Genomic DNA, 57,671 nt, shown 5'->3' on the forward strand with positions numbered 1-57,671 from the left:
TACAGATCTGGGTTCAAGAGCTGAGGTGGGGCAATAATGGGCCATCCTTCTTCCATCGAATCCAGTTGGTCTGCAGACACGCTGACAATATGCCCAGAATGTACACCCCAACGTTCTGCCGCATAGACCGAAACAAATCGTCTCCGCTTGTCTCCGCTGATCTGATATCGAATCTCGGGTGCATCCACTGCGGCAACAATACTTCCTTCTGCCCAGCCATTGTGAGAACCATGAACCGCTGTCATGTGCACCTGTTGTGATTCCCTCGGCCATCCTTGCACGTCCCCCGCTGATATCAGTGCTTCTCCGGCAGGAATGGCGAGCAGGTCCGGCTTGGCAACCTGAACAGGTGATATTCCACGCGGTACAGGGACGTTCAGCTTACGCCGCCGACCGCCGGTTAAAGTATAGACATCACCTTTGGCATCGGACAGGAACGAACCTTCCGGGTAGAAGTCATAACTGTGTCTGAACTGTAATGCTGGATCTTGGCTACCCTGCGTTAAGATTCGCTGACGCGGATCCATTGGGTTTGTGTCACCATCCTCTTGTTGACCGGATGGGGTACCAGAGGTTTGTTGTCTAGCCAAGCGGGAGGTTTCGGCAACCAGCGCATGGGGATCTCCCCACTTTTGGCTATAAAACTGCTCGTTATCCTTATTCACTACAGCAAAGTCTTGCTCACCCAAGGCTTTCATACTGACACTTCCGAAGTGGTGGATAAAAGCATCCCCGGCTACCGCAAGCTGGTATCCTGACAGCTTCACCCGAATGATCCAGTCATCATCTTCGAAATTGCCCACCGCGTACCCTTCGTCCAGATAACCTACTCGTTCCAGCAGCTCCCGTGAGAACAACCAGCAGAATCCGACCAGGCGATCGGTTATTCGATGTTTGTCTGCATCCGGACGATTATGTGTCGCGGCAAAAGGCCACATCTCTTCTACCTCACGGTACGGAACCTGAATCTGCTGATCCCCACCAATATAGTTGGTCACCGGACCCACCACACCGATCTTCGGATCACTGGCAAGACAAGTCATCATGTTATCCAGCCAGCCTGGAGTAACGAGCGTATCGTTGTTCAGCACGATGATATGTCGTCCTCTCGCCATCATCAGCCCATGATTGACACCTCCGGCAAACCCCCGGTTCTGATCCAGGGCAGCCACCCTCACCATGCCGCCTTTGCGGAGCATGGCCTCGGCAGTTCCATCCTTGGAGCCATTATCCACGACAATGATTTCGAAGGGGGCAGGGGTATGCTTTTCGATACTGGACACACATTGCAGCACATACTCCCGCTGATTGTACGTGGGGATAATGATGCTGACTCCTTCAAAAACAAGACCAAATGAACTCTGTCCCTGGCGGACACCTTCGTCGTATCCTCTACGATACCCCTGTTTGTAGATCCTGACGCCTTTGGCTGTGCGCCTGCTTTTGCCTTTACGTCTGGATTTCTGCATTGAGCGACGACCTGCTGCATGCAGGACTGCCATATCAGATCGCGAAACATCGTGCTGTGTGGCACGGCGTGCCGCTTTTTTTTCATTGCTTATGCTGCCATTCCGGTTGTTTTCACTGCGGCTGTTGTCACTGCGAGTGCTGATATTTGGAATGATGTTCAGATGACTGTGACCCTTTCGACGGACGACGTTTCGAGCCTTAACCTTGTTGCTGCGGCTATGACGTTCTTCCCCGCGCTGTTGATCGGGTGTGCTCATGTTGCTCCCTCCATTTCCACTTGTCCGTGAGGCCAACACGCACATAACCAGCCCCCGGACGGTCCACTAGAGTTGAAGCTCTCCTGTTACCAGTTTGTCAGCCAAATGTCCAAAATCCAGAGCGACCTTGCCGAGTTCACCTGCAATTCGCCGACACAGAATGACCGCCGGAATTCCCGCCGCCACCAACGCGATATCAAAAGCATGTTCTGAGGTTTGCTGCATCACCCTCGGAATATCCATAACTCCTGCCACAGAACCAATGATGCCTGTGACATGAATCCCCCGGTTATGCAGCAGTGCCGCAAGCTCTGGTGCCTGGCTACCTATGAGCAGAACCCGCCGTCCTTGCAGCAAGGGCAACACCAGGCCGGACTGATGCAGACTGTAATTGATCGTGGAACTGGTCAATTTCAGCCGGGACCAGTCGATCCCGAAGTAGCGCAATACCGGGAATAACAGCCCCTGGAATGTCGGCGCCCGCGAGATCGGCACGCCAACCCAGTCGGCGGCCTGTATGGCTTCCGCAAGCATCGCGCGGATGTCGGGGGTTGAGCATGGCACCCCTGCATAGGGCAGAAACGGTGCCAGCTCCTGCACTTCCTGGCCTGGCAGCACCGTATCGGCTGCCAGCGTGAGCAGTTCGCCATCTCCGAGGCGAACGACAGACAAGGGGCGCTGCGCATCCAGCGCCGCCGTGATGTGTCCAGCCATCTCATGCGGGCTGGACAGCCGGGTCAGGCTGGGCGCGTATTGGCGGAATCCCGCCGCGATCAGATCTGCCGCCGCCACGGCAGGCAGAATGTGATCCGGCGGGATGTGCTGCGCCACCAGCGCCTCCCCGCCGGCGAATACGCCGTCGCGGTAGCCCTCGGCGTAACCGCCGGGCACCGCCTCCGCCCGCACTGCGTGCTCCGCGGGCGGAGGCGGCAAACCCTTCGCGCTGCCCGCCTTCGCGCCGGCAGCGCCTCCCCGCCCTGCGGGGGCGACACCCTTCGGGTGTGTCGCCTGGCGCGGGGCGGGGCCAGCACCGCTGGCAGGCATCGCCTGTGGCGTGCTGGCTTGCGGTGCTGGCATGGGCGCACGGCGCATCGCCGTGCGCTGCTTGGCGCGGGCAGCGGCACGCCGGCCCCGCGCTGATGCAGGCCTGCGCCAAGCAGTGGCCTTGCGCAGACCGGCTTTGCCTTTGCCGGTGCGGCTGGCTCTTGCCGCTTTGCTCGCGCTCGCAGAGCCAGCTTTGCCTGCTCTGCCAACAACACTGCCTGTGCTGCTCGCTTTGCCTGCACGGACCTTATGCGCTGCGCCTGCAGATGTACCCGCTTTGGTCAGGGTACTACGTTTCCCTGACTTCACACCTCTGACTCCAGCAGACCCTGTATCTGCTGCTGCCGGAGTGCCACTGCCCATAAATACGGTCGGGTGGATGCCCCGGGGCTTACCCGACACGGTGGCCCTAGCGGCCCCGGTGCGTGTCACTACTCTCACGCCATTCCCTCCTTTGGCATGCACGAGAATTGTCGCTGCGCAAAGCGCCGGAGCATCCTTCCAGCTCCGGCGCAGAGTGTTCTGCTCCCATGGGGCACCGCACAGCGGCAGCATCAGTCGCATATATTCTAGGGCAATTGTCCTTTCATGCGGACAGCTGCTTCCTGGAGGGACTCAAATGTACCTGCATCACTCCAGTATTTCTGCAAAATGTCGTATTCCAGTCCGCCAGCAGATGCGTAGTGATTATTCACATCCGTAATTTCAAGTTCTCCGCGCGCAGACGGCGCAATGTTGCGAATCAGGTTAAATACATGATCGTCATACATGTATATGCCCGTCACACAATAAGAGGTTTTCGGCTGGCTTGGCTTCTCCTCAATGTACGAGATTCGCTCTGGATGCTTTGGATCAAAAACAGGCACCCCGTAACGTCGTGCATCATCCACCTCTTTGAGCAGAACTCGCGCTGTACCAGCAGGTTGCTGCATGTAACGGTCCACATAAGGCTTCAGATCATCGCTGAAGAGATTATCACCGAGAAGCACTACAAATTTTTCGCCAGGAAGAATAAAGGAAGTTGCCAGATCCAACGCTTCCGCAATCCCGCCTGCCTTTTCCTGAATGCGATAAGTCAACTTGACCCCATGATCCGCTCCGCCACCAAGATACTCTGTATATAACCCGGCGGAATGTTTGTTGATCACAATCAATAGTTCATCAATGCCTGCCTGGCGGAGCCTGTCGATGCCATACATAATCATCGGATGTTTACCGACTGGAAGCAGATGTTTGTTAATGAGCCGGGTCAGCGGATACAGTCTAGTTCCTGTTCCGCCGGCAAGAATTACACCTTTCATTCCACGTTCCCTCCTTCATCGGATATGTCCATATATTCAAGCGGATCGACATGCCATTTGTTAATAAAAATCGAACGATTACGCTCAAGCAGCTGTTTCCACGCTACCGGATCTGTCTTCTGGAAGCTGGCACTTCCCTGATGATGCACGAGAACATCTCCACATACCAGCAGGCGATATCCCTGCAATCTTGCTCTATAACAATAATCGTCATCCTCATAGTGTCCCGGAGAATATGCCTCGTCAAGCAGTCCAACCGATTCCACGACATCTCGTTTCATCAGCATGCACAGACCGACGATCCGGCGTACTTCCTTCCACCTTGAAGAATCCGCAACATTATTGGAATTGGCCAACTCCTGAAAATGCTCCATGTCCCGAAACTGCAGTTTAATCTGCTGGATGCCGCTTGCATAATTCGTAACAGGACCCGTGATCCCAATACTTGCGTCACTGTACAGAGCCGTTCGCAGGTTCTCCAGCCACCGGGGCGTGACCGTAACATCATTGTTCAACAGCAACAGCTCATCCCCGCAAGCTGCACGAAGTCCAGCGTTACACGCTGCCGGAAACCCCCGATTGTCCGGGAACCTTACAAATCGAATTCGCTCCAGCGCACAATATTCAGCCGTTCCATCCGTCGAACCGTTATCTACCACGATAATTTCATATGACGCAGGATCGCCCGAGTATTGACGTATGGCATCGATGCAGGGCCTGATCAGATCCAGACCATTGTAAGTTGGGATAATCATACTCGTCAGTGTCATTAGGCGTTCCTCCTGTAAGCCACTTCTACACGGGAGAGTGTATGTGCCTGGGCTGGATTCCAACCTGTACCCAGCAATGTAGCCAGTGCCTCCAGATGATCTCCGATGATCAATTTTGCGACATCATTCCCACTTCCCGTGTTACCAGGACGCAACCGATTGGAACGAATAACATCCACCTGACTTGGTGCCGAGACGTTCATTCCATGCTGAATAGCCAGACTTTGTGCCTTAGGTGGAACGGCCAGTGATGCTGACTTCACGGTCTGAATCATACGACGAGATAATGCATGAGGCACGGCTGTCATGGAATTGGAACCAAGATCTGACCTGCCTAATGTTCGGTTCAGATATGCTTTGATCCGGCTTACCTCATCCTGCCCTGCAAACGCAGGAAGCAAAGACGTCAGATTATTCAACGCCACATCCTGTCCCCGATCAACCGCGAACAGAAAGGGTGCAAGCTGTTCAGCCGAGACGACCATATCTCCATCCACAAAAAGTACCGTCTCCGCATCCGTCATCTTGGCTCCAAGTGCCCGGCCCACATCATGTCCTGCCCGATCCGGTTCATAGATTACTGTAAGTCCCGGCTGCCCTAGTACCTGCTTCAAACTGTCATCTGTCGTTCCATTCAGTACCACAATAATATCCGTCAGAGGCAACCGCTTTAGTTGCAATAACACCTGCCCCAGTGTATGTTCCTCATTACAGGCACAGACAACGGCAGCAGCCGAATGACGAAGGGGTAGCGGCACGATCTGGAATGAATGTCCCGAGGCCTGAGCATAACCCTGCATAAATGCCTTACCTGCCTTCAGAGCTAGCTCGAAGTTGCTTAGCTCCCCAACGTTCGCCGCGTGTGCATTCCATACGAGACGTGCATGTTCTTCTGATACTGTGTTGTTCGCCTTTGCCTCGCTTCCTGCAACTTGCCCCGCTTTCCACATCAAGTGCAGATCTACTTGGCCAGACTTTGCTCGGCTTCTTCTTTTTTTTTGAATATCTACATGTTTCTTGTTCCTATGACGCTTGTTCATTACTGTTCTTCCTGCTGTCATTTGTCTACTTGTTGTCCGCCTGCGGCGGACAACCCCTGAACGTCCCTTCATTTCCTCACCTCCAGCATGCTGCATCATCCGATGCGACATGCTTACCTCGCCAGGTTGCGAACACGTTTCAGATCGGTATAACCTCCGCGGGGACCGAGCGTATCCGTAATCCACTTAATCGCTGCCATATGATCATTCAGTACCACTTGACTGAGCGGATCAGGTCCGCTTCGCTTCTTGATTCGCACTGCATTCATTCTACCCACAGGTACGTGATGAACAGCGCGTACCCGAAGTCCGCCGATCACTGCCTTCGCTTGTGCGAGTGGCGGAACTTCCAGTGAGGATATGCCCATGACCTCAAGTCCTTTTCGGCTTATTGCATGTGGAATAGCTGTCATGGATGCCCCCCGGAGATCGGATCTTGCGAGTATGCTGTTTAACATGTGTTTGGCCTCCACTACCGGATGAACAGGATGATGAGTGACCGGCCCATGGTAGTCGTTAAGTGCCACATCCGTTCCCTTCAGCACAGCCTTCACGTAAGGTGCAAGATGCTCTGCGGGAATTGCGATATCGGCATCAGTAAATAGCAACACCTGACCACGCGCCTCCGCTGCTCCTACTTTTCGTCCTCCATCATGCCCTAGCGCTTCTGCATACGTGAGCACTCGTGCTCCAGCCCTTTTGGCTGCGCTAGCCGTACCGTCTGTTGAACCATTCACAATGACAAGCACTTCAGCATCACGGCATATCCGCCGCGCTTCACGAACAACTGCACCAATCCTTTTCTCCTCATTCATAGCAGGGATAATGACCGAGAGGATCGGTCGCTGAGAAACATCCCTGTGTGAAGGAGCATCACTCATGCCATTTTCCGCTCCATTCTCTACTCCATCCTTAGCCTGTGACATCAGCTGTTTGGATGGAATAACGAACGTATAGGCCTTTGTACCCTTTTTGTGTCCAGACTTCCATCTTCGTTTCTTCAGCACCGTTTTTCTTCGTGTCACATTGGATCGAGTTGCATAACGTGCTGTAGTACGGGTTTTGCGCAACAGTTTCACCTCCCGCATTCGATCATCGGCATGCCAAGGGAGTACACGTTATTCTATGTATTCGTGGAGCAGTGGAAACGGCGTTTGTCCTTGCACTAAGCAGGTTCTCCCTGTAAACACGAGAGTACAGGCCTTGCTTTTAGACAAAATACGCCAAAATATGTGAAAAACGCTACCTCTCCCCTACTTCAGACACAATTTTAGCAAAAATCTAAATTTGTATCTTTTCCAAAGTTTTACATTGTGATAATATACGTTCCAAGCAGTTTTATTTACAAAAATAACCTTGTTGTGAACATAAGTTCTCATTCATTTTTTAAATCATTTATTGACCTTAGGTTAATTAGATTATGACCTCATTCACAGAACCTGTTAAGCAGATACATTTTACTCTTGAGAGGAGTGATGCCGTTCAGAACACACTGCCTTTGTCATTTACGCAAACCCGGATTGAACACCCCAGTTTTCCGTGAACGTATCTTCTACCTGCGCAATTGGACAACCCCCGGCTTTCTGAAAGAGGAACACAATAGACGATTAAACCTTCGGGTTGAACTGAATAAACGGTTATCCTTTTCGTTTGGTGTTGTGCTTAACACTTCCCGAGCTAAGGCCAAGCCGATTTTGTTCCAATCGTTTCTTGTCTCATTCCACGCTTCAGGTTCAGCCCCACGCTCCGCGCTGCCCAAGTTGCAGACGGAATTCCAACCGAGACTGGCATGAACATTTTCCAACCAAAAAATAAGTATAAGAATGGGAGAGTTTACTATGAAATTTGCCAAAGTTATGCCAACAATTCTTGGAGGAGCTCTTTTGCTCGCTTCCGTATCCTCTGCTACTGCAGCTCCAGTGTCTGATCAATCCATTCCACTTCAGGCCCCTTATGCCTCTGAGGAGGGTATTCCATTGAACAGTGGAACAGATGACACCATCTTTAATTATCTTGGACAGCAGGAACAATTCCTGAATTCCGATGTGAAATCCCAGCTCAAAATTGTCAAAAGAAACACAGATACATCTGGCGTAAGACACTTCCGCCTGAAACAGTATATTAAAGGTATCCCGGTATATGGTGCAGAACAGACGGTGCACCTGGACAAAACCGGAGCCGTGAGTTCCGCACTTGGCGATCTTCCACCGATTGAAGAGCAGGCCATTCCGAATGATGGTGTAGCCGAGATCAGCGGAGAAGACGCGATCCGTATTGCAACCGAAGAAGCAACTTCCCGGATTGGAGAACTTGGTGCCGCGGAAATCACACCTCAAGCTGAATTGAACATCTATCATCATGAAGAAGATGGTCAGACGTATCTGGTTTACATTACGGAAGTAAACGTACTGGAACCTGCCCCTCTACGGACCAAATATTTCATTAACGCAGTGGATGGCAGTATCGTATCCCAGTTTGACCTCATTAACTTTGCCACTGGAACAGGTACAGGTGTGCTTGGAGATACCAAAACCCTGACAACCACCCAATCCGGAAGCACCTTCCAACTGAAAGACACCACTCGCGGCAATGGCATCCAAACGTACACGGCGAACAATGGCTCCTCACTGCCTGGTACCTTGCTCACGGATTCGGATAATGTATGGACCGATCGTGCAGGTGTAGATGCTCACGCTCATGCAGCTGCTACGTATGATTTCTACAAAAACAAATTCAACCGTAACGGTATTAATGGTAACGGATTGTTGATCAGATCAACCGTGCACTACGGCTCCAATTACAATAATGCCTTTTGGAACGGGGCACAGATTGTCTTTGGTGACGGAGATGGAACGACGTTCCGATCCCTGTCTGGTGATCTGGATGTTGTGGGCCATGAATTGACACACGGTGTTATTGAATATACAGCCAATCTGGAATATCGCAATGAACCAGGTGCACTCAATGAAGCCTTTGCCGATATTTTCGGTAATACGATCCAAAGCAAAAACTGGCTGCTCGGTGATGATATCTACACACCTAACATTCCAGGAGATGCGCTGCGCTCCCTCTCCAACCCTACATTGTATGGTCAACCTGACAAATACAGCGATCGCTACACAGGCACACAGGACAACGGCGGTGTCCATATCAACAGTGGTATCATCAATAAAGCTTACTACCTTGCTGCTCAAGGCGGAACACATAATGGTGTGACTGTTACCGGAATCGGCCGGGATAAAGCGATCCAGATTTTCTACAGCACACTGGTGAACTACCTGACACCAACGTCCAAATTTGCCGCTGCCAAAACAGCTACCATTCAAGCAGCCAAAGATCTGTACGGAGCAACTTCCGCTGAAGCTACTGCTATTACCAAAGCATATCAAGCTGTAGGCCTGTAAAATCTTATTTTATTGTGGTTGAACTTATAATGTACTCATCATAATGGTAACGAAACGTTCAGACACCCCTCACCGTCCGAACGGATTAAGCTTATATCAACCAAAAGCGGTGTCCCGGACAACTCTGGACACCGCTTTTGTCATTTGTGTATTACGGATACAACAATCGGCACTATCCTTGCGAAGGTCCCGCAGCAATCCATGACAACAACCCGTACGTATGCTTGCAATCTGCCGTACGTGACACCTCAAGCACCGCTTCGTCCTCACTCTGTGAGAGCAGGGAAATCTGGAATCCCCGATCATTGCTCATGCCCACAATCACATAATGTTCTGAAGCAAATGACTCTTCAAAAACAACCGTTACCTCTGTGCTTACTTCACTCTCTGGCAGTACAAAAGCTTCCATCCCGAATTGTTGTACAACCGGTTGTTTGCTTACGCTGCGAACGGGTTGGAAGGCCAGATGTTTGGCCTGAACTGCCCCCGATTGCAACTGGCTGCTGCCCACGGCATCATCACAGAGATGTTCCTGTTTAATCGATTGTTCACTCAACATAAACTCCGTAGTTCCAGCGATCTCCTGTGACTGTTCAAGCTGTGGTTGCTGAGCCTGATCTGCCTCATCTGCCTGCTCCGTCGTGAACAAAGCTGCCGGTAGTTCACCAAGCTGATCTGTTTCGGATATCAGCTCTTGTTGTTGCTCCAGATCAGTACTCGGTAATGCCTCGACGATTACCTGCTGTGATTGCTGTACACCTTCATTTTCTGGTTGAAGCAATCCTTCTTGTCTTTTGATAGCTGCCAGTTGCTCCAGCGTTTCTCCACTGAACTGACGGATCGCATTCCATATCTCTTCGCTCAGATGCGCTGGACCTACAATCCCCGCATTCAAATGATTAGAGGTAATACTCTGCTCACTCAGTTTGCTGCCGTTCACGCTGCCATCGGCCAATTTGGCACTGGTGACAGACCCATTTTGCAGATGAACCCCGCTTACTGCTTCCTCTTCCAGATGGATTGTGCGAATACTGCGTTCCTGAATATGATCAGCAAGAATGGTTCCATCCTGAATATGACGAGTTTGCACACTTTTGTCTGCTATGTGGATAGCCGATACCGCACCTTCAAGCAATTTATTTCCGTTTACACTGCCGTCAGCCATCTTGGCACTTGTAATGGAACCATTGTGCAGGTGAATCGCACTTACCGATTCCGCTTTGAGGTGGGAGATCCCAATGCTTCGCTCTTGAATATGGTCAGCATGTATGGCTCTCTCTTGGATATGACGGGATTGCACACTTCCATTGGCAATATGGATATCCGACACCGCATCTTCAAGCAGTTTGCTACTGCTCACACTGCCATCCGCCAGTTTGGCACCCGTTACGGCCCCATCTTGCAGATGAATCGCGCTTATTACTTCCTCCTCCAGATGGGACGTACCGATGCTATGCTCCAGAATATGATCAGCAAGGATCGCTCCTGCCTGGATATGGCGAGTTTGCACACTTTCCGATGCGATATGGCTCCCCAATATAGTATCTTCGAGCAATTTACTGCCGCTAATGCTACCGTCAGCCAATTTGGCACTTGTTACGGACCCATTTTGCAGATGAACCGCACTTACTGCTTCCTCTTCCAGATGGGCTGTGCCGATGCTTCGCTCCTGAATATGACCAGCCTGAATAGCTCCTGCCTGAATATGCCCGGATTGCACACTTTCCGATGCGATATGAATCCCGGATACGGTACCTTCGAGTAACTTGCTGCCCGTTATACTGCCATCCGCCAGTTTGGCACTCGTTACAGATCCATTTTGCAAATGAATGGCACTTACCGATTCCTCTTCCAAATGTGCTGTGCCGATACTCCGCTCTTGAATATGATCAGCAAGGATTGTTCCCTCTTGAATATGACGGGATTGCACACTATCGTCTGCAATGTGGATATCCGATACTGCTCCTTCAAGCAACTTGCTGCCGGTTACACTGCCGTCGGCCAACTTGGTACTTGTCACAGATCCATTTTGCAGATGAATGGCACTTACTGCTTCCTGTTCCAAGTGAAGCATGCCAATACTGTGCTCCTGAATATGGTCAGCAAGGATTACTCCTGCCTGGATATGGCGGGATTGCACACTTTCAGAGGCGATATGGATTCCCGACACCGCATCTTCGATCAACTTGCTGCCGGTTACACTGCCGTCGGCCAGTTTGGCACTGATGACAGACCCATTTTGCAGGTGAATCGCACTTACTGCTTCATCTTCCAGATGGATTGTGCCGATGCTCCGCTCCTGAATATGGTCAGCATGAATGGCGTCTGCCTGAATATGCTCGGATTGCACGCTTTCGGACGCAATATGAATCCCCGATACGGTTCCTTCAAGCAATTTGCTGCCGTTTATACTGCCATCCGCCAGTTTGGCACTTGTTACAGATCCATTTTTCAAATGAACCGCACTTACGGAGTCCTCATCCAGATGAATGGAGCCAATACTGCACTCTTGAATATGTTCAGCAAGGATCGCTCCTTCTTGGATATGACGGGTTTCCACACTTTCGTTGGCAATGTGGGCAGCCGATACTGCCCCTGCAGCTAATTTGCTGCCATCTACACTACCACTCGCCACTTTGGAGCGTGTGACAGATTCGTCCTGCAAAATAATCGTACTTACCGCTTCTTCTTCCAGATGCATCGTTCCGATGCTGCGTTCATGGATATGATGAGGAAGAATTTCACCATCTTGAATATGACGGGAATGTACAGCTCCTTGCTGCAGGTGAACAGCACTTGTCGACTCTGCCTGAAGATGCAAACCACTGATCAAACCTGGCTGAAGATGAGCCGCTGTAATCGATAAAGGTGCCAGATGGTCTGTTTCCACAGATCCAGGTGCCAAGTGGTGGGACGTGACCACCTGTTCAGCAATATGCTCCTCATGAATGATGTCCGGCTTCAGATGTTGTGAGTTCACTACTTGAGTTCCCAAATGTTCCGATTTCACGCTGCCTTCAGCCAGATGGACCGATTGTACAACGGATGGCTGCAAGTGCTCGCTACCTACAGCAGCCTGTTGTAGCTCTGTCCCGGATACCGAGTCTGCTGTCAAATGGTCTGCACTTACGGAACCATGCCGAAGTTTGTTGCCCGTAATACTGCCATCAGCGAATAATTCCGGCGAGCGTATTTCTTCCGACAAATGTTCCAGTGAAACGGCATGCTGCTTCAGGTGATACCCACGAATGGTTCCTGCTGGAATATGTTTGGCGTTAATGCTCTCTGCCATAATCTTGGAAGAAGTCACGCTGCCGTCTGCCAGTTTAGCTGACGTGACAGCAAAATCCGCCAGTTTATCTGTGGCAACACTCTCTGGTGAAAGCTTGGGGGAGGTAACTGCATGATCTGTTAGATGAGGCGGAAAAATGGACCCGCCAGCCAACTGGGCTGAAGTTACACTATCAATAGCCAATTTGTCAGTTGTGACCGCAGCCCGTGCAATCGCATCCGTTTCAACACTACCCGGCTGAAGATGAGGTACACCTACGGCATGTTCTGTCAGGTGTTCCGATTTCACTGCATAAGGTCTCAGGGCCTCGGAACCCACGCTGCCTGGAGCCAGATGTGTACCTGTGACTCCACCACTCGCAAGATGCGAGGATATAACACTTCCCGGGGCAAGCGCTCTGCTACTCACCGATGCCGTTCCAAGCTTTTCTGTTGTCACACTTCCATCCGCGAGTTTAACGTCTGTGACGGCAGCATCCTGTAATTCATAACTACCCACGGCCGCCTCTGCAAGATGCCGCTCACACACCACGTCGTCTGCAAGAGCGTCTCCGGACACACTTCCGGCAGATAGATGAGTTGCCTCGATGCTTCCACTTGCAATGTGAATGGAGTGAATTGCAGAATTGTCCACATGTACCGGTGTGATTCCCCGATTCGCGATATGTTCCGCACGAATGGACCCTTTGGCAAGATGTTTACCTTGTACGGCTTCATCCGCAATTTTGGAAGAAATAACGCTCTGATCAGAGATCTTGGATGACGTAATGGACTGCTCCAGCAATTTTGCTGTTCCCACAGACTGGTCTGCCAGTTTGCTGCTGGTTACTGCACCTTCCGTCAAATGCTCACTGCCCACTTCTCCATTGCCTATCTGCTCCTTGCCAACGGAATGAGCGCGAATCTGACTTGATCCGATTGAGCCATCCAAGAGATGTCTTCCACTTAGTGAACCCTCAGCTAAATGTCTTGTTTGTATGGATCCATCCTCTATCTGGTCACTTCCAATACTGCCATTTAAAAGTTGTGAACGACCGACAGACCCTTCTGCCAGATGTGTCTGTTTAACAGCACCTGCCTGAATATGGTGAGACTCGATGGATAGTTCTTCGATTTTGCTGCCTGTGACAGCAGCTTCCCGAATTTTGGATGTAGTCACTGCATCGTCAGCCAGTTTGGAGGTATTCACAGCTCCCCCCGTGAGATGTCTTGTATCCACCCCGCTAATCGCAATCTTGTCTCCAGTTACGGCATGATTCTTGATTAATTCTTCCGTTACCAGCATGCGGCTGAGGTGTCTTGTGCCGATGGAACCGTCGGCAATTTTGGTCGAATCGATGACCTGGTTGCCAAGCTTCTGAGAAGTAATACTGCCATCTCTGATTTTCTCACCGGCAATCGAAGCATTTCTTATTTTATGACCAGACACAGAGCCGTCTATCAGGTGTTCCTCAGATACAGACGCTTCCGCAAGTTTCGCCGAAACAATGGCCCCGTCTGCAATGTGAATGCTGGTCACCGCATAATCCTGCAATGCTTCACTGCCGACCGCATCCGGTTTCAGCTTGGAGGCATCCACAGAGAAAGGAGCCAACTTGCTCTCCGTAACAGCAAATTCACTCAAGTCGTCCGTGTAGATGTAGTGTCCGGTATGACCCGGCATCTGATTTTGGTTCAGGATCTGCAGCCGGTCCTTGCTTGCTAACTCCTGCTTGTTGATGTCCTGCTCTTCTTCCAGAGCAAGCGTAGCCAAGCTGCTAACCTGAATCTGCTTTTCCGAACTATCTTGTGTCTCAACTTCCTTGCTATCAGACTCTACGGGTTCCGGCTTGATTTTGGCTTCGATCTCTATCTCTTCCAGCTCGTTTGTTGAAGCAGGTAGCTCTGTTGATTCAAATAGAAATTCTTCCGACTCCTGAACAGCCCTCGAATCCCTTTTATTCGTATTCAAACGTTCTTCCCTATTCACAGTGAAACCTGAGTTCATCTTGTCTGCCCGGCGATCAGTCAGTTCCAATTCCTTGAATTTCGGGCTCACATGCCGCAGTTTCGGCGTCGGAACCTTCTTTTTGCCATTTTTACTCATGCAGCTTGCTCCTTCCTCTAACGTTCGTCTCCGGCATCATATGCTTCCATATGGGCATCTGCCACTTCATTTATGACTTTTGCGGATTCCAGAGCACGAATGTACAGACGTCAAGACAGGAAGGTTCGATGATCTTTGTGGAAATAGGCGTGTCAGGGCTGCAGATGAAAGGCGGCTGTCCACGCCCCCGTCCCAGTCATGTCATAGGATATTATATCTAGGTCGTGTCTGAAAACTCGCTGAAGTGCATCTTTCACCGTCTTTTCGCCCTCTGCTACGTCACTTTCCCTCGACGTGCCCCGGCACGCCTGCGGAAAACTTCCTTGCTTGGAACGGAAATTCGGCAAAACCTGCTTCCTTCGGAGTTTTAGACACGCCCTGAGCAAGCACTAGTGCTTGGCGATGCATCTTACACACCGGTCTGCGTTATCGCGATGTCTGAGCCATGCGGTGACAGGCCGGCATTCCATGAATGGACGATCCATGGTCGCGATAACATCGAAGGAGGAACGGTCATGCTCCAAGAAACGATCGGCATTATGTTCGATTCACGCATGTACCGGGGGATACCGGCCGGAAGGACCGGTCAGGAATCACTCGCGAATTATGAACAGGCAGCGGCCAGTTATGGATTAACCCCCTGCTTTTTGAGGCTGGAAGATATTGATTCGGATCAAAAGACTTGTCTTGCCTATGTAAAAAAAGAAGGCAGATATGTTCGCGAGCGCATGCCACTGCCCTCCGTCATTCATAACCGATCACTCCAACTTCGCCGGACGGAACAGCATCAGATTACCAAGCTGATGTTGCAGGGTATCCAGGTATTTAATGTTCGCAACCGGTACCGTAAAGATCACATTCATGACATGCTTCATCAGGACCTCGCCTTGCGAGAACACCTGCCCCACGCAGTTAAAGCTACGCCAGAGTCTCTGGCCTATATGATGGAACAATATGATGACCTCGTCATCAAACCATGCAGCGGTAGCATCGGTCATGGGATTATGCGAGTCTTTGAGCGAGATGGACAGTGGAAACTAACCTGTGAGACGAAGGCTGCACGCAAAGGGTGGGCTACCTTCCGATTGAGCAAAGGACAGCTTCCTTCCGCCACCCTAAGGCGGATCTTTCGCCATGCCTACCTCATTGAAGAGCGTATCCCACTGGTACGTTATGAGGGCAGGCCGGTAGATCTGCGGGTATCTGTACAACGTGGCAGCGATGGTCTTTGGGGAATAACAGGCATGTTTGCCAAAGCCGCTCCTGCCCATACGTTTGTCACCAACATCGCCCAGGGCGGTAAAGTCATGAAGCTCGCAGAGGCCCTTGGATTAGAAGAATCTGGCTTTGACCTGGCTCGACTGGAATACAGAATCGGACTCGTTGCACTTCAAATTGCCCAGAACCTGGCGACCAGTCTGCCACATCTGGCTGATCTGGGCCTTGATCTCGGGATAACGCGCAGCGGCCAAATCTATTTTATTGAATGCAATGGACGGGATCAGCGTTACGGTTTTCGCAAGGCGGGAATGTCGGAACACTGGAAGGCAACGTACAGCAAACCGATGGCTTATGGGCGTCTGCTGCTGGAACAGAATTCGAGGATTCCGAGACAACCGCAGACATACGATAGGAGACTATATTGATTTCGTGTGCATTCTGTGTCAATATTATGCAGAACGGCCGGTCTTGCCGGCCTTGAAGTTCGCATTAACCCTAAGGGGGATATTCATGGCAAAAACGCTGTTGCGATTAATGACCGAGCTTTCTTCGCGCAAATGGATCTCCCGGACTGTGGGAGCCTTCTCCAAAAGCCGGGGAAGTAAGGCATTTATCCCTTATTTTGTCCGGACCTACGACATCCCTGTTCAGGAGGCCGAGAAAGACTGGAAGGAATACCGTTCACTGAACGATTTCTTTACCCGCAAATTAAAGCCGGGCATGCGCCCGTTGGAACTTTCAGAGCATGCACTGATCAGCCCGGTAGATGCCAAGATTACGGCAGCCGGTCCAATATCTGCAGGAACACTCCTGAATGTTAAGGGACAAAATTATACACTTGCTGAATTATTAAACCATTCTCCCCATCTGGAGAAGTACAAGCACGGGTACGGGTTCGTCCTCTATCTCAGCCCTCGCGACTATCACCGCATTCATGCACCTGTCAGCGGTCGCAAAATAGAGAGCGAACACATCAAAGGCAAAGTTTATCCCGTGAATGACTTTGGCCTGACCCATATGAGATCCGTGCTTAGTCGAAACGAACGGCTCATTACGTATATCGCACACGATTACGGTGAAGTGGCGGTTGTCAAAGTAGGTGCGATGAACGTGAGTAGCATACAATATGCTGATACGGACACAAGTACCTGGGCACAAGGCGATGATCTGGCCTATTTTGAATTCGGTTCCACCGTTGTTCTGCTGACGCAAAGTGGCACATTCGAACCAAACCCGGGCTTACAGCCAGGCGATTCGGTCAAAATGGGTGCATTGCTTGGTCGTTTGAAACCGAAGAACTAATGAGTCCATACGCAAATAAAGAGGATGGCGCAGCACCTGTAACCAGGTATTGCGCCATCCTCTTTATGCCTTCATATTCATCCATGTATACATGCAATACGAAGCTTCGCTCCGTCGTTATTGGTCTACTGAGTTCTCCTCAAAACCACACATCTTGCAAGTCTTCTGCCGGTTTGAAACGACGCAGACGGTTCCGGAAAATATTGCATCCCTTCGTAGAGCATCCCCGGTTGCGGACCCGACGTTTTCCGTTCATCACAAGTTCCCCCTTTTGGTCATCTGGAATGCTAGATAATTACCCTTGCGTTCCAGACTTGAAACGGTGTCATGTTTTTCTCATCAGAATTTTAACGAATCTCGGACGGGCTCTTGCCTGTATACTGCTTGAACTGACGACTGAAGAAGAAAATATCCCGGTAGCCCAGAGCATCCGCCACTTCGGTCACATTCATGCCGGTATGCACCAGCAGATGTTCCGCCCGTTCAATACGCATGCGGATAATATAAGATTGGACTGATGATCCCACCAGTTCCTTGAACTTGATCGAGAAGTATCGGGGCGATAAGCCGGCCCGGGCAGCCAGATCTTCCACCCGATGCGTAATCCCCGGATGCTGACGCACATAATTGGCGACCTCCTGGATGACATCGGACAACTGGTTGCTTACCTTTTTCTCCACAGGTTCTTCCGTATCGGCGCGCAGCAAATGAATCATCAATTGCTTCAGAATCAATCGGCTCTCTTCATCACGTCCGTACACATCCGATAAGAACAGTCTTACATACCGTGCCAGCAAGTGCTCAAACTCCACCGTTTCCTGTACCTCGCGATAGGACTGGGGAACGTCAGCAACAGGCACGTCCACATCAAAATGAATATACGTAAGTACCAACGGTTTTTGCTTATTATGCGTTGCAGTAGGATGATCTCCTGGCCTGAACAAGAAACAACTACCCTTGCCAACTTCATACGACTGGTCATTCAGTACAAGCGTTCCTTCACCACTCCATACATAAAATAAATCATAGTTTTGCATCGGTTTTTCCCGTTTCTGCCACTTCCAGCCCGGTTCACAGACAATTTTGGCGACAGCGGGCAAAATAACAAATGATGACGGCGATGCCTGCAGCATGTCGCCACTCCCCCTTGATAGTTAATCTCTCTGCATATGGCATCATTCTGATCTGAATCTCACTTCTTCAATCCAGGCCATATGTATTTCAGTATCTTGCATGATTAAATACAACTTGCTCATATATGATCTCTGCTCCTACAGGAGCGAAATGTCTTATCCCATTATACAGCGGAATTCACCGAAACGAAAATGTGCACTTCTCCCAGGCTAGCCGCATTCGCCGGATTCCCTCTGTTATCTCTTCTTTCTCCAGATGTGCAAAAGCAAAGCAGGCCGCCGGATGACCTGAAGTCAACCGATATCGCTCTGCATCACGGAACAATATGCCATCCTCCTCAGCAAGCTTTTTAAATCGCTGATAACTGTCCACATCGCCATTCCAGGTGGCGTAAATATGCAGTCCAGCATCACCAAGCTGCATCTTGAATGCTTCCGGCAACTGTAGTTCCATCTCTCGGACAAAAAAATCATGCCGTTCCCCATATAACCGGGTTAACCGTCGTAAGTGCCTCAGGTAACCTCCTCTGGTCATAAATTTCGCCAGTGCGCGCTGCTCTAACAGCGCCGGAGGTACCGGTTCATACAGCGCCTTGGCGGCAAGAAGAGGTTCTACCAGACCAGGCGGCAGTACGGCATAGCCAAGTCGGAACGAAGCAACCATCGTTTGTGAGAATGAACCGACATAGATGACACGCTGTTCACGATCAAGCACTTTGAGGGGTTCAATCGGTCTTCCGCCCCATCGGAATTCACTGTCATAATCATCTTCTATAATGACTGCATTCCGCTTTGAGGCCCACGTAAGCAAGGCACGTCTTCTGTCCAACCCCAGTACGGCACCAGTTGGAAACTGCCGGGTAGGGGCGACGAATAACGTCTGTGCCTCCCAAGGCTGAGGAATAATACCTGCGGTATCCACCTCTGCCGGGATGATGTGCCCACCGCAGGATTTGACGGCATGGGCAATGCCCGGATAACCCGGATTCTCCAATACAACTGCTGTATTCTCCGTAATCAGCAGTTGAGATAACAGGGTGATGCCTTGCATTGAACCACTGAACAATACTATCTGAGATGCTTCAGCCTGGATACCACGTGTCCATCTGAGATGAGAGGCGATGGCCTCACGCAGTTCCGGATCACCGGCTGCACCACTCGATTCTCGCCAACCACTGCGATGAACAGCAGCGAGTGCACTCTTCCACTCCCCTAGCGGGAAATGTTCTGCAGGCATGCGCTGCATTTGAAAATTAATGACGGACGGCTTCGGTGAAAACATCTGAGTCCGCAGGACTTCATGTTGCGTATTCAACATCTGTACTCGTTCGCCCCAGGGAGACAGTTTGAGAACGGCTTCCTGTTTTTCATTTTCCTGAGTGGATAATGTTTCGGTTACAAATGTACCTCTTCCCCGATGAGCATGGACATAACCATCCGCAAGCAGCATGTCGTATACCTGAGCTACCGAACCACGTGACATCTCATATTGCCTTGCCAACTCACGGGTGGAAGGAAGCCGCGTGCCTCCCACCAATGTGCCTGCATGAATGGCATCGCGTAACGCATGGTACAGTGCCTCATACTTGTATCGATGCTGAAGTTCATAGGTATCCATCGGCAGCCACAATTCCATCATGCACCTCTCTTCATTTGTCTTCATCTGTGATCCCCGACGAATTGGCCTACTAAAGTGAATGTAAATTGGATCTATTTCATTGTCAATGTATGAACTATTGTTATCCATAAGATATGGCGTTCTATTATACATTCAATGATGGGGGAATACACATGAGACGGAAAGAATTCACAGTAGATGAAGAACAGGAGATTACCGCATTTCTGGATCAGTGCTCCTTCGGGTTTCTGGGAACGGTCAGCCCGGACGGACAACCACGGGTTACACCACTGAATTTCGTATATATGGACGGTTGCTTTTATTTTCATGGCAGTCTGGCTGGCGAGAAGATGAAACAGATCAAACAGGATTCGTCGGTCAGTTTCACGGTAGCTGAAGAGTTCTCCCTGATTCCATCTTATTTCAGTGATCCTGAGCTTGCTTGTCCGGCGACTTCTTTCTTCAAAAGTGTCATGGCCTTCGGTGAGGCTGAACCGGTTAAAGATCTGGACATCAAAGGTAAGGTACTGCAACGATTCATGGAGAAACTCCAGCCGCAAGGCGGATATGTACCCATTGACGCTACTGACTCGCGTTACACAGGCAACCTCAAAGCTGTAGCCGTAGTCCGAATTAATCCAGAACGGATCAGTGCCAAGTTTAAATTTGGACAAAACCTCTCGAGTGAACGATTCGATCATATCAATGGTCAGTTGGAACAGCGCAATGAAGGAAGAGATGCAGAAACTGCTGAAATGATGCGGAAATACTGTCCATTTCATCAGCAATAAGTTTCATTTCTTGAGGATTACTTCAAGGTTGATTTCAACGATAACCCACCTGGAAACCCTCTGCAACAACGCGGTAAAGTGATATAACTGTCATATTGCGTAATTTCCGTGACGGGGGCATGTCAAGGTGATATAATGTTAGGCAGTTGAATCACAAAGACTTGGAAGGATGAAAAGAATGAATCCACTGGCTGAACAGTTGAACGAAAGTATTCAGACAGGCAGCAGTCACGTCTACTCCATGCTGTCACAGCTTGGCAAAGAAATTTATTTTCCTAAAGAGGGGATCTTGAGTCAATCTGCTGAAGCAGCAAGCTTGGCCAAGACCCATAATGCCACGATTGGTATCGCCCTGGAGGGTGGTGTGCCGATGCATCTTCAGGTTATTCAGGAGAAGCTGTCTGCATTCCAGCCAAAGGATCTGTATCCTTACGCTCCACCTGCAGGCAAACCTGAATTGCGGACCGTCTGGAGAGACAAGATGCTGAAGGAAACGCCTTCCCTGGAAGGCAAAACGTTTGGCAATCCGATTGTAACCAATGCATTAACCCATGGACTAAGTATCGTAGCCGACCTGTTCGCCGATGAAGGGGACGCTGTCATATATCCGGATAAAAACTGGGAAAATTACGAGCTGACCTTCGGAATTCGTCGTCATGGCCGGTTGGTTCATTATCCCCTGTTCGATGATCAGTTAAACTTCAACAGTGAGGGTCTGCTTCAGGCTTTGCTTGATCAAAAGGACAAAGGTAAAGCGATCGTTCTGCTCAACTTCCCGAATAACCCTACAGGTTATACGCCTGGAGCGGAAGAAGCAGATGCAATTGTAAACACGATTCGTCAGGCAGCTGAAGCCGGCGTTAACGTGGTTGCTGTAACAGATGATGCTTACTTCGGACTGTTCTTCGAAGATTCCATTCATGAATCCCTGTTTGGCAAACTTGCCAACATTCATCCACGTGTGTTGACTGTAAAAGTGGATGGTGCAACCAAGGAGGAATTCGTATGGGGCTTCCGCGTTGGATTCATTACGTATGCCCATGAAGATGCAGCCGTTCTGCATGCATTGGAACAAAAAACACTCGGTATTATCCGGGCAACGATCTCCAGTGGCCCGCATCCTTCCCAGACTTTTGTACTGGATGCGCTCAAAGCACCGGAGTTTGAAGCACAGAAACAGGAGAAGTTCGAGATTATGAAAGGCCGCGCCAATAAGGTAAAAGCCATTCTCGATAGCGGCAAGTATGGAGATGCATGGGACTATTATCCGTTCAACTCCGGTTACTTCATGTGCCTGAAGCTGAAAGAAGTTGGCGCTGAAGAACTTCGAAGCCATTTGCTGCACAAATATGGTGTGGGTACAATCGCGCTGGGTGAATCGGATCTTCGAATCGCCTTCTCCTGTATTGAAGAATCCGGGTTGGAAGATCTGTATGAAACCATTTATCGTGGAGTTCAGGATCTGCGGACGACTTAGTTAACACAGACCTGAACCCTGAATGATATAAGAACCCTTTGTATAACGGCGACGCTTCATGTCTCTGGATATACGAAGGGTTCTTTTGTGTTTTATCAGCCCAAAAGCGTCAATTTCTGGCTTTACCGGGCATCGGCCCAATCAGCCTACCCCCAAGGCACATAATATACGATGTACGCAAGGGCGTGCCAAACAACCACTTGAAAGGGGAATGACCATGTCTGGAGTTGAAGATACAAGAGGCGGTTATGGATGCGGCGGTTACGGAGGATTTACTAACACAGGTGCCATTCTCGTTCTGTTCATCTTGCTCGTGATTATCACTAAATCGTTCCTCTGTTAGTACCAATACACACTTGCGCGAGAACCCAGTGATCTGATTGCATGATTCCATTACAGCACAAAGAAGGGTATACCGGGATACAGCCCGGAATACCCTTCTTTGTTAATTTAAGTAGAAGTCACCCTCCACCTCGACCCACCATCTTGGCTGGCGAGAGGTACGAAGGTACGGTCTCTTGTTTACTCGTCTTCTTCTTCCTTCAACCACTTGTTGCCTTGCGAACGCCGCATGATCACAATCACCAGTATACCCAAAATAAGTGCTACTCCGGTGACAGTCAGTCCATTTGCTCCGGCAACCAGCATAGGCAACCACATGAGTAACGCAGCCAGTGCGTGGAGATGGAATATAAATCCCAACACCTGAGAACGACGACTCTCACCCGAGATTGGATAGATCATAATCCAAAATGATTCACTATGACTGCGACGCAGCGCACCAAGCTGTACACCTGCAAGCAACAGGAAGAACAAATACACACCTACACCAAAGTAGCTGCCTGCTGTCCACCAGGATAGTAACATGCCCAGTACAATTAGGCGTAACACGATTGAGAACACTTCGGTTCGAATAAACGTTTTGGTTATCAAGTAACGGTAAGCTTTCCCCGCATTCCAGGGAAGAGCGTTCCCCAATTTGCTAAGCCAGCGACGCGAACTTACTTTCTGTCCGGATGAAGGTACATCCACAAACCAGCCAAGCGTCCGCATAACCCTGCCAGCCTGACCCTGCTCCACCTGAATCAGTCGTTCCCACACTACCCGATGTTTCACTGGTATACGCAAGGCGACGATGTAGACAACAGCCAGCAACAACAGGAACCATATGCTCCGCTGCGGTGGTTGCCATAACCAGGCGCCAACCGCCAGCACTGCCAGAGCCCATCGCAAGAGGCGATATCCTCTTGCTGCCCCAACCTGAACCATTCTTAGCTCTTGCCATGCTCCATAACTGGACAACCCTTTCCACAGCAACAGGAATAAGATGAACCAGCCAAATGGCCTTGCATCCAGATCTGCTCTAACATAGAGAGGCCACAATGTAACAAACACAAGTAACAGGCCCAGACTTTTATAGATAATGCCCCGGGCAAAGCTGTTCTTCAAATATTCCTGCATCCGGTATTCCTGTGGTCGCAGGAACACGATATCTGCCGGAAGCAGATATGTACGATAACTGCTAAACAGCACCAGTGGCGCCAGCAGTACCAATGCAATCCAGCGAATGGGGAATTCTGCGGGAATGTTCTGAACAAACGATGTATACCAGGCGGAGAACGCAATGACGAGAAATAAAAAGACCATAGCTACACCGCTCTGGATCACATAACCCAGATAAGGAAGAATTCCGTTCCAGAATCCTGTGCGTCTTTGCTTCCATAGCAGCTTGAGATCCATGCTCAATCCCTGCCTTGTACGAGGGAATAGAACATGTGCTCCAGCGTGGCATCCGATTCCCCGAATTGGGAGCGCAGTTCATTCAGCGTCCCTTGAGCAATAACCTGCCCACGGTGCAGAACGATAAAACGGTCACAGTAATTTTCAATCGTGGACAGAATGTGTGAACTGAGCAGAATGGATGATCCCGAAGCTTTCATCTCAAGCATAAAATCAAGCAAGGAGCGGATACCCAGCGGGTCCAGCCCCAGGAAAGGCTCATCAATGATGTACAGTGGTGGTCCTGCCACAAAAGCACACATGATCATGACCTTTTGTCTCATCCCCTTGGACAGGTGAGTCGACAGACTTGTACTTTTCTCATTCATACGGAACAGTTCCAGCAGTTTCTCCGTACGTTGTTTGAAATCAGCCTCCGACACATTGTACGCTCTTGCCGTAAACTCCAGGTGCTCCATCACCGTCATCTCATCATACAGTTCGGGTGATTCCGGTACAAATGCCATGGCCGATTGGTAGATCTGCGCATCCTCGTCCCGCTTCTTGCCCATCACTCGCACTTCGCCCTGTTGAGGTGTCATCAAGCCGAGGATATGTTTCATGGTTGTACTTTTGCCAGCACCGTTTAAGCCGATTAGTCCGACCATCTCTCCACGTCCAACTTCCAGATCGATGCCGTGAAGGACTGGCCTTTTGGCACTATAACCTCCGCTTAACCCGCTGATTTGCAGAACAGGTGATTGAACGTTTTCCATCTATCCCTGCACCCCTTTCGTCAGATTCTATTCTTCGGAGCGTGGCGTTTTGTCTTTACTCCACTTGGGTGCTCCTTTGTTTTTACGATCCTGGTCGCGCTCCGTGCGGCCTGTATTACCCGTTGGTTTGCTACCTGCTGGACGCGAATTGGAGATTGTAGCTCTCGTTCCCCCATTACGATTGCCCTGACCTGGTTTGCGATCTCTGGATTGTCCTGGTTTTCTGGAGAACGAATGTCCCTCAGGCCGCGTGTCCGGACGCGGATCAGCCTCCAGTACTTTACCGCCAAAGAGTACACGTTCTGACAGTTCGATTCCGAGTTCGCGTGCGAATTTACGCATAATAAAGATCTGTGTTTCATCCACAATGGACAAAACGATACCCGAACGTCCCATCCGGCCTGTACGACCTGCACGGTGAACATAGTGCTCCGAGTCAAAGGCAGGGTCATAGTTAATGACCATTGGCAAGCCTTCGATATCCAGTCCTCTGGCAGCGACTTCGCTGGCAATCAGCAACTGAAGTTTGCCATTACGGAAGGCAGACAATACGTTACTGCGGGTCACTTTGTCAGCATCTCCATACAGCGCAGCAGCGGACAAGCCCAGATGATTCATTTTTGCTTCAACTTCACCAATATCTTCGGTTGCATTCACAAATACGATTGCCCGATCCGGATTGTACTGTCTAACCAGACGACGCAGCATGTCAATTTTGTTACGGTTTTCTTCTACAAAATAATAATGCTCAAGGCCCGCAGCCGTAGCTCGATCCGGTTCAATTCCGATCTGAACAGGCTCTTTCATCTCACGCTTTGCGAGTCCAGCTGTATGCTCATCAATGGTTGCTGACAGGAAGATCAGCTGACGGTCCCGCAATGCACTCTTGAGTACAAAGTTCACGTCACTTACGCCGCCAAGTTGGAACACTTGGTCCGCTTCATCGATAACGATCGTAGAGACGTTGTGCATTTTCAGTTTTTTGAGTGTAATCAATTCCTTCAGTCGTCCCGGTGTACCCACAACCAATTGTGGATGCTCACGCAGCTTCTCGATCTGACGTTTAGCCGCTGCGCCTCCAATCAGACCCAATACGCCAATCTTACGTTCTTCCGCATAACGCTGCGCTTCACGTACAATTTGCATCGCCAGCTCTTGTGTAGGTGCAATAATGAGTTTCTGCGTGCCTTTGATATCCATTTTGATGGATTGTAACAGTGGCAGCAGATATGCCAGCGTTTTTCCTGTTCCCGTCTGGGATTTGGATACGACATCTCGGCCTTCCAAAATAACCGGGATCGTCTGAGCCTGTACAGGTGAAGGTTCGTTAATGCCATGTTTCGCCAAAACGGCCTCCAGATCCTGTTCCACGCCAATTGAAGCAAATGTTTGATTCGTCATGTATGTCCATCCTTTTAATTTTATTCATTTTGATGTTATATAAGTTCAACTAATGAGTAATTACACTGACACTACGAGGACAGAACAACCTTCCGATCACTGTTATCCCCAGATTTTTTTGATTCTTTTTTTCAAAAGGAAAAATCCGGGGATAAAGGCGAAGCATATGCTTCCGATGCAGCTTTCTTTCAGAAAGCTTTTAGCTTCACTTCTTCAGGTTATTTCTGTCCTCTCCGTTATTGTGTAAAAGTTTAGTTGAACATATAAGTTGCTTGTATATTACCGAAGCCTGTCATCACATTACCTTTCATTATATGCGAAAAAAGCCCGTGTACCAAATCTTATTCCAGAATTGTATGTATACACGCCAAAAAAAAGAAAAGCCCCTCGGCGGAGCCTTTCTTTCAATCCGTATATGATGCCTCGTATCACATTTACTTCTGATTCATTACACCGTGCGACAATCGATCTGCAAGACGCGGAAATAGCTGGTACAGCCATATGCCAGCAGAAGCAAGTCTTGGCAGATTCACTTCTTCCTTGCGCTTTTTCATCGCCCGAATCATATGACCTGCAACGTCTTCCGGTTTCAACATCATCCAGCGTACATTATTCACATAATTGCCAGATGGGTCAGCCCGATGGAAAAATGGTGTATCAATCGGACCTGGATTAATCGTTGTCACCATGACGCCAGTCTTCCGAAGCTCTTGACGCAGCGCATTACTGAATCCGAGTACAGCATGTTTCGTAGCAGTATAGGAAGCGGATTTGGCTGTACCGATTTTGCCAGCCATGGAGGCCACGTTCACAATCTGACCTTTGCCACGTTCCAGCATCTGTGGAAGCACTGCTTTGGTACAGCGGACAATGCCCATGTAATTAACGTCCATCATCTCATCGAATTCCTGTACAGACATCTCTGTCATCGCTGCGAATTTCCCGTAACCTGCGTTGTTCAGCAAAATGTCAATTCGTCCGTATTTATGCAATATCACATCCACAGCTGCCTGAACCTGCTCACTATCCGTAACATCAAGCGTGAGTAATTCATGCGGCCCTTTCAGCGAGGCACCAATCTCTACCAGCTTGTCCCGCGAACGGGCAGCCAGAATTGGGATGGCTCCTTCTTCTATCAGCATCTGCGCACACAGCGCACCGATACCACTCGATGCACCTGTGATAAACACTACCTGATCTTTCAGCATCCGTGATGTCCTCCCGTATTGAACACATATTGCCTTTTGAGGCGTATGGTTCTATTCTACGAGATCATGACCTGAATATCCATCTCACCAATGCCGTCCATCAGCAAAGGAATACTCAGTGCTTTCGTTGCACTAAATGTAGTCAGATGTTCGGACTTCATCACTTGTGGAGGTGTAATATCGACCACAACACCCTGGTTCGACAGAATAGTGCTGGCATTACCACTGATCATATTACCCAGTTCCGAAATCGCACTTTTGCTCATTTCATCCATTTCTGTAATGACAAAACCGCCCATCATCGCAGATACAATTTTCAATGCAACTTGTTCATTGATTCCAAATACAATGTTTCCGCTAAGTTGTCCGGTCATTCCGATCACGATCCAGACATGGTCTGCAATGTACTCTACATTTTTCACGCCAAGACTCCCGGTGGAAGGCGAAACCTGGATGAGCTGTTCGAATACGTTCCGTGCCGATTCCAGGAAAGGATTAATCACTTCCGCTTTCACTGTCTATGTCCCCCTCACACTGGGTTATTGGTCACACACCAAAAGTCCCATATTCATTAAATTTATTATACTTTATCACGTACAAGAATTCATTAAGAATTCGTTAAATCATGTGTACTATAATTTATCGTCATCCGTGGGGCAAATGTTTATAGCTGATTCTAGCGAATAAACAGCGCTTTTCACTTCTTTTGAAGAAAGCTTTTCGTTCATGGTGCGTGGCAAAAGGCATTTAGGACTTTATTACTGCTTTCTCACAACTGTAAAAAAAATCAAATTCTTGTATTCGCGTTTTTTTCACAGTCTCTTGAACTACTTTTGATCCTGATAATTACCTTCATTGCTCTGCTGTCCTGAATCACCTATAATTTAAGATAACGGAACAATAACCAGTTACGGGATTACATCACACCAAACACTACATAATCAAGATACTTTGCCTGCAAGGAGGTCACCTATGAACATAAGCCAACTGGAGACACTAATTACCATTTCCAAAACGATGAGCTTCCGCAAAGCGGGAGAACTTCTGAACCTGACCCAGCCTGCCGTCTCGGCCCAGATCAAAAGTCTGGAGGACGAATTCAGCACCGTTCTTGTGGATCGGAACCAACCTGTTACCCTGACAGATCGTGGACAGGTATTCCTGGAGCACGCTGAACGGATGCTCGACATCGTTGATGAGTTGAAACAAAAATTGTCCGATCTCGATGAAACGCCTCAGGGACGTATCGTGTTAGGCACAACAACTTCCATTGCTATTCAGATCTTGCCAAGGGTGTTATCCTATTTCCAAGATCAATTCCCACTGATCAAAACCAGTATCCAATCCCTTCCATCATCACAGATCTATACCCAGGTCGAAAATGGTCTGGTTGATATTGGTATCGGTTATCTCACGGAGCGTAATCCCAACCTGAATACATCTGTGCTGTACTATGACACATTTGAACTCGTGGTATCTCCTTCCCATCCGCTGGCAAAGAAGAAACATGCTGCAGTGGATGTGCTCCGGAGTACACCATTGATTCTGCTGTCCCCTGATACAGTAGGACGAAGGTTTACGGAAACGATCTTCAAGAAACATAATATTGAACCTAATATTGTAATGGAGTTGTCGAGCAGCGAAGAAGTGAAACGTATGGTCGAGATTGATCTCGGGGCAGCTGTCATCTCCAAACAATCTGTTGCGCATGAGTTGCGTCAAGGCACACTGCGAATGATACCCTTAAGTGAGCTGGAGGTCAGTCACCCTGTTGGTGTCATCTATAAGTCCAGTCGGTACCTTAACTCAGCGATGCAGCAATTCATAAGTGACCTCAAAGGTATGCCGGAAACCCAATTCATCAGTTCAGAATGACAATGAGCCATGAGAAAGGAAGGATTCCATATGAAATTTGATCTTCACACACATCATTTTCGTTGTGGTCACGCAGACGGCAACATCCGCGATTATATAGAGGCAGGTATTAAGGCAGGACTTCAGGCCATTGGTATCTCGGATCATACGCCATACTTTGGCAGTGAGCTTGAGCAGGCATTTCCCCGGATCGCAATGGGCAAGTCTGAATTGCAGCATTATGTGGAAGAAGTCCTTGCTCTGAAAGAAGAATACGCTGGTAAAATCGATGTGCTGCTTGGCATTGAATCCGACTACTTCCCTGCTCATGCGGAATTGTATCGTACCACGCTGGGACAGTATCCTTTTGACTATATTATTGGTTCAGTTCATCATACCGAGGATGTAAGCATCTTCAACAAAACCCGGTGGAATGGCCTAAGCAATGCTCGCAAAGTTGAAGTGAAAGAGAGCTATTATTCATTAATCCGCGAATCGGCTCGCAGCGGTATGTTCCAGATTCTTGGACACATTGATGCGATGAAAGGAAACTATCCACCTTTCTCCGATATTATCGCTGATCAGGCCATTGATGAAACGTTGCAGGTCATTGCAGAATCCAACGTAGCGATCGAAATTAACACATCTGGCAAAACCAAACTCAGCGGTGGCTGGTATCCCTCGGATGCCATTCTGGAACGCGCCCATCATTATGGAGTGAAGGTGACATTTGGATCGGACGCTCATAAACCACAGCGGGTGGCAGACGAGCTGGATGACGTTCGTACACGTCTCAAGGAGATCGGATTCACCGACTGGGTATACTTCAAGCAGAAACAGATGCAGATTGTATCACTGTAAAAAATATAGAACCACATAGAAACCCCCACAGCGCGCTTGTTCACGCTGTGGGGGTTTTGGGTTTAATTCTAAATTAAAAATATTATATAAGTTCAACTGAACATTTACACGATAACGGAGAGGACAGAAATAACTTGAAGAAGCGAAGCGGTCGCGTTTATCAACGGATTTTCCCTTTTCAAAAGGGAATCAAAAAATCTGGGGATAACAGCGATCAGAAGGTTATTCTGTCATCGGAGTGGCCAGTGTAAATACTCCACAGTTAACTTATATGGACAAAAAAAATGAACCCGCTCGCGCGGGTCCCAACAGCATTATCTATTATCAAAAAGGGGGTCATGAGATAAGTTTACCCCCTGTCTGTTAGAGTTCAATTGCAGCTATATTTCATTTGTGTAACAAATGATTGAAGTTCGATTCATTCACGTTCGACTACTCTTACTCTATGTCATTGCGGCTTGTCAGATACCAGGGTTTGCAGGTCTTTTTCCTGAAACGGGCGTACGTATTGTTCCCGGTACATGCTGTACACTTTGACATCCATCAGGGATTCTGATGCCTCGTCATCTTCATCATGCAGTCCGAACGAGGGAAGACTCCGCTCATAGGACATCCCTATTTTGCTTAACACCCGTTGTGAAGATACATTGGCCTCATAACAACGTGCTTCCACCCTCCACAAATGAAGATCGTCAAATCCAAACTGCAACAGCCGCTGTACCGCCTCGGTAGCCACCCCCATGCCCCAACAGGACCTGTTAAGGATATAACCAATCTGTGCGGTACCATTCTGATCATTCCAGTGCTGGAATGAGGTAATCCCAATCACCTGTTCCTTACCTCTCCAGCAGATCCCATAATGTAACGAATCCAACTTGGCGCTGCTGCTCCGTATCTGGTTCAATAACCGTCTCGCCCTGGTTGGCGTGGGCTGGCTTCCCCTATTCACATATCTTATGACTTGAGGATCGGAAAAAAGTTCCGATAATGTGCTGTAATCACTTTGACGTAATGATCGCAGGACAAGACGCTCTGTCCACAAAGCCGGCAGACCTTGAACCAGCATTTTTCGGGTAAGCATGACAATCGCTCCTTTTGCCTAAACGGGCTCTAGTCCGGTAAGACAAGCATGCTCTGATGATGATCCGGCGTAATACCATTTGAACTGATCCACGAACTTTAGTATTCGCATTTTAGTATTAATATATTGCATCATTCAATTCCTCAAGCAAAAAGGCCCAGATGCTGACTACTCCTGCAACCCGCGATAGATACCCGTACGAATCTCACGAATATAGAAATCCAATGCAGGAACATTCGCCGACTGTGCAACCTGTACTTCTCGCTCAATATCATAAGGTACCCGCACAAATTGAACATTGAACGGGGCATTGTTATCGTTGCTGTCTTCACCCTCCAGAATACAGTAAGAAGCCTGGGGAAGATCGAGTGGATTACCAACACTGCCTGCATTAAACAGTAACTTGCCGTTCATATACTGCAAGTATGCGTTATGCACATCCCCATAACCTACAACATCTGCAACACTTTGCTCAGGCTCATCAGCGGGAGGATCAAACATTGCCAACCTCTTTTCTATTGCATCCCACGGCTGTACACGATGGTACACACTTTGAGGTGAAGCATGGACCAGACGGATGGTGCGACCGCTCAGTTGAAATTGATGACTGAAGGGTAGGCCAGCCAAGTACGCCAATCGTTCTTTACCCAGCCGTTCTGCTTGCCACGTAAAGTTCTCGTTGTCCTGGTTAACCGCAACCAATTCATCCCAATTGCCACGGATGACAAGTTCGCATGTTGCTCTCACCTGATCCACAACCTGTACCGGTTCTGGTCCCTTGCCCACGAGGTCACCAAGACAAAAGATTCGCTCCACGCCCCGACTTCGGATATCTTCCAACACTGCTTCCCAGGCAGTCATGTTGCCATGAATGTCGGATACAATCGCAATTCGTTCCATCTGGATAACCTCCATTCATGTTGAATCGTTCACTGTTGTACGTTTACACTTGCCACTCCGATGACAGAATAACCTTCCGATCGCTGTTATCCCCAGATTTTTTGATTCCCTTCTTCAAAGGGAAAATCCGGAGATAAAGGCGAACGCTTCGCTTCTTCACGTTATTTCTGTCCTCTCCGTTCTCGTGTAAAAAGTTTAGTTGAACTAATATGATCTCATATTCCTTTTATGTGGTTAATCCTTTAAGCTCAAACACCGTTAATTCTGGTCTGCACAGAAAACGAATGGGCAGTTGAGTCATGCCAAAACCACGATTCACATACACAGGCATTTGTGTCTGGGTGGTGTAATATACCCCCTGGACATCCGTGTAATACAATCCTTGAACATACTTGTGTGAACCTCGCGGAGTTGTCAGTGCCCCGATCCAGGGAAAACGTACCTGTCCACCATGGCTATGACCGGAAAGTTGTAATCCGAAACCATAGGGAGTGGCAATATCGGCATAATCCGGTTCATGCATAAGTAACAATTTCCACACATCATGATCCAATCCCTTGATGGCTTGGGCAGGATCAGGCCTGCCTGTAAGGGCGTCATCCAGACCAGCTATGGCCAGACGTTCGCCCCCTTGTTCAATCACCACATGTTCGTTCCGTAACAAAGTGAATCCGGCTTCACGGAACATGGTTGTCACTTCATTCTGCTGTCCGCCCCGATAATCATGATTCCCCAAAACAGCAAATTTGCCATACTTCGCTTGCATGGAGGCGAGTACCGGAATACATTCACGCATCGGCTCTGCTTCCCTCTCGACGATGTCTCCGGTAAAACAAATCAAGTCCGGTTGCTGCTCCTCAATCGTTGCTGCCAACTTCTTCAGCTCTTTCACCCCGGTATGAAAACCAAGATGGGCATCGCTGAACTGAACTACACGCAAACCGTCAAATACCTTTGGAAACTTCGGAAGTTTCAGCTCCAATTGCTTGATCTCCAGACGACGCGGTTCCCATAACCAGGCATAACCTCCTGTAAGCAAACTGGCACCCGCCGTCATCAAAACCATGCGCAATAAGAAACTTCGGCGAGAGGGATCATGATCCTTTTCTTCCCCAGGAAACACAGACTCTTCTGCACCTGGTGCTTTGTGCGAGCGCTGGGACGGCGAGTTGTTGCTACCCTGACGCGGTGTCTCTGCCATATCTCCCCCTCCTTCTACGCTCTTAATCCATCCCCTTAGTATATCATATTCTGCATGGGTAGCCCGGTTCCTCTGCTTCATTACAAAAAGAAGCCGGGATCTCCGGCATGTTGCTGCCCGGGATCACGACTTCTTCTAAGTTGCAGATTACACTTCTGCACATCTTATGACGAGATTATACACCCAACCAGCGTTTGAACATATGCTTGGTCGTTTGTTTGTTCATTTCAGCAATGGAGGTTGTCAGTGGAATGCCTTTTGGACAGGATTGCACACAGTTCTGTGAGTTACCACAGCCCTCAATGCCTCCGTCTTCCATCAACGCTTCCAGGCGATCGTCGGCGTTCATCTCCCCTGTTGGGTGAGCGTTGAACAGGCGCACTTGGGACAGTGCTGCTGGACCGATAAAGTCTGTTTTCTCATTGACGTTCGGACATGCTTCCAGACATACACCACATGTCATGCATTTGGACAGCTCATATGCCCACTGACGCTTCTTCTCAGGCATCCGTGGACCTGGACCGAGGTCATAGGTACCATCGATCGGAATCCATGCTTTTACGCGTTTCAGGGCGCTAAACATCCGGCTACGGTCGATGACCAAGTCACGAACCACTGGGAATGTCTTCATCGGTTCGATACGAACAGGCTGTTCCAGCTTGTCGATCAGGGCTGCACACGCTTGACGAGGCTTGCCGTTGATAACCATGGAGCAGGCACCGCAGACTTCTTCGAGACAGTTGGAATCCCAGCACACGGGAGCAATGGATTTGCCATCTGTATTAACCGGGTTACGCTGAATCTCCATCAGGGCGCTGATCACGTTCATGTTGGGACGGTACGGAAGCTCAAATTCTTCGTTGTACGAAGATGACTCCGGGCTATCCTGACGGGTGATGATAAACTTGACGGTTTTGTTGGCTGTAGCTTGTTCCGTCATATCGTTGTCCCCTCCTCTGGTGACGATGATTGGTGTTGCTGATGCGCAAAGTTACTCTTTTGGTGCACGGGTGGCGCTTCGTCAGCGGAATGCCCCTCTGATCGCTGTTATCCCCGGATTTTTTTGATCAACCCTTCACAGGGTTAAAATCCGGTGATAAAGGCGAGCGCTTCGCTTCTTCTGGGCATTTCCGCTTCCTCCGCTACGTCGTGCACTTAGAACACTTTGCTGGAAACTGCACTCCAATTCATTGTGGATGGCAGTATTGAAGTGCTGAAGCATCGCTAGGCGCTTTGCTTCTTCTGGGCATTGCTGTTTCCTTCGCTATGTTGTGCACGTTGGTCACTTTGCTGGAAACTGCACTCCATTCATGCTGGATGGGCAGTATTGAAGTGCTGAGGCATCGCTAGGCGCTTTGCTTCTTCTGGGCATTGCTGTTTCCTTCGCTATGTTGTGCACGGTTGGTCACTTTGCTGGAAACTGCTCTCCAATTCATTGTGGATGGCAGTATTACAGTTCTGAAGCATTGCTAGGCGCTTTGCTTCTTATGGGCCTTTCCTTCACTTTGATGGCAGTAACTTTGAAGAAGCTTTGCTTCTCCAAAGTTCTCCTGCCTCTCCGTTCAGGTGTTTAATTATTCATTACCTGAATAGTATGGTAGTTCTTAATCTTTGGAGTAATCCCGGATACGTGGTGGGATCAGGGATACGTCTACTGGCTCGTACGAGATTTTCGGGCCTTCCTTCGACCAGCTTGCGATGGTCGTTTTCAGGAACTCTTCGTCATTACGTTCCGTGAATTCCGGTTTGTAATGCGCGCCGCGGCTTTCGTTACGCAGCAGTGCGCCCAGTGTCATTGCTTCTGCCAATTCAATCATGTTCCACAGTTGGCGAGTGAAAGCTGCGCTAGGGTTGTTCCAACCGGAGCTGTCGTACATGTTGATTTTGCCATAACGCTCTTTCAATTCCTTGATCTTGCCAATCGTGGCTTCAAGCTTGTCGTTGTAGCGCACAACCGTCATGTTGGCGGTCATCCACTCGCCAAGCTCTTTATGAATGACATAGGCATTTTCCGTGCCCTGCATTTTCAAGATGCCTTCGTATTTATCACTTTGTTGTTTGGTGTGTTTCTCAAATACGGAAGATGGGATATCAGCGGATGATTTTTTAAGTCCTTTGATATATTCAGCCGCTTTTGGTCCAGCCACCATACCACCATAGATCGCAGATACCAATGAGTTGGCACCCAGACGGTTTGCACCATGGTATTGATATTCACATTCACCAGCTGCGAACAGCCCCGGAATGTTAGTCATTTGGTTGTAATCTACCCACATACCGCCCATGGAATAATGGACTGCCGGGAAGATTTTCATTGGGATTTTACGCGGGTCATCGCCCATGAACTTCTCATAGATCTCAATGATTCCGCCCAGTTTAACGTCCAGTTCCTTCGGATCTTTGTGCGACAGGTCGAGATAAACCATGTTCTCGCCGTTCACACCCAGACCCATATCTACGCAGACGCTGAAGATCTCACGAGTTGCGATATCACGTGGAACCAGGTTACCGTAGGATGGATATTTTTCTTCAAGGAAGTACCAAGGTTTTCCGTCTTTGTACGTCCAGATCCGTCCACCTTCACCACGAGCGGATTCAGACATGAGACGCAGCTTGTCATCCCCTGGAATGGCTGTCGGGTGAATCTGAATGAACTCCCCGTTGGCGTAATTTACACCTTGCTGATACACCGCACTTGCCGCTGTACCTGTGTTAATTACAGAGTTGGTCGTTTTACCGAAGATAATACCCGGACCACCACTCGCCAGAATAACCGCTTCTGCCGGGAAGGTCTGTACCTTCATCGTTTTCAGATCCTGAGCCACGATCCCGCGACATACGCCCTCATCATCCAAAACCGCCTGCAGGAACTCCCAGTTCTCATATTTCGTAACCAGGCCCGCTGCTTCCCAGCGACGTACCTGCTCGTCTAATGCATAGAGCAATTGTTGTCCTGTTGTCGCTCCGGCAAACGCCGTACGGTGATGCTTCGTTCCCCCGAAACGACGGAAATCAAGCAAACCTTCCGGTGTCCGGTTGAACATTACGCCCATACGGTCCATCAAGTGAATGATGCCAGGTGCTGCTTCGCACATCGCTTTAACAGGAGGTTGGTTCGCCAGGAAGTCACCGCCGTATACCGTATCGTCAAAGTGTACCCATGGGGAGTCACCCTCACCCTTGGTATTCACCGCTCCGTTAATGCCGCCTTGTGCGCATACAGAGTGGGATCGTTTAACAGGAACCAGTGAAAATAAATGAACATGGACTCCGGCTTCAGCCGATTTGATCGCCGCCATCAATCCCGCGAGACCGCCGCCCACAATAATTACATTCGTTGATGCCATTGCTGTTCACTCCCTTATAAGTCAGCATTTATACGCTAAATGCTTAAATTAGAACTGTTTTTACTACATCAACCATCGAAGTTACTGCTTGGAAATCCATGCTCCGGAAAGCGAACAACGAAGCAATAAACATAATGGAAATAATACCAAACAAACTCATGCACACATAAGAGGACACACGCTGCGCACGCGGACCCACGGTAATTCCCCAGCTAACGAGAAACGACCACAGACCGTTGGCAAAGTGATAGGATGCCGCAACCACACTGATCAGATATAGAATAAATGTTACCGGGTTCATCACGATCTCATGAATGACACCACCAAGTTCTTCGTGGGTGACTGTACCCAACGCAACCTGCACCCGAGTCTCCCATACGTGCCAGATTACGAATACAAACGTAATGACACCACTGACCCGCTGCAACGTGTAACGCCAGTTGCGCTCATTGCCATAACGGCCCACGTTAGGCTTGGCCTGATAAGCAATATACAGACCATATACACCGTGATAGAACAACGGTAACCAGATGAGGAGCGTTTCCAAAACAATAACCAGTGGCAGACTGTTCAAAAATGCAACAGCACCGTCAAAAGCCTCTTTGCCGCCTTCAACTGCCGAGAAGTTCGTCACCAAATGCTCAACAAAAAACAAACTGAGCGGAATGACGCCAAGCAAGGAGTGCAGCTTTCTGGAGTAAAACCCTTTCATAAAATGTCGATCCCCTTTCGCTAAATACAACGTTTTCATAAATGATTTCACTTATCATGACACGAATCCTTTTCCATGAAAAGGTTCGACAAATTGTTCCGTTTTCCCCAGGTGTGAACAACTTGTGTCACGATTCATGTTACTCCTTTTTTTCTTATAAGGGAATTGCAATATAATTATTAAATGTTATACCCTATAGGTATAAGCAGTAAAACATTGGGTTTACAGGCCATACAACATGGAAAACGATTAAGCAAGGGCAAGAATCACATACATGGAAAAGAGGTTATTGTTCATGTTTGAGGAGTTAAATGCATTTGCAGCGGTCGTGGAGCAGTCCAGCCTGAACCGTGCATCCAAGTTACTGAACTTGTCCCAACCCGCACTCTCACGCAAAATTGCCAAATTGGAGGATGAACTCGGGGTTGCCCTGTTCCACCGCCGTGGCAAACGGCTGGAGTTAACCAGTGTGGGCCAGTTCGCCTATACCTTCGCTGTAGAACAGAAGCAGCAGCAACAGAAGTTCCTCACCATGCTCGCCCAGTATAAAGACGAAGAACAAAGCACCATTACACTCGGAGCCAGTCTGACGACGCTTCAAACTACGTTACCACCTCTCGTCAATGCCTTTATGGAGAAACATCCAAATGCCGAACTGAAACTGTTGACGGGAAAAACACATGAGATTGTCTCGTTTGTGCGTGACAAAAAAGCCGATGTGGGCATTGTCGCCTCCTCCATCAGCGAAGTGGGGCTTAACTGTGTGCCACTCTTTGACGATCACCTGGAGCTGGTTGTGCCGCTCACACACCCTTTGTCCGGCAAGGAAGCCGGGATGGAACATTTGCAGGATCTGCCGATGATCACGTTCTCCAAAGGCACCTGGTACCGCAAGTTAACGGACGACCTCTTCCAGCGCTGTGCCGTGATGCCGGATATTCGCATGGAGATTGATTCCTTTGAAGCGATCATCCGACTTCTGCCTTCCGCCAAAGCTGCTGCTCTATTGCCCAAGTCCTATCTTCGTCCACAATTACTCGCGGACAATGATCTTGTTTCTGTTCATTTGCCTCAATTACAGCAGACCCGCAGAACAACCTGTATGATCTATGGGGAAAAAGAGGACCTCAGCGAGACCTCCAGACAATGGGTCAAGGAGACGGCTGCACTCTTTACAGCAAAGGCGCCATTGCCCTCACGGAGGACTACGACGCCTTAGCTTTGATCTGAATCAGCCAGGCTCTAACCCCTGGCTTCCTTATTTAACTCATCTTAATTATCAGCTCTCCTGGCTGATAACCTCTTCTTCAAATCGGTCGATATCTGCATTATTACCAATAATGACCATAATATCCCCCATCTGAAGCGAATCCAGTGCTGTCGGAGCAATAATGACCCCAGCTTCTTTCTGTAACGCCACAATGCTGCAACCAAAACGTACGCGTGCATTCAAGGTTGAAAGTGTCTTGTTGTGCAGACAGGCGGGAACCTTCATCTCGACAATACTGTAATCATTGGATAATTCAATGTAATCCAGCAAGTTCGGGGTAACCAGCTGGTGGGCAACCCGAATGCCCATATCCCGCTCAGGATAAACGACTCGATCAATCCCCAGTTTATCCAATGCTCGTCCGTGAAGGACGGATATGGCCTTGGCCACGACCGTCTTGACGCCCAGCTCTTTTAACAGAATCGCGGTGAGAATGCTCGTCTGGATATCATCCCCGATGGCAACGATGCAGCAGTCAAAATTACGAATACCCAGGGAGCGTAGCACTTCCTCATCTGTGGCATCGGCTACAACGGCATGGGTGACCAATTCACTAATGTCTTCGACGACTTCTTCATTTTTATCAATCCCTAGCACCTCGTAGCCGAGTTCCATTAATTCCTGTGCCAGACTGGAGCCAAACCGCCCAAGCCCAATCACCGCAAACTGCTGTGTTTTCATTGTTCTTCACGAACCCCTTATCCAAATCAATTTCAAAACTCACTAAAAATAGATTTATCCAATAATCATTTTGCCTTCCGGATACCTGTATAACTCTTTACCCTTTTTCTGCCCAAGTGCATACGCTAATGTGATCGGTCCAAGCCTTCCTGCAAACATCGTAAAACAGATCAGGAGTTTGCCCAATGTAGTCAACTTCAGCGTTAGTCCGAGCGATAATCCAACGGTACCAAAGGCCGATGTCGTTTCAAATAAGATCATCATAAAACTGGCGTCTTCTGTGGTACTCAGTGCCATGGTTACAGCTATGATGAACAAGAGTGCCAGCAATGTAATGGTAAGTGCCTTGAAGATCCGTTCCTGTACGAGCCGGTAGCGGAAAAACACGATATCTTCACGTCCACGCATCATCGCGATGACCGCGCCAGCCATAATCATAAATGTCGTTGTTTTGATCCCGCCTCCGGTAGAACCCGGCGAAGCACCAATAAACATCAGGATGATCATAAAGAACTGTGTTGCCTGCCTGAGTCCGGCAATATCTACCGTATTGGCTCCTGCTGTTCGCGGCGTAACCGACTGGAAGAATGAACCGAGAATTTTGCCACCCCAGTTCAGGCCACCCAGTGTCCGTGGATTGCTAAATTCAAATACGAAAATGACAAGTGCACCAAACACAATCAACAATCCAGTCATTAACAGTACAACTTTGGAGTGTAGAGACAGCTTCCGCGTTTTGCGGTAATCCACCAGGTCTGACAACACCACAAAACCGATACCGCCAGAGACAATCAGGAACATCGCTGTAAAATTAACCAACGGGTCATACACATAACCGGTCAGACTGCGGAAATCCCCAAACATATCAAAGCCCGCATTGTTGAACATGGAGATCGCATGCCAGTAGCCATAATAGATCGCCTGTCCGACTGGCATGTCGAACGACCAGCGAATGGCAAACAACGTGCCACATATCCCTTCGATAATGAGTGAGTAGATCACAACTTTACGAATCAGCCGGACGATGCCCTCCATCGTGCTTTGGTTCATCGCTTCCTGTAGAATCAACCTTTCCCTGAGCGAGATCCGCCGTTTGAACGCAATGGCAACCAACGTGGACATCGTCATGAAGCCCAGTCCGCCAATCTGAATCAAAATCGCGATCACAACCTGACCCAGCACCGAGAAATGAGTCCCTGTATCGACCACAACCAAACCAGTGACACAAACAGCCGAAGTTGCTGTAAAGAGCGCATCAATAAATGCAAGACTGTCACCGTTACGGCTGGATGCCGGAAGCATTAACAGCAGTGTGCCAACCAATATGATGCCAGCAAACCCTAACACAAGAATACGGGGTGGCGATAATCGCATCCATTGAACATTCAGTTTCACTTGAGTATCTTCCACCTCTTCTAAAATGAAAATAACTCCACACCCCGTGGAGCCTTCTTCATTTGAAATGCTGTTGCCAAACGTTAAACAAGTATGATTCAGATTAAAACGGCATATATAATGAAGTTGGAATATATTCTATTCGTTCCCTTGTTGGGCGAAAGACATGCGAATCGTTGCACATTTGCTTCAAAATTATAAGCGCTGCGACGTTTGTAGACAAAACGTTTTTTGTGTAAATCGGATCGAATTCGGCCAAAAAGGGAAGAACTCAGATATGGCGACGGATGGATCAGATTCTTTCGGTCCTTTTCATTCATTTTCAAGGATTTACACCTGTTTTCGTTACATCATTGGCATTCGGTGCTTGGCCTGTGCTATGTTAACTTTAATATCCATATTAGATTAAGGAGGAACACCATTATATGAATCCCTTAGGGCAGCCTTTGCAACTCAAGGCTAACTTCAAGCGGCTGGGGTTGCTTGCGGCGATTGGCCTGATTCTATTTTTTGTATTTCAGATCTTTCCTGCTACCTCATCGCAAACAACAGAAATTCCGTCCACGTCCTTCATAACCAAGGAGCAGGCGACGCAATCCGCACGATCATTCGCAGCTTCTGTGGATGACTATACACTGCCAAATGATGATGCAAAAACCCTGGTAACCTACCAGACACATTCCGATATCTACGGGTATATGGCCAAAACCAAACAACTTGATACCTATAACCAGAAATGGGAAACAAGCTATCCTTACGATGTATTCCGCGTTCGTTTGCCTGATCAACACAAAGGCGGTTATCTTCATGTTGACGTACATATGAAAACAGGAAAAGTAGTCGGCTTCAAACGGGAACTGCCTTCCTCCCTCTATACCGCCATTGAGGCGGAGCAGGTTAGTGGACGAGTGACCACATCGCAAGTACTTGCTGAAGGTAATATATCTCTGGACGAGAAACAACAGCTCGCGGCTGGCGTTCTCACCGAATTCGGTTATGAAGTGCCGACACTTCAACTGGAGACTCGCGATGGTGAAGCGGGACTGAAGTATGTGGATTCTGAAAAAGCCATTGGAGACTCCAAGCTTGAACTGAACTTTACGTTTGAAGAGGGTGCGGTACGATCGTTCGATCCTGGCTTCTCGGTCCCTGAATCCCATACCGATTATGTGAAAGATCAAACGCGCCAAGCCAATTGGATGACCTATGCCGGCTATGCATTCCTGACCTTTGTTCTGGGCGTGCTGGCAATCATCTATAGCATTCTGACCCGAGCACACACGTCTTTCAAACGCGGGATCATCCTCTCACTGGTGTATTTCGCAGCTTCGGTAATTGGTACGCTGAACATGATTCCACTCTTTCAGGCACAAGGGCTCTCCAGCTTCATGTTAGCGTTCCTGATGTTAATGCAGGCGGGAATTACGCTCGTTATGAGTGCAACCATCTATCTGTCCCTCGTTGCTGGTGACGGCATGTGGCGTAAAATAGGTCTGAACCCGTGGCCTCGTGCCAAAGAACCGGGATACGGAAAATATGTACTTCACAGCATGTACGCTGGTTACCTGTGGGCATTCATTCTACTGGGTGTGCAATCCATCCTGTTCTTCATTCTGGAGCGAAGCATTGGCACATGGTCAACGACGTCAGCAGATCAATCTACATTTAATATGACCTATGCCTGGCTCTTCCCGATTATGGCCTGGATGGCCGGTATTGGTGAAGAAACTGTTTATCGACTGTTCGGCATTCGCATGATGCAGAAGATTGTGCGTAACACGTTTATTGCCTGCCTGATTCCAACCATCATTTGGGCACTTGGACACACACTGTATCCGATCTATCCAGTAATCACTCGTCCCATTGAGCTGATGGTGATTGGATTGATGTTCAGTCTGATCATGCTGCGTCATGGCTTCATTGCCGTTGTATTCGCACATGTGATCTTTGACAGCTTGTTGATGGGACTCAGCTTGGTCTTTATGGGTGATGCCCTGAATATGGCTGCCGGACTCTTCTGGATTGTTCTCCCGGCCATCGTTGGATATGTGGTCTACAAATTCAATCCAAAACAAAAAGAGAAGCCGTATGTTACGACTCCTCATCACGAAGTGCTGCAATAATCTGATTTGCCAGCTTGTCACCAATAGATAGAGGCCGGAAGTCTTCGACGCTGGCCTCTTTTATTTTGCGCAAAGAGCCAAAATGTTTCAACAGCAGCTTACGCCGCTTCTCTCCAATACCCGGAATGGCATCCAAACGTGATGTCACCATTGATTTTCCACGCTGCTCCCGGTGGAACGAGATCGCAAAACGGTGGACCTCTTCCTGTATCCGCTGCAACAAGTAAAATTCCTGACTATCCCGTGGCAGGGAGATGACCTCCGGTGGATTACCGATCATCAACTGCGAAGTCTTATGCTTCGCATCCTTCACCAGACCGCATACCGGAATAAACAGCCCCAGCTCATTTTCCAAAATATCGACCGCAGCCGAGATCTGTCCTTTACCACCGTCGACCACGATCAGGTCAGGCTGGGTCAGGTTTTCTTTTAATACCCGCTCGTAACGGCGACGGATGACTTCTCTCATCGTTTCATAATCATCCGGTCCTTCAACCGAACGGACCTTGTACTTCCGATATTCTTTCTTATCCGGCTTACCATCGGTAAATACGATCATGGCAGATACCGGGTTCGTACCCTGGATGTTCGAGTTATCAAACGCTTCAATACGGTGAAGCTGATCCAGTCCAATAAAGCGTCCCAGTCCTTCGGCAGCTTTGGATGTACGTTCTTCATTTCGCTCAATCAAGCGGAACTTCTCTTCCAATGCCACACGTGCGTTATCCACGGCCATGGTGATCATCTGGCGTTTCAATCCACGTTGCGGTATGAGCACTTTGATCTCCAACCACTCCTGTAAAGCAGCAGCAACCTGAGTTGGATCTTCCAGTCCTGATGGAAGCTTTTCAGTTGAAGCAGTTGTGTCCGTTATTGGAGCATCCTCTTGCATACTATCAGGTTGTTCACCTTCTGCCTCAGCGGAACCTCCGTAAGCTGCACGAGTCACAGCAACCAGTGGCTGGGAAGCGGTACTTTGCTCCACTTGTTCCGTCTGCTCGAACTCTACCGTAACTGCGGCAGGCACCGATCCCTCAGCATCAGATACTGTATCCAAACTTTCGTTATCCGTTGCAAGATCCCTGGGCATTTCCGGTAACAAAATTTCTTGTGGCAATGCCGGATTATCGCTGTAATACTGTGTTACATAGGACATGAAATCACTGTACGCCTCACCGTAAAACGGGAAAGTAGATACGTGACGTTCAATCATTTTACCCTGACGCATATATAGAATCTGGACACACATCCAGCCTTTATCAATGGCAAAACCAAATACATCACGGTCTCTGGCATCGGCCATCGTAATTTTCTGTTTTTCCATCATCGCATCAATGGCGATTACTTGGTCGCGCAGTTCCTTGGCACGTTCAAAATAAAGATCCTCCGCAGCCTCTTGCATCTTACGCTGCAAATCCTTCTTAATCTCTTCGTGACCACCGCTCAGAAATGAACCAATCTCTTGGGAAATCTGGTCGTACTGCTCCTTCTCCACTTCCTTTACACAAGGGGCAAGACACTGTCCCATGTGATAATACAGGCACACTTCTTTGGGCATTACACCACATTTGCGCAGTGGATACATGCGGTCGAGCAGTTTTTTCGTTTGATGTGCCGCATATGAGTTCGGATAAGGTCCGAAATATTTGGCTTTATCTTTCAGCACACGCCGGGTTACTTCCAACCGGGGATGCTTTTCATTTGTAATTTTAAGATACGGGAATGTCTTGTCATCTTTGAGCAACACGTTATACCGCGGCATATGTTTTTTGATCAGGTTACACTCCAAAATGAGTGCTTCCATGTTACTGCCCGTCACGATATATTCAAAATCACGGATTTCGGACACCAGACGCTGCGTCTTTCCGTTATGACTGCCGATAAAATAAGAGCGTACGCGGTTCTTCAGCACTTTGGCCTTACCTACATAGATAATGGTGCCTTCACTGTTCTTCATCAGGTAACATCCAGACATATCTGGAAGTAAAGCGAGCTTGTGGCGAATCTGCTCCAATGCCTTCTCCTGATCCTGCAAATCATTCATGAATTGATCCATAATTCGGTGAATCCTCCTTCCCGAAAAAACTGAAATCCTCACCTTACATGAGTGACTCCGATGACAGAATGATCTTTCGATCGCTGTTATCCCCAGATTTTTTCGATTCCCTTTTTTAAAAGGGAAAATCCGGTGATAAAGGCGAACGCTTCGCTTCTACAGCTCATTTCTGTCCTCTCCGTTAACATGTAAATTTCCAGTTTCATTTTATAAAAAATATATACTTTATATTGTCCTATATAAAGGTATTCGACGCAAAACGCCCCCGGCATGTAAACCGGAGGCGTATGTGTAAGCCTGTAAATTATTGGTGTTTTGCGATAATTCCTTTGAGCGCATCTTTCGAGTTCAGACCAACCACTTTATCTACTGGTTGACCGTCTTTGAAGAAGATCAAAGTTGGAATGCTCATTACGCCAAAGCGGGAAGCAGATTCCGGATTTTCATCCACGTTAACTTTAGCAATTTTCACTGCATCGCCAACTTCTGTGGACAGCTCTTCCAGGATTGGAGCGAGCATTTTACAAGGACCACACCAAGGCGCCCAGAAATCAACAAGAACCGTTCCTTCGCCTTCTACTTCAGCGTTGAAGGATTGATCGGATACGTTAACAATAGCCATGAAATTGTCCTCCTTATATATACTTACGGTTTATTTTAACCTGTAACGTCGTGAACGACACTTCCAGTATAACACAGGTACGTCAAACTTGTGAATTGAACGCTGCAATGTTCATCTTCCCAACATCAAATCTTCACAATTACAGGATGTGACATACCAACTGCAAAATCTTTACAAACGCTTTCTTTTCCAAGTATACTAAAATTACTCCGGGTTTCAGCCCCCATACGGGCAAGCTGCATTCCCCATAAGGAGGCAATAACATGGATGCAAATGTGCGGATTAGCGACCCGCGTGAACATGTGAACGAGGAACCCCGGAACGATTTTTTTGATCTCGTCCTGGGTGCTGTCGGCATGGGCGGTCTGATGACAGTGATCTTTTTCGGTATGGTTATCTTCAAATTCATCACCGAATAGGACACTCACAGGTCTCACGCAGGACCAGAAAAGCCCGGTTTTCGCGACAATGCGAAAGCCAGGCTTTTTTTGGGACTACTTTAGCTTTTGATTGCAATCAGCTCAGCTTTTAAATCGTAAGCTCAACCGATAATTTGAAGATTAACCTTGTCCAGAACCATTTCGTTCAATTAGGTTTAACGTTTGCCGCGCTGATTCTCCCCCCGAACGGAGATGACATCCACGAATGGACGAATCCGGTCCATGAGACGCTGGCCTTTATTCGATTCCTCGCCGTCCCGATTGGTGAAGCTCAGATGTTTTTCAAGCCCATCCAGATTGTAATTGGACGTATAGAAGGTTGGTTTGCGATTCATCCGATAGTTCAGAATGGACCCCATCACATGATCCCGAACCCAAGGGTTCAGATTCTCTGCCCCGATATCATCAAAGATGAGCAGATCACAGCTTTTCAGAATATCCGTCATTTCCTTCAGCTTCTGCCCTTCACTGATCATGGATTTCAGATCCTCCACAAAGTCAGGCATATAAATAATGACACCCGTGTGGCCTGCGACCGCCAGTTCATGCAGCAGATAACACATCAGGAACGTCTTGCCTGTCCCGAAAGTTCCCTCGAGAAACAGTCCTTGCGGAGATAATCCGTTCTCCTTGGTCTCCCTAATATAACGAAGCACCTGATTCACTGCCGGAGCACGCATCCGATCCTTGCCCATGATCTCCACGTCATTGTATCCGGCACTGAGCGCACGCTCGTCCACATAGAAACTACGAATACGTTGCTTAATGATATGTTCATTTTGCCGGGCGATATGTTTGGAACAAGGCGCTTTTATATCTATGATTTCGGGTTTACCGTTAAAATGTTCTACTTCCAGTTTGCAAAAGTGGCCCTGAAAATCGTTAGGACAGTTGTCGAGTCCCGGACAATTCGCACAGTTCTTAGAGTCTTTGGCGTACTGAAACAGCTTGCTCAGATCGGTCATGAGCTGTGCATCTTGCAGTTCAGGATGACCTGCGCGGAATTCGCGTACGTACGGGTTTTCCATCAAATCCGCCGCAATCCGCCGCGATTGCTCACGAAAGGCAGGGTTCAGCTGCTGAAGCAGTCCTCCCAAGGATTCCATGGCTTCAAGCCCCCTTAATGTTTCAATATAGAATGAACAATGAAGTGTACCTGCGACCATCTTGATGGCATAGGTACTTTCGATCATTAGCAATTCTACTGTTCATTCTATAGAAAAACAACCAATAACTCAACAGATACATCTGGTAAATAGCGTAACCCTTCCGCCACCGTACGTAATGTCTAGTGTATAGTACACTTCCAGTCCTGTACCTTTTAGCGTGTGTTCAAAAGTCTGTTTTTCGACTCTTTAAACAACTTTTATCAGCGGCGCAAGCCGACAGTAACGATCTCGCATGAACCTGTCTGTATGTTCCATTTCTTGTTGGCAAATGATAATGTCGACGCCTCTTCTATGTTGTGGGCATGAAGCATCTCGCCCTCTTCCTCCAGGATGTTGCTCTTGTATGCCGTTTCGAATGGCTGTGGATTCGCTTGTGATGCAGCAAGATTCAACGTGGCAGAGTCGGTGGTCATATTAAACCAGCGTAGCATGACATCGCCGGAATCTTCATTCACCTTGAGTGAAGAAAAAGCCAAGCCGTCCCCTTGCCATGCAAACGGTGTGTTGTTAGGTGTCAGATAACCCGGGTGTACTTCAGTCTGTGCCAAAGTCCACGGAACCTGGAACTGATACGCCTCGATATATGCACCTGACGCTGCACCATTTCCATCATGCGGAATGATCTCGATTTTAAACGTATGTTCACCAAGGCATTGTGCTTCAGGTGTCGGGAACAAGCCCCAGTCTCCAAGTTCGCCCACAGCACGAAGCAGCGTAACCGCGATGGTGTTGCGACCATCCTGAAGGACTTCATATTCATTCAGACCCAGATTGGCTACGACCAATCCCGCATCTTTTTCACTCACATCCACAAAACTCTGTTGATGCTGTGTATTGCTTGGATTCTGCCACTCCGGTGCAGGGGTGTTATCACGCGTTGCAATTTCGAACATGGAGTCCACATGATGAACAGCAGATACAAGATCCGTTGGGAAAAGGGCACGCACCCGATGATCCTTCGCCTGATTGTTGAAGGTCGTTTTCAATTGAACGCCTTTTCCACTACGACTGAGTGATATAACTGTGCGGATCTGAAGTGGAATCATTTTCGCTGAACGCTGGGCTTTACGGTATGGATAATAAATCAGTTCCCGTTGTTCCTGATCCAGCATCTCATCCGCCGACTCCGGTATCTCCCAATGATGAATCACTTCGAACGAAGCCAAGTATGATGTATCCTCAAGGACCCGAATCTCAGCCTGAAGCGCTTCAGTTGTCCGAGCCACTTCGTTCTCTGGCTGCTTGAACATGTATTCATTACCGATATCACCCACATTTTCGTACACGCCAAGGTCCTTGTAAGTCCGGCCTGTTCGTTTATCTGTGAGTGTGAATGAACCGTTGTCTGCAATCGTGACAATCAAGTGTTGATTTTCCATGCCACGTTCACCACGCAACAGCGTATTCGTTTTCAATGGAGATCCACTCTTGGCACGATCCGCTGAGTTCACCAAAGCATAAGTCTTCAAGCCAAATGCAGCTACATTTTCTGTTTCAAATCGAATACGTACTCGCCGACAGCTATACGGCTGACGGAAGCGATCATCTGGCAGATCATAGCCAAATTGCAGACCCAGATCCTCCACCGTACATGGAATGTGGTTACCATCTTCATCTACCAGTATGCGATCTGACAGGTCAACGGCGTTCATCCGAGCCGCCATCTCTTCCAGCGAATATCCTTCTCGGAAATACAACCGTGCCGCGTCCAGTTCCATCTGAACTACACCGCTGCGTTCCCAACCCGTTGTATTAAATACCACAACAGGTCGAGCCCCCTCACCGTAACGCTCAAATATGGAGGTATCCACGGCTGTAGCAATCTGGCTGGTGCTCTCTTCAATTAGAGCCTCTGCTACATGACGGCTCTTATCAAACCGTGTCACCATCTCGCGGTGCACCTCATCCACACTGCATCCACAGATGCTGTCATGCGGGTGATTCTGCATTAGCGTTTTCCAGGCATAGGTCAGTTGATCATGTGGATAGGCATGTCCAAGCAGATAGGCGTAGGATGCCAGTGGTTCAGCCACTTTTTCCAGCATGGTCTGGCCCAGCTGATTCATCTGTTTCAGATACACACGAGCCGAGGCGGTGTTCACCAGAGTTCCCCAGCCATCGGTACGCTGACTGCGCAGTTCGCCTTTGACCGTGGACAGTTCATGTTCAGCCGATGCTCTCAAAGCTTCCAGATAATCCGGAAAGTTCGAGTGAACGAACTCAATATCGGGATATAATTGTTCAGCCATGCGAATCGCTTCCGGCAGGTCTCGCTGAATCGGCTGGTGATCACATCCGTTCATGTACAACAACTCATTGGTCGATGCATATTTCTCGGCATCTGCAAGCTTGGTTTCCCAAAACTTGCGGGCCGATTCCTCGTCTACTGGAACTTCATTTCCGTTGGAGTACCAGTTGGCAAACAATACGCCGAGCACTTTTGATCCGTCTGGTCCTTCCCACATCAGCTCCGAGAAGCTTGATTCATATCCGGCATCCGATACCGTATTGTTAAATCCCGTCGGCTTCACACCACGTCCAAAAAACACATTATCAATGCCCGATTGCCGCATCAGCTGCGGAGTCTGTCCGACCAATCCAAATGTATCGGGAAAGTAACCAATCTTCGAAGGGGTTCCATAACGCTTGGCGTCCTTATGTCCAACCTGCATGTTGCGCACATTGGCTTCTCCACTCGTCAGAAACGCATCCTGCAAGATGTACCATGGTCCAATCACAATCCGTCCATTGCGGATATGCTTCTCCAGTCGTTCCTTCTGCTCCGGGCGAACCTGAAGATAGTCATCGATGATAATCGTTTGTCCATCCAAATAAAAGCTTTTATAGTCCGATCCCTCATCAAGCTGATCCAACAGTGAATCGACGAGCTGAATAAGACGCATATGATGCTTCTCATACGGCAAGTACCATTCCCGATCCCAGTGGGTATGCGAAATAATATGTGCTCTCTTTTTCTTGGTCATCGTGTGATCCCACCTCTTTCATCTTGTTGTACAATCTCAACCTCATCAGGGCGATACACCGCAGTCAGGTTTCCAGAAGCATCCGTGGCAAACAGGACGGAACGATTTTTTTCCAATTGGAACTCATACGATACACCTGTACGTTGATCTCTCACATGAACTTCATGGTTCAAGGCAAACTCCGATACAAAAACATACAGATTTCCCTTTGGAAAACTCAGCTTCCGACCATAGATCCCAGCGATATCCCCACCGGATATCCATTCCAGCTCCTGTTCGATGCCCGAAATTTCAGTCGCATAACGGTACAATTCAGCAAGTGGTTCATCCCGTCCGTTTAACTCCAGTGGTAGTGGAGTCCAGATTAATTTCCCTTTGCCCAAAGGAAAAACGGTTACTTCATCTGCTGTACCATTACCCCCATGAAGCAAAGTCTCCTTCGCCACCTCGGCGATACGACGCCGTCCATAGGTCACCCGGTGATTCACGCCATTAATACTCAGCAGTTCTTCCCGCTGCACGTTACCCAGACTGCGTTTGCCTACGATATGATCTGCCCGGTCACTTGCCTTCCAGTACGCATCCAGCCCCAGTGGTCCAGTAATGAGCAGGCTCGTGCCTTCCTTCTCTGCAAACGTGAGCAATTGATGCAGTGCGTCGCTGTCCATATTATGCGGACTCGGCACGATAATCAGTTTTGGTGGCTGCTGCTCCAGCGCTTCCAGATGATATTCGGATAACGCACGGAACGGCAGTTTCAGATCATAGGACATCACGCGAGTAAGCTTCGTTGTGGCATCATATGCCAGGGCACGGTTGGAGAAGTCATTGGTATACGGGAACACCACTGCAATATCTTCCAGCTCACGGTCTTCAAAGAGATCACGAATGCCATGCATGAATCGGCCAAAATCATAAGAAACATCCGCCTCCGGTTTCTCCGTTCCATCTGCACGCAGGGCTCCGATATGAGATTCATTGGCGTTATCCATATAGAAATTGGTGTTCCAGATCCATTGCACCGCTCCTGCGCCGCCTGTCGAGAAAGCATAGGCATACTTGCGTTCGAGAATGCCGCGCAGCTCTTCTTCCGTACGTTTGGCTCGTCCATCCGGGGTTTCCACATACATGATGCCCGTCTCCTGAATGAGATTGGGTTTATGAGGCGTTTTGGCGAAAATGCCGTCCCAGATCAGATCATCGTTTAACCACCAGGAATGCACGGTTGTATAGTCCACTTCACGTTCATAGAAGAACGGCGAAGGACGCTGTGCACCAAGGGCTTCATCCTGTCCCACAGTGACCAGATGATTCGGTACCAGATCCTTGATCGTACCTACAAGCTCTCTTGCCCAAACATTGTGCATCTCCATAGAGAAAAGACAGTAATCGAGCCAGCGTGTTCCTTTTTTGGCCTTGTGCATGTCCTGTACATCAAAATTAATCTCTTCCGCCTCCGGGATCACCGCGGCTGCAAAATTGGGGAGCTGCTTCGGTGACATGTTCCATGCCTCCTGCAACGCCTCAATCGTCTGATGACGCTGCTGAAGCCAAGCGATATAAGCCTGCTGTTCATATGAATCCCTCGCCGAGCGTGGACCAGCTGAGAAGATACGCACCGGATCAAACATGGATGGCTCGTTAATCAGATCCCAGTCCACATGTGTTGTATGCGTGTGACGACTGACGATGCTGCGAATGAAACGTTTCTGAGCCTCGACACTCTGCGGGTCCAGATACGGATTCGTGCCTTCCCATGTCTCCGGTGTAAAGGAGAAGAAAGTGAATGTGACCTGTAAGCCATGGCGTTTCGCCGTTAAAATAAAGGCATCAATGGCACGAAGCACATCCTCTGCCATATGTCCGTCCACCTGCATCATGTTGCGATAGGCGGTCCAGATTCCCGTCCGAATCCAGTTGATGCCGGCTTTTGCCATCTGAGCCATGTCCCGATCCCAGACATCCGCATTCGGTAGAAAGAGAAATTTCCGTGCCACATCGGAGGTCATGTAGGTCATGCCCACAACAGGGAGAGGACGTCCGTCTTTTACAAAATAGTCTCTGCTGCGGGTAATCACTTCCCCTTCTGCCAGCAATGCTGCATCTTGTCCCCAGAAGCCTTGACGCAAGGTCCGAACTTCCCCGTCAGGTGCCTGTGCGCGGCATACGATCCGATACAGCCCACTTTCAATGGAAACCGGGAGAAGTATACGTTCGAAACGCTGCTCACCGGAAAGTTCCATCTCCAGTCGATGGCTCCATACCTTTTCCGTCGTGCCACTTGTGCGATCCTCATGCTCGACCGTTATGTCGAATGTCCACAGCTCAGACGTTGTACGCCTGCTGCCTGCACGCTGTAAAATCTGGCCTTGAAGTGTGAGTACAGCCCGTTCATCTGGCTCATACGAAGCATAATTCGTTTTCAGGGATAACTCCGTTACACCTTGCGCGCAGAATTGCGCCCACTTCACAATCTCGTCAGCGCCATCCTGCGTCCAGAATGAGGTGGTCAGCGGCAGATGCACAAACATCCAACGTGAACCAACGAAAGTCCCGCGCGAGTTTTCCCACAGAACGACCGGAGCGGCGATGCTACGTCCATCCTTGCTCATGCCACGAAGTAATGGATAAATCTGCGTACTCATGGGACCGGATGAACCCATCTGGTGGGGCAGATCACTTGTTTTGGTTGTATGTGGAACCAGATTCCATGTATCTGAAATCTCAAAAAGTCCTTCTTTGCCGGCAAGAAGCGGGATCTGTTCAGATGACGTATACGATTGCACATTGGCAGCAGATACGTTCAACGCCTCATGAATATAGAGTTCCTGGTGATACGCGGTCTGCTCGGACTCTACGACCCATGCCCCATTCTCATATCGAACCGGACGTTTGAAGGGCGCACCACCAACACTGATCAGGCTTCCGCCCTGGTGCAGGTAAGCTGCAATCTCCGTCCAGGCGGACTTGGGAAAATAGGGTGCATGCAGATTGACCAGACATCCTTCACCTGCTGTAGTCTTCAAAGTCTCTGCGAGTTCTTCGGCGTTTACAACGGTGATCTCTTCTACTGCTTTCCATGTATTCAGGGCCTCCTGAGTTGGAGAAGCACCTTCCATTGGAAACGCAGGATCAGCGAAAATAATCAGCTTTTTATCATTAAGTTGGATACTCATAACAGGCCATCCTTCATGGATTTATAGACCAACTGGGAGAACAGGCTGTTGGACCATGCAAACCATTTTCGTGTAAAAATCGTTGGATCATCGGCGTGGAAGCCTTCATGCATATAACCTGTATCCGCATCTGTCGCTTCAAGCATGCGAATAATCTCCAGTTTCTCCTCGGCAGACTGTGCAGTCAGTCCTTGCATGGACAATCCCATATGCCAGATGTAATCTGGTGGTGTGTGCGGACTTCCGATCCCTTTGGCAACCTTGCCTTCATAATAGAACGGGTTCTCTTTGCTCAGAGCGAAGCGGCGCGTGTTCTGGTAGATCGGATCATCCGCTGTGACGTAACCCAGATATGGAATGGACATGAGTCCCGGTGTACCCGCATCGTCCATGAGACAGTGGTTGCCATAACCGTCCGTCTCGTACGCATAGATTGGTCCAAATTCGGGATGACGATAAATCCCGTACAGCTGAATGCCGTGATCCACGTCCTGCTCCAGATCCTTCAATTCCTGCAGAAGTTCCATATCCCGGAACACCCACTCGGCAAACTCCTGCATTTGGCGCAGAGCTACAACCGCGAACATGTTGCCAGGAATATTGTAGTGGAAATCACACGCATCATCACTGGAACGGAAACCGGACCAGATCATACCCGTGTAGTTGACTGGCATACCTTTTCCGTGATTGCGCAGGGAATCTGTTGGGATACCGTTATTGCGTGTGAAGCGATATGGAGATTGTTCCATGTGATGCTGTTCGACTTTGAACAGATCCACGATTTTACGCATCGCTGCTTTGAAGCTTGAATCGAAAATATCGGTCAGTTCGGTTTCCTTCCAATATAAATACGCCAAACGTACAACAAAACATAATGAGTCAATCTCAAATTTTCGTTCCCACACCCAAGGTGACATCTCGGTCTCGTCTGTGGTGTTCCAGTGCCAGTCGTTGGCCGTCTCATTGAAGGCATTGGCATATGGATCGATGTGAACATACTGGATATGACGTTTGATCAGCCCGCCAATAATGCGATGCAGGTCCTCGTCTTCTTTTGCAAACGGAATATAATGTACCACCTGCTCCACGGAATCACGCAGCCAGGAAGCCGGAATATCTCCTGTGATGACAAAAGTGGTACCGTCCTCCATCAACTTGGTTGTTGTTTCGATGGTGTTGGGGAAACAGTTTTTGAATAATTGAAGCAGTTTTGGTCGGTGAGCCAACTTCTGTTCCGCTTCTTCGAGCACGGCTTGAATGGATTGTGGCAAAGCAACAGGTGGCATTGGTATTTTGGGTAATCTGAACTGTTCCATGGATGAGTGCAACTCCTTAAACAAATTGAATGGTGTAGCTATAAAAGATAAACCCATTAACTGCACACTGGGACACTACGATTGCAGTACCATCTTCCGATCGCTGTTATCCCCAGATTTTTTGATTCCCTTCTCTAAAGGGAAAATCAGGTGATAAAGGCGAACGCTTCGCTTCTCCATCTGGTTCTGCACTCTCCGTTATGTGTACATGTTTAAGTTCATCTTATATAGCTCAGAAATATTTCAAAAAGGTTTACCGCAGTAGCACGGTTTGTATTTGGTAAGGGGCGAAGGTCAATGTAATCTGACCATTCGTAATATCCAAAGACTCGCCCGGTTCTTCCAGTGCGTTGGAGTGATAGGCTTGCTCAAAGGCATGCGGCCATTGCAATGTGATGTTTTCGCGTTTGCCTGACGATTCATAGAAACGAAGGACTGTCCCGTGCCCATCCTCTGCCATTTTGACGGTATCGAGAATGACGTGATTACTATTAAAATCAATCCATGCTCCGGTTGCTGGGCGTACAGGGGCCGCATTAGCAGTTGCATCTGCGGTTGGAGCTACCTCAGTCCCTGTGCTTTGCTGTATTTCTTCCCTCTGCTGTACCTGCTCCATCTGCTGCTCTTGTTGTATCTGGCCCTTTTGTTGCACTTGTTTCACCTGCTGTATCGTTACCTCATGATTCAGCTCGGCTGCCTGACGTACGGTGTGTGCTGTTCTCCAGTCTCCGTCGTGTGGATACAGGGAATAGGTGAATTCATGTTCTCCCAGATCGGCGGTGCAATCAGGCCATTTTGGTGCTCGCAGCAAGGACAAACGGATGGTGCTACCTTGCACGTCGTACCCGTATTTGCAATCATTGAGCAGGCTCACGCCGTATCCATATTCGGATACATCCGCGAAGCGATGTCCACAGACTTCATACTGGGCTTGCTCCCAGCTTGTGTTGCGATGTGTTGGACGTTCCAGTGCGCCAAATGGAATCTCGAATGTGGCCTTGGAGGCCACCACATCAATTGGGAAACCAACTTTCAGAAGTTTGTGATCTTCATTCCAGTTCACCTGTGTCTGGAAGTCAATTCGCCGTGAGTCATGATAAAAGACGATATCTTGTGTAATCACCGATTGATGAAGCTTCCAGCGGAAACGCAAGACATCTTTCGTTGTACCCGCCAGCACCAGCTTTTTCTCCAACAGTTCCACTTCGCCAGCAATCTGTTCTTCATAACGACTGTCGATATCCCATGCATCCCAGAGCGTTGGACGATCATGGAAGAAGTGAAGTTGATTGCCCCGTTCACCCGACTTCAACATCTCACGCTCTGCGGTTTTATCCCACAGGCGGATGATCTCCCCACGTTCATTGAACTGCACATGATATAAGGCAGTATCCCATGTATCTTTAAAGGTTGGTTGTGCGGCAAGGTTCTTCATTTCCCGTACATTCGTTTCCCTTGTATTTTCCGGTACCAGCCAAATCGTTTTATATCCAAACGCCGGAATGTCTGTCACGAGAATAGACATACTGCCATCTTCCCGATCCATCCGCAGGCGCTGACCTTTTTCATCGATGCCATAGCGATCCAAGCCATCCTGCACAGCCAATTGAACGACTGCACTTCGTTTCCAGCCCAGACTGTTGAATACAACATAGGCTACTGAACCTTCTGGCCCCTCTGTGTTGATACCCGTTGTTAATGCTGAAACGCCTTGATCCAGTCCGGTTCTGCCCAATTCAAAAACCTGTACATATTCCTCATTCGAAGTCACGTAGGATTCCGTAATCGCCGATCCCGGTATAATATCGTGGAATTGATTCAGCAAAATTAATTTCCAGCCGTCATGCAGTGCTGAACGCACTTGAACTTCGGTATTCGCCTCCATATCTGGCAGAGCGAGTGTATTCCACAGCTCAGCTTCTCGATATAGAACCTCCGCTTTCCGGTTGTTGCGCTTATTGCGCGCATGTGTCGTGTAGGTTCCCCGGTGTAACTCCAGATACAGATCGCCATGCCACTTCGGAAGTACAGGTTGCTCCTTTTCAATTCCGGCAAAGAAAGCTCCAGCTGTGCTATAACGACTCGCAGGCTGACCTACCATCAGGTCTGCGCGATCCACATACTCCAGCATCTCGCGTGTTACCCCACCGCCGCCATCTCCGTGTCCGTATAGAAGCATATGCTCCGGATGCGCTGCTTTCTCACGGTATGATTGCCAGTGATCATGAATATCCTTCGGCAGCGTGTGCTCGTTAACACCATGATTGAGGTAAGAAAGAATTGGTGTTCCGTCAATGCCCACCCAGTGGAAGAGATCATATGGAAATACATTTGTGTCATTCCATCCGAGCTTTGTTGTCATGAAATACTCCACATTGCCATGCTTCAAAATCTGCGGCAGGGAGGCACAGTACCCGAATGTATCCGGCAACCACTCAATCTGTGACGTCTTGCCAAACTCCTCCATATAGAAACGCTGACCATACAACATCTGGCGTATCAGGGACTCTCCGCTCGGGATGTTCAGATCCGGCTCAACCCACATGCCGCCAACCAGCTCCCAACGTCCTTCTACAATCCGCTGCTTCACCCGCGCGTACAGCTCGGGATCATGCTCCTTCAGAAATGCATATAATAAGGGCTGACTCTGGGAATAAACATAGTCCGGATATTCATTCATGAGTGCATCTACGGTGGAGAAAGTACGGCTCGTTTTGCGTACCGTCTCACGTACAGGCCACAGCCAGGCAATATCAATGTGGGACTGTCCCACCATATGCTCCAGACCTTCCGCGTTGCCGCCAATCTCACGTACATGATGCTTCAGATTATTCTCAATCTGACGAATACCCTCTCCCTGCTCAATCTCTTCTGCTGACATGCCTACAAATTGATCCATCGCACGATATACCAGTTCTAAAAGGCGAACCCGCCGAAAGTCACTTTCCGGTAGCAACACAGCCGAATCACGCACAATAATGACGGTATACATCAGACTGCGAACCGCTTCATTGGGTCTCACCAGCAGGCTCGTAATTGATGTGATCGGTGGCTGAATAACCGCCTGTTGATTCAAGGGGTCCACGGGTTCAGGTACCGGATCAAACATCTCAATCTCAAGTTCCGGAGCGTTTCCGACTTTGGATGGATCAAGCGTGACGTAGGTATGATTGC

40 protein-coding genes (2 of these 40 only partly in view) are annotated in these 57,671 nt (G+C 48.8%); 11 read left to right on the forward strand and 29 right to left on the reverse strand.

The features are described 5' to 3' along the window. From V6669_RS24665 to V6669_RS24690, 6 genes are all read right to left on the reverse strand, one after another. Window positions 1-1,727, reverse strand: partial view of a glycosyltransferase family 2 protein gene (locus tag V6669_RS24665; RefSeq protein ID WP_338588439.1) — the 5' portion only. Its footprint begins 1 nt before the window's first position; the window shows 1,727 of its 1,728 coding nt (coding positions 1-1,727); its start codon is at window positions 1,725-1,727; only part of the stop codon is in view: it crosses the left edge, with 2 bases visible at window positions 1-2. Between the two features lie 66 nt (window positions 1,728-1,793). Next, a complete protein-coding gene (locus tag V6669_RS24670) occupies window positions 1,794-3,335 on the reverse strand; it encodes a GT-D fold domain-containing glycosyltransferase (protein WP_338588440.1) in 1,542 nt (513 codons plus the stop codon). 5 nt (window positions 3,336-3,340) lie between these two features. Then, a complete protein-coding gene (locus V6669_RS24675; RefSeq protein WP_036605812.1) occupies window positions 3,341-4,072 on the reverse strand; it encodes a sugar phosphate nucleotidyltransferase in 732 nt (243 codons plus the stop codon). After that, window positions 4,069-4,842: a glycosyltransferase family 2 protein gene (locus V6669_RS24680; RefSeq protein WP_338588441.1), complete on the reverse strand. Its 774-nt coding sequence runs from the start codon at window positions 4,840-4,842 to the stop codon at window positions 4,069-4,071. The genes V6669_RS24675 and V6669_RS24680 overlap by 4 nt, the downstream gene beginning before the upstream one ends. Further along, on the reverse strand, window positions 4,842-5,954 hold the full coding sequence (locus V6669_RS24685; RefSeq protein WP_338588442.1) for a glycosyltransferase family A protein: 1,113 nt from the start codon (window positions 5,952-5,954) through the stop codon (window positions 4,842-4,844). Before V6669_RS24685 ends, V6669_RS24680 begins: the two co-directional genes overlap by 1 nt. A 41-nt stretch (window positions 5,955-5,995) precedes the next feature. Further along, complete coding sequence (locus tag V6669_RS24690; RefSeq protein ID WP_338588443.1) at window positions 5,996-6,952, reverse strand: glycosyltransferase; 957 nt, start codon at window positions 6,950-6,952, stop codon at window positions 5,996-5,998. 768 nt (window positions 6,953-7,720) lie between these two features. Between V6669_RS24690 and V6669_RS24695 the strand changes: the two genes are divergently transcribed. Further along, the gene (locus tag V6669_RS24695) at window positions 7,721-9,286 is read left to right on the forward strand and encodes a M4 family metallopeptidase (protein ID WP_338588444.1); all 1,566 of its coding nucleotides are present in this window, start codon (window positions 7,721-7,723) and stop codon (window positions 9,284-9,286) included. 172 nt (window positions 9,287-9,458) lie between these two features. On the opposite strand, the gene V6669_RS24700 is transcribed toward V6669_RS24695, so the two are convergent. Further along, the gene (locus V6669_RS24700; RefSeq protein WP_338588445.1) at window positions 9,459-14,663 is read right to left on the reverse strand and encodes a WIAG-tail domain; all 5,205 of its coding nucleotides are present in this window, start codon (window positions 14,661-14,663) and stop codon (window positions 9,459-9,461) included. A gap of 515 nt (window positions 14,664-15,178) precedes the next feature. Here V6669_RS24700 and V6669_RS24705 point away from each other — a divergent pair. Then, the gene (locus V6669_RS24705) at window positions 15,179-16,309 is read left to right on the forward strand and encodes a YheC/YheD family protein (protein ID WP_338588446.1); all 1,131 of its coding nucleotides are present in this window, start codon (window positions 15,179-15,181) and stop codon (window positions 16,307-16,309) included. An 85-nt stretch (window positions 16,310-16,394) separates the two neighbouring features. Then, window positions 16,395-17,186: an archaetidylserine decarboxylase gene (gene asd / locus V6669_RS24710; RefSeq protein WP_047841263.1), complete on the forward strand. Its 792-nt coding sequence runs from the start codon at window positions 16,395-16,397 to the stop codon at window positions 17,184-17,186. Between the two features lie 347 nt (window positions 17,187-17,533). Here asd and V6669_RS24715 read toward each other — a convergent pair whose 3' ends face one another. Next, complete coding sequence (locus V6669_RS24715; RefSeq protein ID WP_036605807.1) at window positions 17,534-18,319, reverse strand: AraC family transcriptional regulator; 786 nt, start codon at window positions 18,317-18,319, stop codon at window positions 17,534-17,536. 178 nt (window positions 18,320-18,497) lie between these two features. Further along, window positions 18,498-19,958, reverse strand: coding sequence for a PLP-dependent aminotransferase family protein (locus tag V6669_RS24720; protein ID WP_338588447.1), 1,461 nt, complete (start codon window positions 19,956-19,958; stop codon window positions 18,498-18,500). A gap of 152 nt (window positions 19,959-20,110) precedes the next feature. On the opposite strand from V6669_RS24720, the gene V6669_RS24725 reads away from it, so the two are divergent. The 3 genes from V6669_RS24725 (at window position 20,111) to V6669_RS24735 (ending at window position 22,548) form a co-directional block, all read left to right on the forward strand. Then, window positions 20,111-20,728 (forward strand): pyridoxamine 5'-phosphate oxidase family protein, encoded by a 618-nt coding sequence (locus V6669_RS24725; RefSeq protein WP_338588448.1) that lies wholly within the window; start codon window positions 20,111-20,113, stop codon window positions 20,726-20,728. 178 nt (window positions 20,729-20,906) lie between these two features. After that, the gene (locus V6669_RS24730; RefSeq protein ID WP_338588449.1) at window positions 20,907-22,205 is read left to right on the forward strand and encodes an aminotransferase class I/II-fold pyridoxal phosphate-dependent enzyme; all 1,299 of its coding nucleotides are present in this window, start codon (window positions 20,907-20,909) and stop codon (window positions 22,203-22,205) included. A 217-nt stretch (window positions 22,206-22,422) separates the two neighbouring features. Further along, on the forward strand, window positions 22,423-22,548 hold the full coding sequence (locus V6669_RS24735) for a YjcZ family sporulation protein (protein WP_206759599.1): 126 nt from the start codon (window positions 22,423-22,425) through the stop codon (window positions 22,546-22,548). Between the two features lie 179 nt (window positions 22,549-22,727). Here V6669_RS24735 and V6669_RS24740 read toward each other — a convergent pair whose 3' ends face one another. From V6669_RS24740 to V6669_RS24760, 5 genes are all read right to left on the reverse strand, one after another. Next, complete coding sequence (locus tag V6669_RS24740; RefSeq protein ID WP_338588450.1) at window positions 22,728-23,945, reverse strand: ABC transporter permease; 1,218 nt, start codon at window positions 23,943-23,945, stop codon at window positions 22,728-22,730. Between the two features lie 2 nt (window positions 23,946-23,947). Continuing rightward, on the reverse strand, window positions 23,948-24,700 hold the full coding sequence (locus V6669_RS24745; RefSeq protein WP_036605802.1) for an ABC transporter ATP-binding protein: 753 nt from the start codon (window positions 24,698-24,700) through the stop codon (window positions 23,948-23,950). A gap of 27 nt (window positions 24,701-24,727) precedes the next feature. Further along, on the reverse strand, window positions 24,728-26,101 hold the full coding sequence (locus V6669_RS24750; protein ID WP_047841268.1) for a DEAD/DEAH box helicase: 1,374 nt from the start codon (window positions 26,099-26,101) through the stop codon (window positions 24,728-24,730). Between the two features lie 434 nt (window positions 26,102-26,535). Beyond that, window positions 26,536-27,309: an SDR family oxidoreductase gene (locus V6669_RS24755; protein WP_338588451.1), complete on the reverse strand. Its 774-nt coding sequence runs from the start codon at window positions 27,307-27,309 to the stop codon at window positions 26,536-26,538. A gap of 56 nt (window positions 27,310-27,365) precedes the next feature. Next, window positions 27,366-27,824 carry a chemotaxis protein CheX gene (locus tag V6669_RS24760; protein ID WP_036605799.1) on the reverse strand — a complete coding sequence of 153 codons (459 nt, stop codon included), beginning with the start codon at window positions 27,822-27,824 and terminating at the stop codon, window positions 27,366-27,368. Window positions 27,825-28,281: 457 nt separating this feature from the next. Between V6669_RS24760 and V6669_RS24765 the strand changes: the two genes are divergently transcribed. Then, window positions 28,282-29,184: a LysR family transcriptional regulator gene (locus V6669_RS24765; protein WP_036605798.1), complete on the forward strand. Its 903-nt coding sequence runs from the start codon at window positions 28,282-28,284 to the stop codon at window positions 29,182-29,184. Window positions 29,185-29,214: 30 nt separating this feature from the next. Then, on the forward strand, window positions 29,215-30,024 hold the full coding sequence (locus V6669_RS24770) for a histidinol-phosphatase (protein ID WP_338588452.1): 810 nt from the start codon (window positions 29,215-29,217) through the stop codon (window positions 30,022-30,024). A 448-nt stretch (window positions 30,025-30,472) separates the two neighbouring features. On the opposite strand, the gene V6669_RS24775 is transcribed toward V6669_RS24770, so the two are convergent. The 6 genes from V6669_RS24775 to V6669_RS24800 form a co-directional block, all read right to left on the reverse strand. Continuing rightward, window positions 30,473-31,105, reverse strand: coding sequence for a GNAT family N-acetyltransferase (locus tag V6669_RS24775; RefSeq protein WP_338588453.1), 633 nt, complete (start codon window positions 31,103-31,105; stop codon window positions 30,473-30,475). A 168-nt stretch (window positions 31,106-31,273) separates the two neighbouring features. Then, on the reverse strand, window positions 31,274-32,005 hold the full coding sequence (locus tag V6669_RS24780; RefSeq protein ID WP_338588454.1) for a metallophosphoesterase family protein: 732 nt from the start codon (window positions 32,003-32,005) through the stop codon (window positions 31,274-31,276). A gap of 226 nt (window positions 32,006-32,231) precedes the next feature. Beyond that, the gene (locus tag V6669_RS24785) at window positions 32,232-33,206 is read right to left on the reverse strand and encodes a metallophosphoesterase (protein WP_338588455.1); all 975 of its coding nucleotides are present in this window, start codon (window positions 33,204-33,206) and stop codon (window positions 32,232-32,234) included. 175 nt (window positions 33,207-33,381) lie between these two features. Continuing rightward, the gene (gene sdhB / locus V6669_RS24790) at window positions 33,382-34,146 is read right to left on the reverse strand and encodes a succinate dehydrogenase iron-sulfur subunit (RefSeq protein ID WP_338588456.1); all 765 of its coding nucleotides are present in this window, start codon (window positions 34,144-34,146) and stop codon (window positions 33,382-33,384) included. Window positions 34,147-34,810: 664 nt separating this feature from the next. After that, the gene (gene sdhA, locus V6669_RS24795) at window positions 34,811-36,553 is read right to left on the reverse strand and encodes a succinate dehydrogenase flavoprotein subunit (RefSeq protein ID WP_036673387.1); all 1,743 of its coding nucleotides are present in this window, start codon (window positions 36,551-36,553) and stop codon (window positions 34,811-34,813) included. Window positions 36,554-36,596: 43 nt separating this feature from the next. Further along, window positions 36,597-37,265 (reverse strand): succinate dehydrogenase cytochrome b558 subunit, encoded by a 669-nt coding sequence (locus tag V6669_RS24800; protein ID WP_091037822.1) that lies wholly within the window; start codon window positions 37,263-37,265, stop codon window positions 36,597-36,599. A gap of 295 nt (window positions 37,266-37,560) precedes the next feature. Between V6669_RS24800 and V6669_RS24805 the strand changes: the two genes are divergently transcribed. Beyond that, a complete protein-coding gene (locus V6669_RS24805; protein WP_091037825.1) occupies window positions 37,561-38,484 on the forward strand; it encodes a LysR family transcriptional regulator in 924 nt (307 codons plus the stop codon). 60 nt (window positions 38,485-38,544) lie between these two features. Here the strand turns inward: V6669_RS24805 and V6669_RS24810 are convergent, their stop codons facing one another. Beyond that, on the reverse strand, window positions 38,545-39,216 hold the full coding sequence (locus V6669_RS24810; RefSeq protein ID WP_017692455.1) for a TrkA family potassium uptake protein: 672 nt from the start codon (window positions 39,214-39,216) through the stop codon (window positions 38,545-38,547). 54 nt (window positions 39,217-39,270) lie between these two features. Then, window positions 39,271-40,611 (reverse strand): TrkH family potassium uptake protein, encoded by a 1,341-nt coding sequence (locus V6669_RS24815; protein ID WP_091037827.1) that lies wholly within the window; start codon window positions 40,609-40,611, stop codon window positions 39,271-39,273. A 425-nt stretch (window positions 40,612-41,036) separates the two neighbouring features. Here V6669_RS24815 and V6669_RS24820 point away from each other — a divergent pair, with 425 nt between their 5' ends. Beyond that, window positions 41,037-42,734 (forward strand): type II CAAX endopeptidase family protein, encoded by a 1,698-nt coding sequence (locus V6669_RS24820; protein WP_338588457.1) that lies wholly within the window; start codon window positions 41,037-41,039, stop codon window positions 42,732-42,734. On the opposite strand, the gene uvrC is transcribed toward V6669_RS24820, so the two are convergent. Together uvrC and trxA are read right to left on the reverse strand one after the other, a co-directional pair. Then, on the reverse strand, window positions 42,703-44,790 hold the full coding sequence (uvrC, locus tag V6669_RS24825) for an excinuclease ABC subunit UvrC (RefSeq protein ID WP_338588458.1): 2,088 nt from the start codon (window positions 44,788-44,790) through the stop codon (window positions 42,703-42,705). The two genes, V6669_RS24820 and uvrC, sit on opposite strands and share 32 nt — an antisense overlap. Window positions 44,791-45,094: 304 nt before the next feature. Continuing rightward, complete coding sequence (gene trxA, locus V6669_RS24830; RefSeq protein WP_017692451.1) at window positions 45,095-45,412, reverse strand: thioredoxin; 318 nt, start codon at window positions 45,410-45,412, stop codon at window positions 45,095-45,097. A 263-nt stretch (window positions 45,413-45,675) separates the two neighbouring features. Here trxA and V6669_RS24835 point away from each other — a divergent pair, with 263 nt between their 5' ends. Then, window positions 45,676-45,831, forward strand: a complete 156-nt coding sequence (locus tag V6669_RS24835) for a YqzM family protein (RefSeq protein WP_338588459.1) — start codon at window positions 45,676-45,678, stop codon at window positions 45,829-45,831. A gap of 176 nt (window positions 45,832-46,007) precedes the next feature. Here V6669_RS24835 and dnaI read toward each other — a convergent pair whose 3' ends face one another. The 5 genes from dnaI to V6669_RS24860 form a co-directional block, all read right to left on the reverse strand. After that, window positions 46,008-46,958: a primosomal protein DnaI gene (gene dnaI / locus V6669_RS24840; RefSeq protein ID WP_091037835.1), complete on the reverse strand. Its 951-nt coding sequence runs from the start codon at window positions 46,956-46,958 to the stop codon at window positions 46,008-46,010. A gap of 263 nt (window positions 46,959-47,221) precedes the next feature. Beyond that, the gene (locus V6669_RS24845) at window positions 47,222-50,005 is read right to left on the reverse strand and encodes an alpha-mannosidase (protein WP_338588460.1); all 2,784 of its coding nucleotides are present in this window, start codon (window positions 50,003-50,005) and stop codon (window positions 47,222-47,224) included. Next, window positions 50,002-53,181 carry a beta-galactosidase gene (locus V6669_RS24850; protein ID WP_338588461.1) on the reverse strand — a complete coding sequence of 1,060 codons (3,180 nt, stop codon included), beginning with the start codon at window positions 53,179-53,181 and terminating at the stop codon, window positions 50,002-50,004. Before V6669_RS24850 ends, V6669_RS24845 begins: the two co-directional genes overlap by 4 nt. Next, the gene (locus tag V6669_RS24855; RefSeq protein WP_338588462.1) at window positions 53,178-54,497 is read right to left on the reverse strand and encodes a glycoside hydrolase family 125 protein; all 1,320 of its coding nucleotides are present in this window, start codon (window positions 54,495-54,497) and stop codon (window positions 53,178-53,180) included. The genes V6669_RS24850 and V6669_RS24855 overlap by 4 nt, the downstream gene beginning before the upstream one ends. Before the next feature lie 253 nt (window positions 54,498-54,750). Beyond that, window positions 54,751-57,671: the 3' portion of a glycoside hydrolase family 38 C-terminal domain-containing protein gene (locus V6669_RS24860; protein ID WP_338588463.1), read on the reverse strand. Its footprint extends 304 nt past the window's final position; only the last 2,921 of its 3,225 coding nucleotides appear in the window; the start codon falls outside the window, past its right edge — the gene reads right to left on this strand; it ends in the stop codon at window positions 54,751-54,753.

Source organism: Paenibacillus sp. Y5S-9 (assembly GCF_036894235.1).
In the GTDB taxonomy this organism is placed as follows: domain Bacteria; phylum Bacillota; class Bacilli; order Paenibacillales; family Paenibacillaceae; genus Paenibacillus.

Coding starts and splice junctions, on each gene's coding strand:
- V6669_RS24680 (WP_338588441.1), bottom strand. CDS start 4,842: ATGACACTGACGAGTATGATTATCCCAACTTACAATGGTCTGGATCTG.
- V6669_RS24800 (WP_091037822.1), bottom strand. CDS start 37,265: ATGAAAGGGTTTTACTCCAGAAAGCTGCACTCCTTGCTTGGCGTCATT.
- sdhA (WP_036673387.1), bottom strand. CDS start 36,553: ATGGCATCAACGAATGTAATTATTGTGGGCGGCGGTCTCGCGGGATTG.
- V6669_RS24695 (WP_338588444.1), top strand. CDS start 7,721: ATGAAATTTGCCAAAGTTATGCCAACAATTCTTGGAGGAGCTCTTTTG.
- V6669_RS24735 (WP_206759599.1), top strand. CDS start 22,423: ATGTCTGGAGTTGAAGATACAAGAGGCGGTTATGGATGCGGCGGTTAC.
- V6669_RS24835 (WP_338588459.1), top strand. CDS start 45,676: ATGGATGCAAATGTGCGGATTAGCGACCCGCGTGAACATGTGAACGAG.
- V6669_RS24765 (WP_036605798.1), top strand. CDS start 28,282: ATGAACATAAGCCAACTGGAGACACTAATTACCATTTCCAAAACGATG.
- V6669_RS24770 (WP_338588452.1), top strand. CDS start 29,215: ATGAAATTTGATCTTCACACACATCATTTTCGTTGTGGTCACGCAGAC.
- V6669_RS24775 (WP_338588453.1), bottom strand. CDS start 31,105: ATGCTTACCCGAAAAATGCTGGTTCAAGGTCTGCCGGCTTTGTGGACA.
- V6669_RS24855 (WP_338588462.1), bottom strand. CDS start 54,497: ATGGAACAGTTCAGATTACCCAAAATACCAATGCCACCTGTTGCTTTG.
- V6669_RS24845 (WP_338588460.1), bottom strand. CDS start 50,005: ATGACCAAGAAAAAGAGAGCACATATTATTTCGCATACCCACTGGGAT.
- uvrC (WP_338588458.1), bottom strand. CDS start 44,790: ATGGATCAATTCATGAATGATTTGCAGGATCAGGAGAAGGCATTGGAG.
- V6669_RS24705 (WP_338588446.1), top strand. CDS start 15,179: ATGCTCCAAGAAACGATCGGCATTATGTTCGATTCACGCATGTACCGG.
- V6669_RS24810 (WP_017692455.1), bottom strand. CDS start 39,216: ATGAAAACACAGCAGTTTGCGGTGATTGGGCTTGGGCGGTTTGGCTCC.
- V6669_RS24745 (WP_036605802.1), bottom strand. CDS start 24,700: ATGGAAAACGTTCAATCACCTGTTCTGCAAATCAGCGGGTTAAGCGGA.
- V6669_RS24780 (WP_338588454.1), bottom strand. CDS start 32,005: ATGGAACGAATTGCGATTGTATCCGACATTCATGGCAACATGACTGCC.
- V6669_RS24730 (WP_338588449.1), top strand. CDS start 20,907: ATGAATCCACTGGCTGAACAGTTGAACGAAAGTATTCAGACAGGCAGC.
- trxA (WP_017692451.1), bottom strand. CDS start 45,412: ATGGCTATTGTTAACGTATCCGATCAATCCTTCAACGCTGAAGTAGAA.
- V6669_RS24685 (WP_338588442.1), bottom strand. CDS start 5,954: ATGAAGGGACGTTCAGGGGTTGTCCGCCGCAGGCGGACAACAAGTAGA.
- V6669_RS24755 (WP_338588451.1), bottom strand. CDS start 27,309: ATGCTGAAAGATCAGGTAGTGTTTATCACAGGTGCATCGAGTGGTATC.
- V6669_RS24785 (WP_338588455.1), bottom strand. CDS start 33,206: ATGGCAGAGACACCGCGTCAGGGTAGCAACAACTCGCCGTCCCAGCGC.
- V6669_RS24850 (WP_338588461.1), bottom strand. CDS start 53,181: ATGAGTATCCAACTTAATGATAAAAAGCTGATTATTTTCGCTGATCCT.
- V6669_RS24725 (WP_338588448.1), top strand. CDS start 20,111: ATGAGACGGAAAGAATTCACAGTAGATGAAGAACAGGAGATTACCGCA.
- V6669_RS24715 (WP_036605807.1), bottom strand. CDS start 18,319: ATGCTGCAGGCATCGCCGTCATCATTTGTTATTTTGCCCGCTGTCGCC.
- V6669_RS24805 (WP_091037825.1), top strand. CDS start 37,561: ATGTTTGAGGAGTTAAATGCATTTGCAGCGGTCGTGGAGCAGTCCAGC.
- V6669_RS24670 (WP_338588440.1), bottom strand. CDS start 3,335: ATGCGACTGATGCTGCCGCTGTGCGGTGCCCCATGGGAGCAGAACACT.
- V6669_RS24820 (WP_338588457.1), top strand. CDS start 41,037: ATGAATCCCTTAGGGCAGCCTTTGCAACTCAAGGCTAACTTCAAGCGG.
- V6669_RS24720 (WP_338588447.1), bottom strand. CDS start 19,958: ATGATGGAATTGTGGCTGCCGATGGATACCTATGAACTTCAGCATCGA.
- V6669_RS24700 (WP_338588445.1), bottom strand. CDS start 14,663: ATGAGTAAAAATGGCAAAAAGAAGGTTCCGACGCCGAAACTGCGGCAT.
- asd (WP_047841263.1), top strand. CDS start 16,395: ATGGCAAAAACGCTGTTGCGATTAATGACCGAGCTTTCTTCGCGCAAA.
- dnaI (WP_091037835.1), bottom strand. CDS start 46,958: ATGGAATCCTTGGGAGGACTGCTTCAGCAGCTGAACCCTGCCTTTCGT.
- V6669_RS24750 (WP_047841268.1), bottom strand. CDS start 26,101: ATGACGAATCAAACATTTGCTTCAATTGGCGTGGAACAGGATCTGGAG.
- V6669_RS24740 (WP_338588450.1), bottom strand. CDS start 23,945: ATGGATCTCAAGCTGCTATGGAAGCAAAGACGCACAGGATTCTGGAAC.
- sdhB (WP_338588456.1), bottom strand. CDS start 34,146: ATGACGGAACAAGCTACAGCCAACAAAACCGTCAAGTTTATCATCACC.
- V6669_RS24675 (WP_036605812.1), bottom strand. CDS start 4,072: ATGAAAGGTGTAATTCTTGCCGGCGGAACAGGAACTAGACTGTATCCG.